At 71.9% G+C, this 56,102-nt stretch carries 49 protein-coding genes and 3 rRNA genes (2 of these 52 running past the window's edge); 35 read left to right on the top strand and 17 right to left on the bottom strand.

All coding sequences use genetic code 11. The features are described from left to right. Together ACUYMY_RS16370 and ACUYMY_RS16365 are read right to left on the bottom strand one after the other, a co-directional pair. On the bottom strand, window positions 1-603 hold the 5' portion of the coding sequence (locus tag ACUYMY_RS16370) for a metal ABC transporter ATP-binding protein (protein WP_481704579.1). The gene continues 159 nt to the left of window position 1, outside the view; only the first 603 of its 762 coding nucleotides appear in the window; it begins with the start codon at window positions 601-603; its stop codon lies beyond the left edge, outside the window. Between the two features lie 35 nt (window positions 604-638). Further along, window positions 639-1,604: a metal ABC transporter substrate-binding protein gene (locus ACUYMY_RS16365; protein ID WP_481704578.1), complete on the bottom strand. Its 966-nt coding sequence runs from the start codon at window positions 1,602-1,604 to the stop codon at window positions 639-641. Window positions 1,605-1,781: 177 nt separating this feature from the next. Here ACUYMY_RS16365 and ACUYMY_RS16360 point away from each other — a divergent pair, with 177 nt between their 5' ends. The 4 genes from ACUYMY_RS16360 (at window position 1,782) to ACUYMY_RS16345 (ending at window position 8,872) form a co-directional block, all read left to right on the top strand. Continuing rightward, a complete protein-coding gene (locus tag ACUYMY_RS16360) occupies window positions 1,782-2,696 on the top strand; it encodes a type IV toxin-antitoxin system AbiEi family antitoxin domain-containing protein (protein WP_481704577.1) in 915 nt (304 codons plus the stop codon). 343 nt (window positions 2,697-3,039) lie between these two features. Beyond that, window positions 3,040-4,500, top strand: a complete 1,461-nt coding sequence (locus ACUYMY_RS16355) for a DUF3375 family protein (RefSeq protein ID WP_481705083.1) — start codon at window positions 3,040-3,042, stop codon at window positions 4,498-4,500. After that, the gene (locus tag ACUYMY_RS16350) at window positions 4,500-5,387 is read left to right on the top strand and encodes a DUF4194 domain-containing protein (RefSeq protein WP_481704576.1); all 888 of its coding nucleotides are present in this window, start codon (window positions 4,500-4,502) and stop codon (window positions 5,385-5,387) included. Before ACUYMY_RS16355 ends, ACUYMY_RS16350 begins: the two co-directional genes overlap by 1 nt. Further along, entirely contained in the window at window positions 5,384-8,872 is a 3,489-nt protein-coding gene (locus ACUYMY_RS16345; protein ID WP_481704575.1) for an ATP-binding protein, read from the top strand. Before ACUYMY_RS16350 ends, ACUYMY_RS16345 begins: the two co-directional genes overlap by 4 nt. Window positions 8,873-8,946: 74 nt before the next feature. Here the strand turns inward: ACUYMY_RS16345 and ACUYMY_RS16340 are convergent, their stop codons facing one another. Beyond that, window positions 8,947-11,088, bottom strand: a complete 2,142-nt coding sequence (locus tag ACUYMY_RS16340) for an elongation factor G-like protein EF-G2 (protein ID WP_481704574.1) — start codon at window positions 11,086-11,088, stop codon at window positions 8,947-8,949. A 295-nt stretch (window positions 11,089-11,383) separates the two neighbouring features. On the opposite strand from ACUYMY_RS16340, the gene ACUYMY_RS16335 reads away from it, so the two are divergent. The 3 genes from ACUYMY_RS16335 to ACUYMY_RS16325 are packed head-to-tail and all read left to right on the top strand — an operon-like array spanning window position 11,384 to window position 13,156. Further along, on the top strand, window positions 11,384-12,007 hold the full coding sequence (locus ACUYMY_RS16335) for a TasA family protein (RefSeq protein WP_481704573.1): 624 nt from the start codon (window positions 11,384-11,386) through the stop codon (window positions 12,005-12,007). A 44-nt stretch (window positions 12,008-12,051) separates the two neighbouring features. Further along, window positions 12,052-12,789 (top strand): signal peptidase I, encoded by a 738-nt coding sequence (locus ACUYMY_RS16330; RefSeq protein ID WP_481704572.1) that lies wholly within the window; start codon window positions 12,052-12,054, stop codon window positions 12,787-12,789. Further along, window positions 12,746-13,156, top strand: a complete 411-nt coding sequence (locus tag ACUYMY_RS16325) for a hypothetical protein (protein WP_481704571.1) — start codon at window positions 12,746-12,748, stop codon at window positions 13,154-13,156. The genes ACUYMY_RS16330 and ACUYMY_RS16325 overlap by 44 nt, the downstream gene beginning before the upstream one ends. Window positions 13,157-13,185: 29 nt before the next feature. Here the strand turns inward: ACUYMY_RS16325 and ACUYMY_RS16320 are convergent, their stop codons facing one another. Further along, window positions 13,186-14,037, bottom strand: a complete 852-nt coding sequence (locus ACUYMY_RS16320) for a response regulator transcription factor (RefSeq protein WP_481704570.1) — start codon at window positions 14,035-14,037, stop codon at window positions 13,186-13,188. A gap of 155 nt (window positions 14,038-14,192) precedes the next feature. On the opposite strand from ACUYMY_RS16320, the gene ACUYMY_RS16315 reads away from it, so the two are divergent. Together ACUYMY_RS16315 and ACUYMY_RS16310 are read left to right on the top strand one after the other, a co-directional pair. Continuing rightward, window positions 14,193-14,675, top strand: a complete 483-nt coding sequence (locus tag ACUYMY_RS16315; protein ID WP_481704569.1) for a hypothetical protein — start codon at window positions 14,193-14,195, stop codon at window positions 14,673-14,675. 105 nt (window positions 14,676-14,780) lie between these two features. After that, on the top strand, window positions 14,781-15,848 hold the full coding sequence (locus ACUYMY_RS16310) for a siderophore-interacting protein (RefSeq protein WP_481704568.1): 1,068 nt from the start codon (window positions 14,781-14,783) through the stop codon (window positions 15,846-15,848). Between the two features lie 65 nt (window positions 15,849-15,913). Here ACUYMY_RS16310 and ACUYMY_RS16305 read toward each other — a convergent pair whose 3' ends face one another. Next, window positions 15,914-16,765: an SGNH/GDSL hydrolase family protein gene (locus ACUYMY_RS16305; protein ID WP_481704567.1), complete on the bottom strand. Its 852-nt coding sequence runs from the start codon at window positions 16,763-16,765 to the stop codon at window positions 15,914-15,916. 217 nt (window positions 16,766-16,982) lie between these two features. Here ACUYMY_RS16305 and ACUYMY_RS16300 point away from each other — a divergent pair, with 217 nt between their 5' ends. Then, window positions 16,983-18,173 (top strand): multidrug effflux MFS transporter, encoded by a 1,191-nt coding sequence (locus ACUYMY_RS16300; RefSeq protein ID WP_481704566.1) that lies wholly within the window; start codon window positions 16,983-16,985, stop codon window positions 18,171-18,173. Window positions 18,174-18,180: 7 nt separating this feature from the next. Here ACUYMY_RS16300 and ACUYMY_RS16295 read toward each other — a convergent pair whose 3' ends face one another. Beyond that, a complete protein-coding gene (locus tag ACUYMY_RS16295) occupies window positions 18,181-18,570 on the bottom strand; it encodes a DUF1304 family protein (RefSeq protein ID WP_481704565.1) in 390 nt (129 codons plus the stop codon). 26 nt (window positions 18,571-18,596) lie between these two features. Continuing rightward, window positions 18,597-19,214: a maleylpyruvate isomerase family mycothiol-dependent enzyme gene (locus ACUYMY_RS16290; protein WP_481704564.1), complete on the bottom strand. Its 618-nt coding sequence runs from the start codon at window positions 19,212-19,214 to the stop codon at window positions 18,597-18,599. A gap of 98 nt (window positions 19,215-19,312) precedes the next feature. Between ACUYMY_RS16290 and ACUYMY_RS16285 the strand changes: the two genes are divergently transcribed. Then, the gene (locus ACUYMY_RS16285) at window positions 19,313-19,735 is read left to right on the top strand and encodes a MarR family winged helix-turn-helix transcriptional regulator (protein ID WP_481704563.1); all 423 of its coding nucleotides are present in this window, start codon (window positions 19,313-19,315) and stop codon (window positions 19,733-19,735) included. Between the two features lie 30 nt (window positions 19,736-19,765). Here ACUYMY_RS16285 and ACUYMY_RS16280 read toward each other — a convergent pair whose 3' ends face one another. Then, window positions 19,766-20,113 carry an antibiotic biosynthesis monooxygenase family protein gene (locus ACUYMY_RS16280; protein WP_481704562.1) on the bottom strand — a complete coding sequence of 116 codons (348 nt, stop codon included), beginning with the start codon at window positions 20,111-20,113 and terminating at the stop codon, window positions 19,766-19,768. Between the two features lie 160 nt (window positions 20,114-20,273). Between ACUYMY_RS16280 and ACUYMY_RS16275 the strand changes: the two genes are divergently transcribed. The 5 genes from ACUYMY_RS16275 to ACUYMY_RS16255 all read left to right on the top strand — a co-directional run bounded on the left by ACUYMY_RS16275 (window position 20,274) and on the right by ACUYMY_RS16255 (window position 26,469). After that, window positions 20,274-21,602, top strand: a complete 1,329-nt coding sequence (locus tag ACUYMY_RS16275; RefSeq protein WP_481704561.1) for an ATP-binding protein — start codon at window positions 20,274-20,276, stop codon at window positions 21,600-21,602. A 32-nt stretch (window positions 21,603-21,634) separates the two neighbouring features. After that, window positions 21,635-22,696 (top strand): App1 family protein, encoded by a 1,062-nt coding sequence (locus tag ACUYMY_RS16270; protein ID WP_481704560.1) that lies wholly within the window; start codon window positions 21,635-21,637, stop codon window positions 22,694-22,696. A gap of 112 nt (window positions 22,697-22,808) precedes the next feature. Next, window positions 22,809-23,963, top strand: coding sequence for a serine hydrolase domain-containing protein (locus ACUYMY_RS16265; protein WP_481704559.1), 1,155 nt, complete (start codon window positions 22,809-22,811; stop codon window positions 23,961-23,963). Between the two features lie 71 nt (window positions 23,964-24,034). After that, entirely contained in the window at window positions 24,035-25,237 is a 1,203-nt protein-coding gene (locus tag ACUYMY_RS16260) for a type III polyketide synthase (RefSeq protein ID WP_481704558.1), read from the top strand. 14 nt (window positions 25,238-25,251) lie between these two features. Then, on the top strand, window positions 25,252-26,469 hold the full coding sequence (locus ACUYMY_RS16255) for an FAD-dependent oxidoreductase (RefSeq protein WP_481704557.1): 1,218 nt from the start codon (window positions 25,252-25,254) through the stop codon (window positions 26,467-26,469). Window positions 26,470-26,579: 110 nt separating this feature from the next. Here ACUYMY_RS16255 and gluQRS read toward each other — a convergent pair whose 3' ends face one another. The 3 genes from gluQRS to ACUYMY_RS16240 are packed head-to-tail and all read right to left on the bottom strand — an operon-like array spanning window position 26,580 to window position 28,834. Next, window positions 26,580-27,515 (bottom strand): tRNA glutamyl-Q(34) synthetase GluQRS, encoded by a 936-nt coding sequence (gluQRS, locus tag ACUYMY_RS16250; RefSeq protein ID WP_481704556.1) that lies wholly within the window; start codon window positions 27,513-27,515, stop codon window positions 26,580-26,582. Between the two features lie 43 nt (window positions 27,516-27,558). Further along, window positions 27,559-28,326, bottom strand: a complete 768-nt coding sequence (locus tag ACUYMY_RS16245) for a hypothetical protein (RefSeq protein WP_481704555.1) — start codon at window positions 28,324-28,326, stop codon at window positions 27,559-27,561. A 1-nt stretch (window position 28,327) separates the two neighbouring features. After that, the gene (locus tag ACUYMY_RS16240; RefSeq protein ID WP_481704554.1) at window positions 28,328-28,834 is read right to left on the bottom strand and encodes an RNA polymerase sigma factor; all 507 of its coding nucleotides are present in this window, start codon (window positions 28,832-28,834) and stop codon (window positions 28,328-28,330) included. Between the two features lie 165 nt (window positions 28,835-28,999). On the opposite strand from ACUYMY_RS16240, the gene ACUYMY_RS16235 reads away from it, so the two are divergent. The 6 genes from ACUYMY_RS16235 (at window position 29,000) to ACUYMY_RS16210 (ending at window position 33,450) form a co-directional block, all read left to right on the top strand. Then, window positions 29,000-29,521 carry a MarR family winged helix-turn-helix transcriptional regulator gene (locus ACUYMY_RS16235; RefSeq protein ID WP_481704553.1) on the top strand — a complete coding sequence of 174 codons (522 nt, stop codon included), beginning with the start codon at window positions 29,000-29,002 and terminating at the stop codon, window positions 29,519-29,521. After that, window positions 29,518-30,345, top strand: coding sequence for an SGNH/GDSL hydrolase family protein (locus tag ACUYMY_RS16230; protein ID WP_481704552.1), 828 nt, complete (start codon window positions 29,518-29,520; stop codon window positions 30,343-30,345). The genes ACUYMY_RS16235 and ACUYMY_RS16230 overlap by 4 nt, the downstream gene beginning before the upstream one ends. A 194-nt stretch (window positions 30,346-30,539) precedes the next feature. After that, window positions 30,540-30,893 (top strand): ArsR/SmtB family transcription factor, encoded by a 354-nt coding sequence (locus ACUYMY_RS16225; RefSeq protein WP_481704551.1) that lies wholly within the window; start codon window positions 30,540-30,542, stop codon window positions 30,891-30,893. 24 nt (window positions 30,894-30,917) lie between these two features. Beyond that, window positions 30,918-31,901 carry a TIGR03086 family metal-binding protein gene (locus ACUYMY_RS16220; RefSeq protein WP_481704550.1) on the top strand — a complete coding sequence of 328 codons (984 nt, stop codon included), beginning with the start codon at window positions 30,918-30,920 and terminating at the stop codon, window positions 31,899-31,901. After that, on the top strand, window positions 31,894-32,334 hold the full coding sequence (locus tag ACUYMY_RS16215; protein ID WP_481704549.1) for an SRPBCC family protein: 441 nt from the start codon (window positions 31,894-31,896) through the stop codon (window positions 32,332-32,334). The genes ACUYMY_RS16220 and ACUYMY_RS16215 overlap by 8 nt, the downstream gene beginning before the upstream one ends. A gap of 105 nt (window positions 32,335-32,439) precedes the next feature. Next, window positions 32,440-33,450, top strand: a complete 1,011-nt coding sequence (locus ACUYMY_RS16210; protein WP_481704548.1) for an NHL repeat-containing protein — start codon at window positions 32,440-32,442, stop codon at window positions 33,448-33,450. Here ACUYMY_RS16210 and ACUYMY_RS16205 read toward each other — a convergent pair. Both ACUYMY_RS16205 and ACUYMY_RS16200 read right to left on the bottom strand, forming a co-directional pair. Further along, the gene (locus tag ACUYMY_RS16205; protein WP_481704547.1) at window positions 33,428-34,312 is read right to left on the bottom strand and encodes an NmrA/HSCARG family protein; all 885 of its coding nucleotides are present in this window, start codon (window positions 34,310-34,312) and stop codon (window positions 33,428-33,430) included. The two genes, ACUYMY_RS16210 and ACUYMY_RS16205, sit on opposite strands and share 23 nt — an antisense overlap. Before the next feature lie 53 nt (window positions 34,313-34,365). Beyond that, window positions 34,366-35,178: an enoyl-CoA hydratase/isomerase family protein gene (locus ACUYMY_RS16200; RefSeq protein ID WP_481704546.1), complete on the bottom strand. Its 813-nt coding sequence runs from the start codon at window positions 35,176-35,178 to the stop codon at window positions 34,366-34,368. A gap of 116 nt (window positions 35,179-35,294) precedes the next feature. On the opposite strand from ACUYMY_RS16200, the gene ACUYMY_RS16195 reads away from it, so the two are divergent. The 3 genes from ACUYMY_RS16195 to ACUYMY_RS16185 are packed head-to-tail and all read left to right on the top strand — an operon-like array spanning window position 35,295 to window position 38,286. Continuing rightward, window positions 35,295-36,401, top strand: coding sequence for a glutathione S-transferase family protein (locus tag ACUYMY_RS16195; RefSeq protein WP_481704545.1), 1,107 nt, complete (start codon window positions 35,295-35,297; stop codon window positions 36,399-36,401). Continuing rightward, the gene (locus ACUYMY_RS16190; RefSeq protein WP_481704544.1) at window positions 36,398-37,201 is read left to right on the top strand and encodes a gamma-glutamyl-gamma-aminobutyrate hydrolase family protein; all 804 of its coding nucleotides are present in this window, start codon (window positions 36,398-36,400) and stop codon (window positions 37,199-37,201) included. The genes ACUYMY_RS16195 and ACUYMY_RS16190 overlap by 4 nt, the downstream gene beginning before the upstream one ends. Next, a complete protein-coding gene (locus tag ACUYMY_RS16185; protein WP_481704543.1) occupies window positions 37,198-38,286 on the top strand; it encodes an enoyl-CoA hydratase/isomerase family protein in 1,089 nt (362 codons plus the stop codon). Before ACUYMY_RS16190 ends, ACUYMY_RS16185 begins: the two co-directional genes overlap by 4 nt. Before the next feature lie 62 nt (window positions 38,287-38,348). Here the strand turns inward: ACUYMY_RS16185 and ACUYMY_RS16180 are convergent, their stop codons facing one another. Next, entirely contained in the window at window positions 38,349-40,409 is a 2,061-nt protein-coding gene (locus ACUYMY_RS16180) for an acyl-CoA dehydrogenase family protein (RefSeq protein ID WP_481704542.1), read from the bottom strand. Window positions 40,410-40,483: 74 nt separating this feature from the next. Further along, window positions 40,484-41,371 (bottom strand): alpha/beta fold hydrolase, encoded by an 888-nt coding sequence (locus ACUYMY_RS16175; RefSeq protein WP_481704541.1) that lies wholly within the window; start codon window positions 41,369-41,371, stop codon window positions 40,484-40,486. Window positions 41,372-41,659: 288 nt separating this feature from the next. Here ACUYMY_RS16175 and rpmB point away from each other — a divergent pair, with 288 nt between their 5' ends. The 10 genes from rpmB (at window position 41,660) to ACUYMY_RS16125 (ending at window position 54,272) form a co-directional block, all read left to right on the top strand. Continuing rightward, a complete protein-coding gene (rpmB, locus tag ACUYMY_RS16170) occupies window positions 41,660-41,896 on the top strand; it encodes a 50S ribosomal protein L28 (protein ID WP_481704540.1) in 237 nt (78 codons plus the stop codon). Continuing rightward, window positions 41,896-42,066, top strand: coding sequence for a 50S ribosomal protein L33 (rpmG, locus tag ACUYMY_RS16165; RefSeq protein WP_043122011.1), 171 nt, complete (start codon window positions 41,896-41,898; stop codon window positions 42,064-42,066). The genes rpmB and rpmG overlap by 1 nt, the downstream gene beginning before the upstream one ends. A gap of 4 nt (window positions 42,067-42,070) precedes the next feature. After that, entirely contained in the window at window positions 42,071-42,376 is a 306-nt protein-coding gene (rpsN, locus tag ACUYMY_RS16160) for a 30S ribosomal protein S14 (protein WP_077491113.1), read from the top strand. Window positions 42,377-42,514: 138 nt separating this feature from the next. Next, on the top strand, window positions 42,515-43,141 hold the full coding sequence (locus tag ACUYMY_RS16155; protein WP_481704539.1) for an MBL fold metallo-hydrolase: 627 nt from the start codon (window positions 42,515-42,517) through the stop codon (window positions 43,139-43,141). A gap of 558 nt (window positions 43,142-43,699) precedes the next feature. Then, window positions 43,700-45,222, top strand: a 16S ribosomal RNA gene (locus ACUYMY_RS16150). 481 nt (window positions 45,223-45,703) lie between these two features. Continuing rightward, a 23S ribosomal RNA gene (locus ACUYMY_RS16145) occupies window positions 45,704-48,833 on the top strand. Between the two features lie 176 nt (window positions 48,834-49,009). Then, window positions 49,010-49,126: ribosomal RNA gene (rrf, locus tag ACUYMY_RS16140) — 5S ribosomal RNA — on the top strand. The 16S, 23S and 5S rRNA genes sit together here, the layout of an rRNA operon. Window positions 49,127-49,458: 332 nt before the next feature. Next, a complete protein-coding gene (locus ACUYMY_RS16135) occupies window positions 49,459-49,743 on the top strand; it encodes an HU family DNA-binding protein (protein ID WP_481704538.1) in 285 nt (94 codons plus the stop codon). A gap of 142 nt (window positions 49,744-49,885) precedes the next feature. Further along, window positions 49,886-52,093, top strand: a complete 2,208-nt coding sequence (locus ACUYMY_RS16130; RefSeq protein ID WP_481704537.1) for a bifunctional copper resistance protein CopD/cytochrome c oxidase assembly protein — start codon at window positions 49,886-49,888, stop codon at window positions 52,091-52,093. Window positions 52,094-52,238: 145 nt separating this feature from the next. After that, on the top strand, window positions 52,239-54,272 hold the full coding sequence (locus ACUYMY_RS16125; RefSeq protein WP_481705082.1) for an NHL domain-containing thioredoxin family protein: 2,034 nt from the start codon (window positions 52,239-52,241) through the stop codon (window positions 54,270-54,272). A 109-nt stretch (window positions 54,273-54,381) separates the two neighbouring features. Here ACUYMY_RS16125 and ACUYMY_RS16120 read toward each other — a convergent pair whose 3' ends face one another. Continuing rightward, window positions 54,382-55,371: a hypothetical protein gene (locus tag ACUYMY_RS16120; protein ID WP_481704536.1), complete on the bottom strand. Its 990-nt coding sequence runs from the start codon at window positions 55,369-55,371 to the stop codon at window positions 54,382-54,384. Between the two features lie 86 nt (window positions 55,372-55,457). Next, window positions 55,458-56,102: the final stretch of a helicase HerA-like domain-containing protein gene (locus tag ACUYMY_RS16115; protein ID WP_481704535.1), read on the bottom strand. The gene runs 1,056 nt beyond the window's last position; the window shows 645 of its 1,701 coding nt (coding positions 1,057-1,701); its start codon lies off the right edge, out of view; its stop codon occupies window positions 55,458-55,460.

Genomic DNA, 56,102 nt, shown 5'->3' with positions numbered 1-56,102 from the left:
GATCGTCTTCCCGTCGTCAGCGAGCTCGCGCAGGAGGCGGGACATGGTCGCCTCCGAGCGCTTGTCGACGCCGGCGAACGGCTCGTCGAGCAGGAGCACCGAGGCGCCCTGCGCGATCCCGCGGGCCACGAACGCCCGCTTCTTCTGCCCGCCCGAAAGCTGGCCGATCTGCCGGTCCGCGAACTTGGTCAGCTCGACGCGCTCGAGGGCCGCGTCGACGGCCTCCTGGTCCGAGGACTTCGGGCGCCGCGTGAGGCCCATGCCGCCGTAGCGGCCCATCATGACCACGTCCCGCACCGAGACGGGGAAGTCCCAGTCCACGCCCTCGCTCTGCGGGACGTAGCCGACGACACCGCGGCGGCGCGCCTCCCCGGGGGTGCCGCCGTGCACGCGGACCTTGCCGGAGTCCGGCCGGACGATGCCCATGATGGTCTTGAAGAGGGTCGACTTCCCCGAGCCGTTCATGCCGATGAGCCCGCAGATCCGCCCGGGTTCGAGCGAGAGGGTGGCCTTGTTGAGCGCGAGGACCTCGCCGTAGTGCACGGTGACCTCGGCGACGTCGACCGCGGGCGCCCCGGGAACCGGGAACGGGTGCGTGCTCATGGGCTCCTCACGCTCTCTCTTCTGGTCCAGCCCGATCAGCCTGCTGAGCCGTTGCTCAGGCCGGCAAGGATGGTCTTGACATCGTGACGGATGAGGTCGAGGTAGGTCGGCACTGGGCCCCCTGCCTCCGAGAGCGAGTCGACGTAGAGGACGCCGGCGAGCTTCGCGCCGCTCGCGGCGGCGACCTGCTCCATCGGCGCATGGCTCACCGTGGACTCGCAGAAGACGGCGGGGACCTGGTTGGCCTTGACGAACTCGATCGCGCTCGCGATCTGCTGGGGCGTGGCCTGCTGCTCGGCGTTTACCGCCCAGATGTACTTCTCGGTCAGGCCCGCGTCCCGGGCGAGGTAGGAGAATGCGCCCTCGCATGTGACAAGCGCGCGGTGGTTCTGCGGGAGGGCCGCGAGGCCGGTCACGAGCTCGTCCTGGACCTTCTGCAGCTCTGCGCGGTACGACGCCGCGTTGGCGCGGTAGGTGTCGGCGTTGGCGGGGTCGAGCTCGGCGAACGCCGCGGCCATGTTGTCGGCGTACTTCTGGACGTTCTGCGGGGACATCCACGCGTGCGGGTTGGGCTTTCCCGCGTAGGAGTCCTCGGCGATGTCGATGGGCTCGACGCCGGCGCTCACCTCGACGTGCTTGACCTTCAGGTCCGCGACGAACTGGCCGAACCACGCCTCGAGGTTGAGCCCGTTGTCGAGGATGAGGTCCGCCTGCGCGGCCTTCTTGATGTCCCCGGGCGTGGGCTCGTAGCCGTGGATCTCGGCGCCGGCCTTGGTGATGGACTCGACGCGCAGCTTGTCCCCGGCGACGTTCTGGGCGATGTCCGCGAGGACCGTGAAGGTGGTCAGGACCACCGGCCGGTCGTTGCCTGCGCCGCCCCCGGCGCCGCCGCTCGCCCCTCCGCAGGCCGTGCACAGCAGTGCTGCCGCCGCCAGGAGGGCGGCGAGGAGTCGGACACGGGACAGGGGACCCCGAAGGGCGCGGAACGACGCTGTACGCATACAGCAAGGATAGGTTTCGGAGTACCTCGGAACAAATTTCGGTGTACCGAAACTTTGTATGACGCCCGCTGCCGGCGGGCTGCGTGACTGCTCCTCCACAGGGCGCACGACGGCGTGTCCTCCACATGCGCTTCGCACTTCTTCTGGACGGCCCGGGGCAGCGCGAGCGTGGGCCTCATGGACTTCCCCCTTCCGCATCCCGGACCGTGGCTGGCCTCGCAGGTCGCCGAGAGGCTCGGCTCAGGCAGGGCTGCCGAGCGACTTGTTCAGGCGGGCCTGCTCGTGCGGATCGCTCACGGGCTGTACTACCGGCTCGATGCATGGCACGTCCTCGGCGCGAAAGAGCGCCACCTCGTGACGCTCCGGGCGCACTTCGACCACCATGCGCGGCTGTCGGAACCCGGGTTCGTCTACAGCCACCTCAGCGCCGCGAGGCTTCACGGCCTCTCACTCTGGAAGCCAGACGAGTTCATCCACGTCACCGTTCCGCGGGCGCCGGGCCGGTCCCGATACCGGCCCGAGGTGCGTCCCCACGCCGGCCACCTTGGCAGCGAGGACCGGTGCATGGTGTCCGGGCTGCCGGCCACTGTCCTCGAAAGGACGATGGTGGACAGTGCGTGCATCCTCCAGCGCGGCGCCGCGCAGATCATCATCGACCACGGGCTGCGGCTGGGCGCCGAGCCGGCAAGGGTCGAGGCCCTGCTCGACCGTGCGTCGGGCCAGCGGGGCGTCGTGACCGCGCGTGCGGCCATCGCCCTGGGCTCGACGCTCAGCGAATCGCCTGGGGAGAGCCTTCTGAATTGGCGGCTGAGCACCATGCCCGTACCCACGCCGAAGCAGCAGATCGAGGTGGCGACGCGCGTGGGCCGGGTGCGCGTGGACACGGGGTGGCCGGACATCCGCCGCGGCATCGAGTTCGACGGCCGCGTCAAGTACTTCGCCTACGCTCCGACCCCGGAAGTGCTGCTCCGGGAGCGGCAGCGCGAGAAGGCCCTCATGGAAGAGGGCTGGCAGCTGCTGCGTCTTGTGTGGGCGGACCTGTTCGACGAGGCCGAACTGCGACGCCGCGTCGACCGGCTGCTGGCGTCCTAGGCCACTCTTCGAGGCCGCAGGTTCGATGCGACACCGTAGCTTTCTGCAGGGGATTCACCGTGGTGTCGTGCGGCAGCTGCAAGTTCGCGATGCGACCCGGCTGGCGATGGCGACCCGGCCGGGGGCGGCCCGGGCCCCGGTAGACTGGGCTGCCGTGCCAGCTGCCTCCCCGAGTTCCCCCACGCCGCCAGCAGTGGCGTCGGACGGCGCGGCATCGGCCGCAATGACTCGCCCGAACCGAGCCCCCGCAGCGCACACGACGCCCGGCACCCACTCCGCCACGCACCCCAGCCCCCCACGGGCCGCACCCGGCGGCGTGCCCGGGGCCGCGCCGTCGTCCGCCATGCTCGCGAGGCTCGCCGAGCTCGAGTCCCTCCACCGCGGGCCCGCCTGGGCCCTGACCCGGAGCGCGCCGTGGACCATCGCCGCGCTGCAGACGGCGTTCACGCGCAACCGGCCGCAGGTCGGGCTCGAGGAGCTCCACGACGAGCTCGACTCCTACCTCGAGGACCTCCGCGCCCGCGACGCCGCCGCCGGCAGCCCCGCCACGGCCGGCAACGCGACGGGCCGTGCAGTCGCCGACGACTGGACCCGGCGCCGCTTCCTGACCCGCCGGGCCCAGGGCGGGCGGATCGTGTACGAGCTCACCGAGGCCGCGGCCCGCGTGCTCGCGTTCCTCGAGGCGCTCTCCTCGGACCGCTCGACGCTCACGGGGTCCCGCCTCGGGACGCTCCTGGCCGACGTCGAACGCCTCGCCCGCGAGACGAACCCGGACACGACGGCGCGGATCGAGGCGCTCGAGGCCGAGATCGAGGAGCGCCGGGAGATCGTGCGGGCCCTGCGCGCGGGCGAGCGGACCGGCGGACTCGACGACGAGAACGCGCTCGAGGCGGCCGAGAACATCCTCGATCTCGCGGGCGGTCTGCCCGCGGACTTCAAACGCATGCGCGACCGCATCGAGGAGTCCGTCGGGCAGCTGCGCAACCAGATCATCGAGGAGTCGCTGAGCAAGGGCGCGACCATGGCGCAGGTGCTCGAGGCGGACCGCCGCCTGCGTGCCTCGAGCGAGGGCCGGACGTTCCGCTCGTTCACGGCCTTCCTCGAGAACCCCGAGCAGCAGATGCGCTTCCGCGCCGCGATCGCCGAGGTGCTCTCGCGGGACTTCGCCGACGGGCTCGGGCACGAGGAGCGCGAGACGCTCCGGCACCTCGTCGCCGAGCTGCGCGAGGCCAACACGCAGATCCAGCGCATCTACGGCAAGCTCTCCGAGAGCCTCAACACCTACGTCCAGAGCGACGACTACCGCCAGTCCGTGCGGCTGCGCGAGGCGATCCGCCGCGCGGAGCAGGCGGTCCGGCGGCTCCCGTACGTCCGCGACGAGCCAGGCTTCGCGCCCGCCCCGGAGCTGTTCGGGGCCGAGTTCGAGTCGCTCTCCATGGTCAAGCTCTTCGACCCGGACGAGCTCGCCCCGCCGCCCCGGCTCGCGGATCCGATCAGCTTCGGCTCCGAGGACCGCATACGCTCGGCGCGCACCGCGAAGGCCCGCGCTGCCGCGCTGCGCGAGGCGCTGGACCTCGCGCTCGCCGACGGCGGCGGCCGCGCCACCCTCGCCGAGGTCTGGGACCGCCTGCCCGAGGGGGAGCAGCACATCAACTCGATCCGCGCGCTCCTGTCCGAGCTGCTGCACCGCGGCGCCGACTTCGACCGCGGCGCCTGGGGGCCTCTCGAGTTCGGCCAGATCGACGGCTCCCGCCGCACCGCCTACCTGCCGTCCGTCACCGTCACCGCTGGAGGGGAAAGCTGATGCACGACGTCGAGCCCGTCACCGAGGAGGCCGAGGCGCACGAGGAGGCGACGCCGTCGGGCGCCGCTGAGCCTGACGCCCCGGTGCCCGCGGGCACCGCGCAGCCGGCGGCGCCGGACGAGCCCTTCATCCCGGTCCGCGCGCTGTACGACGGCGACACCGGCGAGCTCCCGCTCAAGGTCCGCCAGGTCCTCGTGCGCCTGCTCAAGGGCCCGTACCTCGACGGCGGCCGGGACGAGAAGGGCTGGACCACGCTCCTGGACCACGAGGACGTGCTGCGCTCGCGGCTCTCGGAGCTCTTCCTGCGCCTGCAGATCGACCACGAGCGGAAGATCGCCGTCCTGCGCCCCGTCGACCCGGAGCTGCTCGGGACGGCCTCGCGCTCGACCGTCCTGCGGCAGCAACGCGCCCTGAGCCGCGTCGAGACGATCCTGCTCCTGCGGCTGCGGCTCCTGCTCGACCGCCACACCACCGCCCAGACCGAGCCGACGGTCACCCTCGAGGAGCTCGCCGACGTCGTCGCCCACTACCGCCCGGTCGAGGAGCAGGACGCCCTGCGCGATGCCGACACCGTTGCCCGCGCTGTCGCGAAGCTCCAGGCGCGCCGCCTGCTCATCCCAACCCCGCTCGAGGACGTCTACCTCATCTCCAACGCCCTCCCGCTCGCGCTGCCGTTCGAGAACATCGGGGACGTGACGCGGCACCTCGAGTCGCTCGCGACTGCCGGATCGGCGCACGACGGCGCGCTGCCGCAGCCGGGCGGGCAGCTCCCCTTCGGCGACGACGAAGGGGCCGAGGACGACGGAGGCCCCCATCTCGGTGACCCAGGCCCCCATCTCGGCGTCCCAGACCCCCATCTCGGCGACGATGAGGAGGCCACCGCGTGAGCATCGCGACCATGCTGCCGCTCGGCACCGAAGTGAACCCGGGCCAGTACCGGCTCTCGCTCGTCCAGATCGTCAACTGGGGCACGTTCCACGGCGCGCACACGATGCACGTGGACCGCAACGGCACGATGCTCACGGGCAACTCCGGCGTCGGCAAGTCCACGCTCTTCGACGCGATCGCGCGCGTCTTCGACGCCCGCCCGCGCTCGAACGAGGCCGCCGCCGCCCGCGCCGGCTCGAGCGAGGACCGCCGCACCACCTACACGTACATGCGCGGCAAGGTCGGCGACGTCGCCGTCGGCGAGGGCCAGGCGAGCGCCTTCCAGCGCCCGGGCGCGACGTGGAGCGCCGTCGCCCTGACCTTCGACAACGCCGCCGGGACGCGCCACACGCTCTCGGCGCTCTTCGACCTGCCCAAGAACGGCACGGAGTCGAGCCTCGGCCGCTTCTACCTCATCGACTCGGAGCCGCTCGACATCGCCGCGGTCGAGGGCCTGATCGGCGAGGGCCAGGGCAGGCGCTTCACGCGCTCGGCCCTCGAAGCGGCCTTCCCGAATGCCCAGGTCTTCGACGTGCACAAGGCCTTCGCCGAGCGCTTCCGCCGGCTCCTGGGCATCTCGAGCGACCAGGCCCTCCCGCTCCTGCGCGTCATCCAGGCCGGCAAGGGCCTCGGCGGGAGCGTCAACAGCTTCTTCCGCGACCAGGTCCTCGATCCGCCGGCCACCCTCGCCGCCGCGGACGAGGTGGTCGAGGAGTTCGGCAACCTCATGTCCATCCGGGCCCGGCTCGAGGACGTGCGGCTCCAGCGCGACCAGCTCGCCCCCGTCCCGGACCTCAACCGGGAGCACGCCGAGGCCCTCGCCGAGGCCGCCCGGCTCCGGGAGCTCGCGGCTGGCCCGTTCGACGCCGTCCGGCAGGCCCACGCCGTCGCCGTCCACGAGCGCGCGCTCGCCGACGTCCGCACGCGCGCCCAGGCCAAGGCCAAGGAGCTCTCGGCCGAGCGGCACCGCCGGGACGCGCTCGCCAAGGAGCTGCGCTCGCTCGAGGCCGAGTACAACAACGCGGGCGGCAACCAGATCTCCACCCTCGAGCAGGCGCGGGACAACGCGGCGGTCGGCCTGCGGCTGCGGCGCGAGGTCGAGGCCGCGGCCAAGGCGGGGATGCACGACGCCGGGCTGCAGCTGCCGTTCTCGGCCGACGGGTGGGCGGACGCTCGCCGCCAGGCCGCCGAGGCCCTCGAGGCGATCGAGAGGGACAGCGCCGTGCTCAAGGAGGCCCGCTTCGAGGCGTTCGACGCGCACGCCACGGCCAAGCGCGAGCTCGCCGAGGCCCGCCGCGAGCTCGCCTCGCTCGCAGAGCGCAAGAGCCTCCTGCCGCCGTCGGCCGTCGAGAACCGCGCCGCGATCGCCGCGGCCCTCGGCGTCGCGGAGGAGGAGATGCCGTTCGCCGGCGAGCTCATCGACCTCGCCGAGGAGCACGAGCGCTGGCGGCCCGCCGCCGAGCGCGCGCTCCGCTCGCTCGCGACGACGCTCCTCGTCCCGGGCCGGCACTTCGCCGCGGTGACCCGCTACCTCGACGGGAACGCGATCCGCGGGGCGCTGCGCGCCGTCGACCTCTCCGCGCGCGTGCCCGGCGCCGAGCTCGCCCTCGAGGAGGTGCGCGAGGGCGACCTCCTGACCAAGCTGCAGATCCTCCCCGGGGAGGCCGGCGACTACCTGCGCGAGCGGATCGCCGCCGACTTCGCCTACGCGTGCGTCGAGGACCCGGACGAGCTCGCCGGGGTCGAGCGCGGGGTGAGCCTCGGCGGCGTCGTCAAGCGGGGCCGCGGCACAGTCGAGAAGGACGACCGCTTCGCCGCCCGCGCCGACTTCGTGCTCGGCTTCGACAACGCGCCCAAGCTCGAGCTCCTCGCCGCGCGCGTGCTCGAGCTCGAGGCGGCGCTGGCCTCCGCCGCCGAGGCCGCGCAGGCGAGCGAGGACTCGCACCAGGGCCTGGCCCGACGGCTCGAGGCCCTCCGCCGGGTCGCCGAGGACACCCGGGCCTGGGAGGAGGTCTCTTCCGAGGTCGCCGAGGAGGAGCTGCGCCGCATCGAGGCGCGGCTCGAGGACGCCCTCGCCGCGCAGAGCGACCTCGAGCCCCTCCGCGACAAGGTCGAGACGGCCCGCACCGAGCACCAGGCCTCGACCGAGGCCGCGGCCGTGCTGCAGAGCGAGTACCGCCAGCTCGACGCCCAGCTCATGAGCGCCGACCGCCTCCTCGAGGCCGCGCGCGCCCGCCTGGCCGCCGCCCCGCCGTCGGACGCCGCGAGCGAGACGCTCGCCCCGCTCTTCGCCGAGGCCGGCGAGCCCGAGGACCAGCACGACCTCGACCGGATCGCCGCCGAGGTGCACGCCCGGATCGCGGCCCAGGTCCATGCCGCCGAGAGCAGGGCGCAGGCCGCCGCCGAGCGCCTCACGCGCATCTTCGAGCAGTTCCAGCGCGACTGGGGCTCGGTCGTCTCGGCGGACCACGGCGCCTCCGTCGCCGCGGCCGACGCCTTCGAGGCCCGGTACCACCAGATCGTCTCCGAGGGCCTGCCCGCCCAGGAGGCCCGGTTCCGGGAGTTCTTCGCCCAGCGCACGCACGAGTCGTTCTCGACGCTCCTGCACCTGCTCGACGAGGAGCGCCGGGGCATCTCGGCGCGCATCCTGCCGCTGAACTCGATCCTCGCGGGCGTGGACTTCCACGAGGGCTCGTACCTCGAGCTGGACATCCGGCAGACCGTGCCCGCCTCGGCCAAGCAGTTCAAGGACGCGATCGTCTCCGCGCTCGCGGCGCGCCACGCGTCGTCGGCCGCCCGCACGGGAGAGCCGGACAGCCCCGGCCCCTCGGGCGAGGACCAGCTCACCATCCGCTACAAGACGCTCGAGGCGCTCGTGAAGCGGCTCGCCTCGCACACGCCCGAGGACCGGCGCTGGCGGGCGGAGGTGCTCGACGTGCGGACGCACGTGTTCATCTCGTGCAAGGAGCACCGGGTGTCGCGAGACACCAAGAACGGCGGCTCGGATGGTCCCGCGCGCGACGAGGTGTTCGTGCACGCCGACACCGGCTCGATGTCCGGCGGCGAGCGGCAGCGGTTCACGGCGTTCATCATGGCCGCGGCGCTGAGCTACCAGCTGGGCATCGCCGAGCAGGGGTTCACGAGCTACGGGACCGTCATGATGGACGAGGCGTTCGTGCTCGCGTCCGAGGAGTTCGCCGGGGCCGGCATCTCGGCGCTGCACGAGTTCGGGTTCCAGCTCCTGCTCGCGGCGCCCGAGAACGTCATCGACCTCTCGCGGTACCTCGGCTCCGTGACGGAGATCCTGCGGGACAAGCGGACCAACCGGTCGGGGCTCATCGAGGGCCCGGCCGGGGGCCCGGGGCCGGGAGGCTCGGTTCTGGGCGGCAGGGTGCCGGGCGGCCCGCGGTCCCAGGCCAACCCGGTGGACATCGTCCTCCGCTGACCCCGCAACGTTGGGAGCTGACCCCGCAACGTTGGGAGGTGACCCCGCAACGTTGGGAGGTGACCCCGCAAAGGTCAGCTGGCGCGGGGGGCCGGGTCGTGGCGCACGTACTCGCGGCGGAAGCGGCCCGTGCCCTGCGTGAGCGCGCGGAGGTCGACGGCGTAGCGCAGCAGCTCGACGTCGGGCACCTCGGCGGTGACCTCCGTGGTCTCCCCGCCGGCCGACGTCGTGCCCGTGAGCCGCCCGCGGCGGGCCGAGAGGTCGCTCATGACGGCGCCGACGTACTCGTCCGGGACGGTGATCGTGACGAGCGAGACGGGCTCGAGCAGCTGGATCCGCGCCGCGGCGGCGGCCTCGCGCAGCGCGAGCGCCCCCGCGGACTGGAACGCGGCGTCCGAGGAGTCCACGCTGTGCATCTTGCCGCCCACAAGCGTCACGCGGATGTCGACGACGGGGAAGCCCTCCGCGACGCCCTTGGCCATCTGCGTCCGCACGCCCTTCTCGACGGAGGAGATGAACGTGCCCGAGATGACGCCGCCCACGATCTTGTCCACGAACTCGAACCCCCCGCCGCGCTCGAGCGGCTCGACCTCGATGTCGCAGATCGCGTACTGCCCGTGGCCGCCGGACTGCTTGACGTACCTGCCGTGCCCGGACGCGGGCTCGGCGAAGGTCTCGCGCAGGGGCGTGACGACGTCGACCGTCTGGAGCTTGACGCCCTGGTCCCGCAGCCGGTCCAGCACGACGTCGGCATGCGCCTCGCCCATGCACCACAGCACGAGCTGGTGCGTCTCGGGGTTGCGCTCCACGCGGAGGGTCGGGTCCGCGGCGGCGACCTTGCCGAGCGCCTTCGCGAGCGCGTCCTCGTCCCCGTGCGAGGCCGCCTCGACGGCGACGGGCATGAGCGGCTCCGGCATGTCCCACGTGTCCACGAGCAGGGGCGCCTCGCGGGAGGACACCGTGTCCCCGGTCTCGGCGGTGGCGAGCTTCGCGAGGGAGCACAGGTCCCCGGCGACGGCGGCCGGAACGGCGCGCAGGTTCGTCCCGAACGGCGAGTAGAGGTGCCCGATGCGCTCGTCGCTGTCGTGGTCGGGGTGGCCGCGGTCGGCGAGGCCGTGTCGGCCCACGTGGACGGGGGTGTCCTCGCGCAGGGTCCCGGAGAAGAGCCGGACCAGGCACACGCGGCCGAGGAACGGGTCCACGGTCGTGCGGACCACCTCACCGGCGAGCGGCCCGTCGGGGTCGCAGCGCAGCGCCGGCGCGGGGGCGCCGTCGAGCGTCGTCGCGGGCGGGACCGCGTGCTCGAGCGGCGAGGGGAAGCCCCGGGTGAGGACCTCGAGGACCTCCGCGGTGCCGACCCCGGCCGTGGCGGACGTCGGGATGACCGGGAAGAACGAGGCGCGCGCGACCGCCGTCTCGAGGTCGGCCACGATGACGTCGAGGTCGATGTCCTCGCCGCCGAGGTACCGGTCCATGAGGGTCTCGTCCTCGCTCTCGGCGATGATGCCCTCGATCAGCTCCCCGCGGGCCGCCTCCCAGCCCTCGAGCTCCTCGGGCTTCGCCGGCCGCGTGTCGGGCTGCAGCCGGTCGCCGGAGTAGTCGGAGACCGTCCCCGAGATGAGGCCGAGGAGGCCCGTGAGCTCGTCCCCGTCGCGCATGGGCACGTAGAGCGGAAGCACGGACTCGCCGAAGGCCTCGCGGCTCGCGGCGAGGGCGGCGTCGTAGTTCGCGCGCGGGTGGTCGAGCCGGCTGATGACGACGGCGCGCGGCATCCCCACGCGCTCGCACTCGGCCCACAGCGCGGTCGTCGCCGCGTCTACGCCGTCGACGGCCGAGACGACGAACAGCGCGCCGTCCGCCGCGCGCAGCCCCGCGCGCAGCTCGCCGATGAAGTCGGCGTAGCCCGGCGTGTCGACGAGGTTCACCTTGACGTCGCCGACGACGACGGGCGCCACCGCGAGCGCGACGGACCGCTGCTGCTTCACGGCAGAGGGGTCGGAGTCGCCGACCGTCGAGCCGTCCTCGATCGACCCTCGGCGCGAGATCGCCCCGGTCGACGCGAGGAGAGCCTCGAGCAGCATCGTCTTGCCGGCTCCCGAGTGGCCCACGAGGGCCACGTTGCGGATGAGTTCTGGCCGCTCGACGACGACTCCCGGCCCCGAGACGTCGTTGCGGCCCGGTCCCTTGGCCGAGCTGGGTGTTCCCTTCCCCGACATGCGCACCTCCCGTTCATGGAGGTCTCCAGCCGGCGGATGGATCCCTCATCCGGATACAGGCCTAATCCTGCTGCTTTCGGGGCGGGCGCGCGAGGGGTCAGAGCAATCTGGCCGTCACGCACATGCAAGGTCCTCCCGCTTCGGGAGGGCTTGAACCGATCTTGAACTTTTCTTGTCCGGCGCGCGGCGTTGGCGTTGAAGTCCCGGCCCGAGAGTTGTTGCAGGCCGGCCGCAGGGACTGGCGAACAGGCACAGGGCGGGCATGAAGGGCCCGGCGGAAGAAAAGGACACCACCATGGGAATCAGCCTCAAGACCACGTCCGGCAAGGTCCTGGCCTCGGCCGCGCTCGTCGGGGCTGCGGCGAGCGTCGCCGGCCTGGGCACGTACGGCGCCTTCACCTCCACGACCTCCGCGAGCGAGACCGTCTCCTCGGGGACGGTCGTGATCGGGCTGGGGGATTCTGGCACGGCCGCCAACCGCCTCAATGTCGCCGCCACGGGGATCGTCCCGGGCGACACCATCCAGCGCGCCGTCACGCTCACGAACACGGGCAGCCAGGCCCTCGCGGGCATCACCCTGACGACGACGGCCAGCCCCTCCTCGGTCCTCGACACCGATGCGCAGAACGGCCTCCAGATGACGATCGACCGCTGTTCCACGGCATGGACCGAGGCCGCCATCTCCGGCGGGGGCTACACGTACACGTGCTCGGGCACGACGTCGACCGTGCTCGCCCAGCGCGGGATCATCGGCGCGAACATCGCGCTCGCCAACCTCGCCGCCGTCGGCTCGAACGGGTCGGACAACCTGCGCGTGACGGTGAGCCTCCCGGCCGCGGCGAACAACGACTTCCAGGGGAAGTCCAGCACCGTGGCCTTCGCCTTCACCGGCACGCAGCGCACCGCGACGAACCAGTGAGCCGCTGACTGACCCCCTTCCAGCCGATCCGCCAGGAGGACGCCATGACTGTGGACCTGTCCACCCTCGCCGAGGCCCATCCGACTACCCCTCCGGCCGACCTCGATTCCCCCGAGACCCCCGGCCCCGCCACGCCCGCCCGCGTTCCCTCCCGCGGGCGGGCGGAGCGGCGGGTGGTGCACGCCTCTTCAGGAATCTTCGGGCGGGCGGCAGGAATCCTCGGGCGTGCCGCGCTGGGACTCGCCCTCGCCGTCGCCCTCGCGGCGTTCCTCTTCCTCGCGGTCGGGCCGCGCGTGCTCGGCTACCAGACGTCGACGATGCTGACCGGCTCGATGGCGCCCCTGATCAACCCGGGCGACGTCGTCGTGAGCGTGCGGACCCCGACCTCGCAGCTGGAGGTCGGGGACGTGCTCACCTACCACATCCCCGTCGGCGACCGGCGGGTCGAGACGCACCGGGTCATCGAGGTCGCCCGCCCGGGCGACGGCACCACGCTCGTCCGGACCCAGGGCGATGCGAACAACGGCCCGGACCCGTGGACGGCTGTCATCACCGACGACGCCGTCTACACGATCGCCGGCCTCGTCCCGCACCTCGGCGACGCGATCCGGTTCCTGCGCCAGGGCGGTGCCTCGACGGTGCTCATGTACACCTCGGCGGCGGCGCTCGTGGCCCTCGTGCTCCGCTCGATCTGGCGCCGGCCCGCGGCCGACTCCGCCGCTGATCACGCCGGCGGCGGTGCCCCCGGCACCGCCGCTGATCCCACCCGCGAGAGGGCGTGAGGACCTGGAACCGGCGGCACTCCCCATCCTCGACCGGGCGTGCCTCGACGACCTCGCCGAGGACCTCGCCTCGAGGGCCCATGCGCTCGACTTTGCGGCCTCGTTCGTCAAGCTCCTCCCGCGCCGGATCCACGCGATCGCGACGGCGCTCGAGGCCGAAGAGCTCGAGGCCGCTCAGGTGGCGCTCGTGAGCCTCGCGGTCTCCGCCTCGATGGTCGGGGCCCTGCAGCTCGAGCGTGACGTGCGGCTCCTCGAGGAGGACGTCCGTGCCGAGCGCACAGCCCGGGCCCGAGAGTCCGTCCGCGCCCTCGTGAACGACGCCGATGCGGTCGCCGCCGCGCTCGTGGAGGCCCTCAGCGGCGGCTGAGGCCCGGGCCTGCGACGGGGCAAGGCGGCTCAGGGAGGCGGAGCCATCATCCCGTACCCGACGCCGCGCACGGTCCGGATGAAGCGCGGGTTCCGGCCTCGGTCGCCCAGCTTGCGGCGGAGGTTCCCCACGTGGACCTCGACGAGGTGCTCGTCCGAGGCCCACTCGTCGCCCCAGACCGAGCGCAGGAGCATCTCGCGCGTCCAGACACGCCGCGGGGAGCCCACGAGGAGCGCCAGGAGGTCGAACTCGGTCCGGGTCAGGAGGAGCTCCTGCCCGTCGAGCTCGACGAGCCGCGCATCCAGGTCCACGACGAGCGGCCCGTGCGTGATGCGCCTCGGATCGAAGGCGGGGGAAGCGCCGGCGGAAGGGCCGGGGACGGTTCCGGAGGCAGGGCCAGCATCGGGGGCGGGCGCGGGAGACGATCCGGTCTGGGCGAGCGGCTCGGAGGGCGCCGCGGAGGCCTCGGCACGGTGAGGGCCGAGGCCGTGCGCGGACAGCGTGCGCGGGCGGCGGAACATCGCCTCGATCCTGGCCTGGACCGTGCGAGGGCTGAAGGGCTTGCTGATGTAGTCGTCGGCGCCGATCTGCAGGCCGATGAGCTCATCGATCTCCTCGACGCGGCCCGTGATCATGACGATGTACGCGTCGGAGAACTCCCGGAGCCGCCGGCACACCTCCGTCCCGTCGAGGTCGGGCAGGTTCAGGTCGAGGGTCACGACGTCGGTTGCCTGCTCGCGCGCGAGCCGCAGCCCCTCGGCCCCGGTCGCCGCCTCGGCCACGTCGAAGCCGTGACGCTGCAGGGTCCTGGCGAGGAGCACGCGGACGTCGGCGTCGTCCTCGATGACAACCGCCCGGCGGTCAGAGAATCCTTCGCCCATGGACAGCAAGTCTTGCAGACCTCCCGGCGACGGGTGAGCAGGCCGTTGAACAAACCTTGAGCATTCGTCCCGGGCCGGCTTGAGGAGCGGCTGGGAGCATGAGGCCAGCACCACACCCATGACCACAGCGACACGGAAGGCAGCGCGAGGCACTCATGGCACGAAGCATCCACCGAGCGCTGACCGCCGTCTGCCTCGCCTTGGCTGCGGCCCTCGCCCCCGTCGGGGCTCTCGTCCTCGCTCCGGCGGGCGCTTGGGCTGCGTTCATCGGGACCGGCGTCGCCTCGCTGCAGGTCTCGACCTACAGCATCCCGGCGCCGGGGAGTGTGACCGCGAGCTTCGTGTGCGGACTGACGGGCAAGCAGGCCACGGTCACGGTGCTGGGGTACGGAAAGGTCGAGCGTGCGACGTCATACACCTTCACACTCACTGCTCCGGACGGCACGAGCAGCAGCACGACGACGAGCCTCGACGCCGTGACCCTCACCCAGAGCTCCGCCTCCGTGGGAAGCGGGGTCTACACCCTCACCGTCCGAGCCTTGGTCGGATCGTGGATTGGTGCACCCCTGACCCGGACATACAACTGCCGACAGCAGGGAACGGGAGGATCCGGCGGCCAGGGCGCAGGGGCCCCGTAGTCGGACGCGCCGGAAAACGGGAAATACGCTAAGCATCCTTTGCGTAAGGGCACGTGTGACCGTCTATGATCTGACGAAGGTAAGCCTTACCAAAGGAGCTTCCGCATGAGCCGACCCACCGCCAGCCCCCGCGTCCCGGCGAACAGCCGCCCGCGCACCCAGGCGCGTGCCGGCGTCGTGCGCCCGTTCGAGCTCACCGTCGCCGCGGTGCGCGACCTGAGCCCGAGCCTGCGCCGGATCACGTTCGGCGGGACGAGCCTGCGCGACTTCGCGACCGACGCCGACGGCGCGACGTGGGACCTGCGTATCAAGGTGCTCGTGCCCTCGCCCGGGCACCCGCTCCCGCGCGTCGCAGAGCTCGCCGCGGCCGGGCCGTCGGGCGACGGCGCCTCGTGGTACCAGGCGTGGCTCGCCCTGCCCGAGGGCACGCGGGGCGAGATCCGGTCCTACACGGTGCGCGAGGCGCGGCTCGAGGAGGCCTACCCGGAGATCGACGTCGACTTCGTGCTGCACGTCGACGCGGACGGCCGCTCCGGGCCCGCCGCGACGTGGGCCATGGGCGTCGTGCCGGGTGACGAGGCGCTCGTGTTCGGGCCGAGCGCGGCCTCGGGCGAGTGCGCCGGGATCGAGTTCGCGCCCGGGCTCGCCGGGCACGTCCTGCTCGTGGGCGACGAGACCGCGCTGCCGGCGATCGGCGGGATCCTCCGCGACCTCCCGGCCGGCATGACCGGCCAGGCCATCCTCGAGGTGCCGTGCGCCGAGGACTTCCAGAACCTCCCGACCCGCGCAGACGTCTCGATCACGTGGCTCGCCCGGGGGGAGCGCACCCACGGCGAGCTGCTCACGGAGGCGGTGCACGGCGTCGTGCTCGAGCCCTTCTGTGCCCCCGGCCCCGACGTCCCGGCCCGGGCCGCCGCGGCGGGCGAGCCGCTCGACGTCGGCCCCGAGCGCGAGCTCATGTGGGACACGCCGCAGTACCGCCGGCTCTTCGGCGCCGAGGCCGCGGACGGTGTCGGGGTCCCGCCCGCGACCGTGCGCCCGTTCTACGCGTGGATCGCGGGGGAGTCCGGCGTGGTCAAGTCCCTGCGGCGGTACCTCGTGCGCGACTGCGGGATCAACCGCGAGCAGGTCGCCTTCATGGGCTACTGGAAGCAGGGCACCGCCCAGCGGTAAGTTGCGGGGTCACGTCTCAACGTTGCGGGGTCACGTCCCAGCGTTGCGGGGCCATCCCTGCTCCGTCAGAGGACCCAGCCAGGGGTCTGGGCGAGCGCTTCGGGGTGCTTTTCGACATAGCGGCGCAGGCCGCCCTGCCGCGGGACCTTGACGGGCTCGGGCCAGCGCGGGGAGAGGGAGTCGCCAAGCGTCTCGCCCCGGAGCTTGCGCCCGATGAGCGGCACGACCCAGTCCCGGACCCACGCCCGCTGCGCCCCGGCCCACTCGCGCGGGGTGCGCCGCACGGGCGGCTCCCACTCCTTGTGCTTCATGCGGTGCGGGACGCCGAGGTGGTCTAGGACCTGGCGCGCGAGGACTTTGTGGCCCGCCTTGTTCATGTGGAGCCGGTCGGCGTCCCACAGGCGCTTGTCCGCGAACTCGTCGAAACACCAATAGTCGACGAGGACGGCGTCGAGCTCGCTGGCGAGCTCCCGGACCCGGGCGTTGTACTGCCAGTTGCGGCGCTTGAGGGGCTCGAGGAGGGGGTTGACCTTGACGTCGTAGCCGGTGAACAGCACGAGCGTCGCACCGGTCCCCGCCAGCTTCCGCACGAACTCCTCGTACTCGGCGAGGAGCTGGTCCATCGACGTGCCGACGTCGAGGATGTCGTTGCCGCCCGCGTAGACGGTCACGAGCGTGGGCTCGAGGGCGAGGGCAGGCTCGAGCTGCTCGTCGACGATCTGCCGGAGGCGCTTCGACCGGATGGCGAGGTTGGCATACTCCCAGCCCTTCTCGGCCTTGGCGAGCTTCTCCGCGACACGGTCGGCCCACCCCCGGACGCCGTTGGGCAGGCCGGGGTGCCAGTCCCCCACGCCTTCGGTGAAGGAGTCGCCCAGGGCGACAAACCTTCTTCGGCTCTCGCGAACGCTTCCGGCCACGCCCGGGAGCCTAGGGAGGCGAGGCCACGCGCGGGCGTCGGGAGGGTAAACGCGAGGTGACCCCGCAACGCAGGGAGGTGACCCCGCAACGCAGGGAGGTGACCCCGCAACGTTGGGAGGTGACCCCGCAAGTGCGTCTGGCGTCACAGCCCCGGCGCGCCACCTCCTACTAGGCTTGGCGGGTGCCTGACGTTTCAACCATCTCCCGGGGGACCCCGTGCCCCCAGCACTGAACCCGCGCGGCGGCCTCCACCCGGCCTGGCTGCTGACCCTCGCGTTCCTCGCCACGACGGCGCCGCTCGCCACCGACCTGTACCTGCCCGGCTTCCCGCGCGTGCAGCAGGAGTTCGCGGCGACGGCCTCGGGGGTCCAGCTCACGCTCACGGGCTTCCTCGTGGGCATGGCGTTCGGGCAGCTCACGTTCGGCGCGATCTCCGACCGCTTCGGCCGCCTGCGACCGCTCCTGGTCGGCAACGCCGGCGCGCTCGCCGCCTCCGCGCTCGCGGCCCTCGCCCCGACCCTCGAGGTGCTCGTCGCGGCCCGCCTCGTGCAGGGCCTCTGCGGCGCGGCGGGGATCGTGATCGCACGGGCCATCATCGTGGACCTCACGAAGGGCTCGGAGACGGCCCGGACCATGAGCCTCATGATGACCGTCGGCGGCGTCGCCCCCGTCCTCGCGCCCTCGATCGGGGCACTCATCGAGGGGCCCGTCGGCTGGCGCGGCGTCATGTGGACGCTCGCGGCACTCTTCGCGCTCATGATGCTGTGCGTCGCGACCGTGTTCCGCGAGACCCGCCCGCGCGAGCAGCGCGGCGCCCACAGCCTCCTCGGCGGCTTCGCGCAGCTGGCGCGCGTGCCCCGCTACCTCGGCTACGCGGCGCTCTTCGCCCTGACCTTCGCGGCGATGATGACCTACATCTCCGCATCCCCGTTCGTCTACCAGAACGTGATGGGCTTCTCCGCGGTCGGCTACGGGGCGATCTTCGGCGTCAACGCCGTGGGCCTCATCGGCGCCGGCTACGCGTCCTCCCGCCTCGTGCGCCGCTGGGGCCCGCAGCGCATGATCGGCGCCGCCGTGCCCGCGCTCCTCGCCTTCTCCACGGCCATCCTCGTCGTCGCGCTCCTTCCCGTGCCCCGGTGGGTCCTCGCGGTCCCCATCTGGTGCGCCGTGACGAGCGTCGGGTTCATCATGGGCAACTCGACCGCCCTCGCGCTCGAGGAGGTCCGGCACGTCTCCGGCAGCGGCTCGGCCCTGCTCGGCTTCTCGCAGTTCATCTTCGGCGCCGCGGTCTCGCCGCTCTCGGGCATCGCGGGGGAGGACACGCCCCTCCCCATGGCCCTCATGATGACGACGGCGGCCGCGGCGGCCTTCGTGCTCGCCTCGGTGCTGCGCCGGCGCACGGCGTAGCTGGGCGTCACCCGGCCAGGGCGAACGCCACGAGGCCCACGAGCGGCAGCGCGGCCTGCCCGATCGCGCTGCCCCACAGCCGCCGCTCCGTGATCCCGAGCCACGGGCCCAGCAGGAGGTTCGCCGCGAGGGTGTACAGCACGATGCCGACCCCCGCGCCGTGGACCGGTCCCGTCCCGGCATTGGCCATCCAGAGTCCGGTGGCGATGCCGAGCGCCGTGACGATGTTGACCGCCCCGATGTTCTGCGCCCACATCCGCACGGCCCCCTCCGTCCCGGGGTCCACGTAGAAGATCGGGCGGAACCGTTGGTCGCCGTGGAAGCGGATCTCGAGGATGCCCACGACGACGAGGGTCACGGCAAACAGCCCCGCCGCGATCTGGGTGATGAGGTTCATGGCTGCCTCCTTGGCGGCCGAGGGGATCAGAGCTGCGCGGCCCCCGGCCCGGCGAGGCGGTGCAGCCACGCCCGCCTGCCGGTCAGGAGCAGCAGGAGGGCCTCGATGGGGCCCTCGACGGCGGGGCCGGTGCCGGCCTGCCAGTCCGCGTCGGTGGCGCGCAGCGCGAAGCCGCCCAGCCGCCGTCGTGCGCTGAACGGGAACGCGACCCGCCACACCTGCTCCGCGCACGCGGCCGCGGCGTCGGCGGGCATGCGGTGGGCGAGGCCGAGCGGGATCGCGATGTCCTGGGCGTGGACGAGGACGTCGAGCAGGGGCGTCGTCCCGAAGGTGCCCGGCGCACGACGGCGGGAGCGGGCCAGGCGGCGGTAGTCGCCGAGGATCGTGGCCGGCGGGGCGCTGCCGCGGCGGCGGGCGTCGAGGAAGACCATGCGGTCGAAGTCCCCCCCGCCGCGGGCGAGGGCGGCCGCGAGGCCCCACGGGGTGGCCTGCGGGGCGGAGATGATGTGGGCTGCGACGTCGCGGACGCGCCAGCCGGGGCACAGGCTCGGGGCGTCCCACTGCTCGGGTGCGAGGCCGGCGAGGAGGGACGCGAGGGCTGCGCGCTCGGCGTGGATGTGGCCCCAGAGCTCGTCGCCGTACATGGTCACCCCCTCGAAGCGAGGCGGGTGTGACCGCCTGCCCCCAAAGTAGTTCGGAATACTGACCAATTATGGTCAGCTTGCCTGACTACAATCAAGGGGTGGCGTTCAACATCGGACTGCTCCTGTACATCCCGTACCGCGCGCTCGAGGACAGGGTCTTCGAGGCCGTGGCCGCGGCCGGGTTCACGGACATCACGATGGCGCAGTCGCGCGTGTTCCAGCGGATCTCGAGCAGCGGCTCGCGCCTCACGGAGCTCGCGGACCTCGCGAAGGTGACGAAGCAGACCGCGAGCGCCCTGGTCGAGGCGCTCGAGGCGGGCGGGTACGTCGAGCGGGTGCCCGACCCGTCCGATGCGCGGGCCCGCCTCATCCGCGTGGCGCCCCGGGGCGCGGCCGCCACGGCCGTGGCCCGGGCCGAGATCGAGCGGATCGAGGCCGAGTGGCGGCGCGAGCTCGGCCCCGCCCGCTACGACCGGCTGGCCCGGGACCTCGAGGTCCTGACGCGGCTCACCGACCGCTGAGGGACTGCCGCGGGGCCACCTGGGAGGCGCCTACCTCCCGAGGTCGGCGGGGGAGAAGCTCCACAGCTCGGCGGACATGCCCACCGGGCGCTGCCGCTCCGCCGGGGCCTCGCCCTCGGCGGCACCCTCGGCCCCGCCGGCCGGGCGCCCGTGCCCCTGGCCGAACGACGCCGAGTTCCTCCACGCCTCGAAGCTCTCCTCGTCAGCCCAGCGGGTCACGACGAGCCACACGTTGCGCCCGTCCGTGGGCTGCAGGAGCTCGAAGCCTTCGAAGCCGGGCTGGCCGTCGACGGCGCCGGCCCGGGCGGCGAAGCGCCGCGCGAGCTCATCGCCGGAGTCGGCGGGGACGGTGATGGCGTTGATCTTCACGATGCTCATGCCCCGATCCTCGCAGGTCCGGCCCAGCCCCGTCCCTTCCGAGACGCAACCTGACTGCCACGCCACCGCCGCTAGACTCGCGTGCAGCGGACAGGGCCCAGCGCAAGCAGCGGACGGGCACAGCGCAAGCAGCGGACGGGGCACAGCGAAGGAGCAGCGCATGACCAGCTGGCGGATCAGGGACTTCCACCCCTCGGACCTCGACGGGATCCTCCACCTCTGGAGCGCCATGACGGCCTCCGGCATCGAGCCCGTCTACTCCCTCTCCGAGGTCCTCGCGAGCTGCCAGAAGGACCACGCGGTCGTCGCGCTCCACGGCGAGGACGTGGTCGGCGCCGCCGTGGGCCGCGCCGCCCACGAGCAGGGCTGGATCGTGTTCCTCGCGACCCTCCCCGAGTGGCGCTCCCGCGGGATCGGGACGGCGCTGCTCTCGGCGCTCGAGAACCGCATGGCGCCGCTGGGCCTCACGAAGCTCTCGGCCCTCATGCCGGACACCGAGACCCGCCTCGAGGCGTTCCTCTCGCGCGGGTTCAAGGACGTGAAGAACCTGCGCTTCTTCGAGCGCCAGATCCCGGTCCAGCGCACCGAGCTCGAGCCCCTGGCCCTGCTCGGCGGCCGCGTCCTGCCGCGCGACCTGTGGGAGAACGTCGCGGGCATGAAGCGGGAGAAGCAGCTCCTCGAGCGCCGGCTCGTGCTCCCGCTCGCCCAGGCCGAGCTCGCGGACGAGTTCGGCGTCGTGCCGCCGCGCGCCGTCGTGCTCTTCGGCCCGCCGGGGACGGGCAAGACGACGTTCGCCAAGGCCATCGCGTCCCGCCTCGAGTGGCCGTTCGTCGAGGTCTTCCCGTCCCGGCTCGCGGGCGATCCGGAGGGCCTCGCGGGCGCCCTCCGCACCACGTTCACCGAGATCGCCGAGCTCGAGCACGCCGTCGTGTTCCTCGACGAGGTCGAGGAGATCGCCTCGCACCGCGCGGGCGACCCGCCGAGCCCCAACCAGGGCGTGACCAACGAGCTGCTCAAGATCATCCCGGCCTTCCGCGAGCAGCCCGGCCGCCTCCTCGTGTGCGCGACGAACTTCATCCGCGCCCTCGACTCGGCGTTCCTGCGCCACGGCCGCTTCGACTACGTCATCCCCATCGGCCTGCCCGACGCCGAGGCCCGCCTGGCCATGTGGCAGCGCTTCATCCCCGACTCGGTCATCGCCGACGTCGACATCGACGCGCTCGTGGCCCGCACCGAGGGCTTCTCCCCGGCGGACATCGAGTTCGCGGCCCGCTCGGCGAGCCAGCGCGCCCTCGAGAAGGCCGTCTACGGCGGCGCCCAGACGGTGCCCGCGGACGACGGCGCGAGCCCCGGCGGCGGCCAGCCGCCCGGGCGGCGCGGGCCCACCACCGAGGACTACCTCGAGGCCATCGGCGAGACCAAGACCACGGTCGGCGCGGACGTCGCGGCGGCCTTCCTCGAGGACATCGAGGAGCTGGCCCGGGTGTGAGCCAGGGCGCACGGTCGTGGCAGAGTGGTTCCATGACCGTGCACCCAGCCCACGACGTCGTCCGCGCCGCGACCCCGCGGCTGCGGCCCCTCTTCAACGTCGCCCAGAGGATCGGGCGGGGGTGGAACGCGATGCGCACGCGCATGGTGCGCAACGGGGACTACGTGGCCCAGGTCGTCGCGTACCGCGGGTACGGGACCACGCGGCGCGTGCGCGTCCTGGCCCGGGTCATGTACGCGAGGCCGGGCCTGCACGGGCCCGAGGACAACTTCATGAACGTGCGCGGCTGGGTCTCCTTCACGTCCGTGCCGATCGAGTACGCCGAGGTGACGGTCGAGATCGGCAGCACGCGCGCCGTCGTGCGCGCCGACTCGGGCGGCGTCGTGGACGCGATGGTCGACGTCGAGCTGACGCCCGGGTGGCACGAGGCCCGCATGAGCGCCGACGGCGCCGAGGCGTCGGTGGGGCAGATCCTCGTCGTGTCCCCCGAGGCGCGGTTCGGGATCGTCTCCGACATCGACGACACCGTCATGGTCACGGCCCTCCCGCGTCCGTTCCTGGCCCTGTGGAACACCTTCGTGCTGAGCGAGCGGGCGCGCACGCCGACTCCCGGCATGGCCGTGCTCCTCGACCGGCTCGCGACGGACCACCCCGAGGCCCCGGTCGTGTACCTCTCCACGGGCCCGTGGAACGCCGCGCCCACGCTCGCGCGCTTCCTCGGGCGGAACCTGTACCCGGCCGGGCCGCTCCTGCTCACCGACTGGGGCATGACGCCGGACCGCTGGTTCCGCTCGGGCCGTGAGCACAAGCGCGAGAACCTCCTGCGCCTCGCCGCCGAGTTCCCCGACATCCGCTGGCTCCTCGTCGGGGACAACGGCCAGCACGACGAGGCGATCTACGCCGACTTCGCCGCCGCGCACCCCGACTCCGTCGCGGCCGTCGCGATCCGGCAGCTCTCCCCGAGCCAGGCCGTCTTCTCGGGCGGCACGACGCACGACGGCGGCGAGGTCGCCGCCCGCCCGGACGTCATCTGGGCCTCGGCGCCGGACGGCGCGGGCCTCGCGGAGCAGCTCGAGGACGCCCGGCTCCTCTGAGCGTCCGACTCCGCGCCCCGTTGACCGGCCCGGCGGCCGGCGCGACCCTTGAGGCACGGCGTGCCGCGCCGTGCCTCGGGGAGTGGGACCACAGGCCAGGGACAGGTGCGCCATGCCCGCGAGAATCCGCCGGAACCGGCACGTCCCGCTCGCGCCCGTCCTCGCCGTCGTGCTCCTGCTCCTGTCCTCGGCGGGCTGCTCCTACGCCCCGGAGCCCGTGCCCACGCAGAGCATGTCCCCGGCCGTCGAGGCGCTCGACCGGGCGGCCCGCAACGCGCTGCGCAGCGGCGGATCGGGCGTCACGGTCCACGCCCAGTGGCCCGGCATGTCGTGGGAGCACGCCTACGGGGTGCGCAAGCTCGACGGCGCCGAGCCCGCCCAGCCGGGCGACGCCGTCGTCCCCGGGAGCCTCCTCCAGACCTGGGTCGCGGTCTCGGCCCTCAAGCTCGTCGAGGAGGGCAGGCTCGCCCTCGACACGCCGGTCAATGACAGGCTCGAGGCCATGGGCCTCAAGCCCCCGCGGACCGTGACGCTCAGGGATCTGCTCGCCCAGACCTCGGGCATCCCGGGGCTTCCGCCGCCGCGGGAGTGGACGGAGGACGTGCTCGAGACGCCCCTCACGCTGCGGGACGTCGTCGCCCAGGCGGCCGGGCAGCCGTGGAACACGAGCATGTTCGGCTCCTTCGGCCTCACCGACACCTCGTTCGCGGCGGTGGCGCTCATCGTCGAGGAGCTCCGGGGCAAGTCCATCGCCGAGGTCTTCCGCGAGGACATCGTCCGCCCGCTCGGGCTCTCGGGCACGACGCTCGGATCCCAGCCGAAGGACGAGATCCTGCACGGCTACGTGTGGCTGCGCGGCCAGCGGGTGGACCTTGCGGGAGGCGAGACCACGCCCGGCCTACCGGGCGGCGCTGCCGTGACGGCCCGGGACCTGGCGGCGTTCGGCGCGGGGCTCCTCTCGGGCCGCCTCCTGAAGCCCGAGTCCCTCGCCGAGATGCAGAAGCCGGGGCCCCAGGGCTACGGCCTCGGGCTCTGGAGGGCGTCCAGCAGCTGTCGCGGGGGCGTCCATTACGGGCAGCGCGGCGACGCGCTCGGCTACGCCTCGGTCGTGATGGCCAGCGCGGACGGCACGCGGTCGGTCGCGATCGCGACGAGCGCGCCCGTCGTCGACCCCGGGGAGGAGCCCTCCGACGCCCGGCAGCTCTACGGCGACCAGCTCTTCAGCGCCGCGCAGGAGTTCCTCGACAGGAGCTGCGCCGAGGGCTGAACCAGCCCCCACCAGAGCGGATTTCCCCCGGCCTCTTGCCCCGGGCACCAGTCCCATAGTGAGAATGGCCCATGCCGGTCCTTGTGAGGTCTCTCGAAACCGCAGTTCCGTCCACCGTGCTCAAGCAGCCCGAGGCCCGGGACGTCTTCGCGGCCCAGAAGGGCCTCACCCGCCTGGGCCAGCGCCTCGTCGCGACGTGCTTCGACGCCTCGGCGATCGACACCCGCTACTCGGCCGTCGCGGAGTTCTCCTGGGACCTCCCGGACCACGACCCGGACTTCTTCGACCCGTCCACGGGCACGATCCTGACCCCGAGCACCAAGACCCGCAACGACCTCTTCGTCCGCGAGGCCACCCCGCTCTTCACCGAGACCGCGCGCCGGGCGCTCGACGCCGCCGAGGGGATCGGCCCCGAGGACGTCACCCACGTCGTCACCGTCTCCTGCACGGGCTTCTTCAACCCCGGCCCCGACTACCGTGTGGTCCGCGACCTCGGCCTCAAGCCCTCGGTGCAGCGCTTCCACCTCGGCTTCATGGGCTGCTACGCCGCGTTCCCCGCCCTGCGCGCGGCCAAGGCGTTCTGCGACGCCGACCCCTCCGCCGTCGTCCTCGTGGCGATCGTCGAGCTGTGCAGCCTCCACGTGCGCAGCTCCAACGACCCGGACACGATCCTCGGCGCGTCCCTCTTCGCGGACGGCGCGGCGGCCGCCGTCGTGACCGCGCGGGACCTGCCGCTCACCCGGCCCGCCCTGAGCCTCGACGCCTTCGAGACGACCCTCACCCCCGTCGGCGAGGAGACGATGGCGTGGAACATCGGCGACCGCGGCTTCGAGATGGTCCTCGGCACGTACGTCCCGCACATCATCGACGAGCACATCACGGGCGCCCTCGTCCCGCTCCTGGCCCGCGAGCCGGCCCTCGCCGAGCTCCCGCACGCCGAGATCGAGCACTGGGCGATCCACCCCGGGGGCCGCAGCATCGTGGACAAGGTCGTCGCGCGGCTCGGCCTCAGCGAGGCGCAGGCCGCGCCGGCCCGCGAGACCCTGCGCAACTTCGGCAACATGTCCAGCGCGACGGTCATGTTCGTGCTCGAGCACATCCTCGGCGCGGGCGCTGGCACCCACACAGCGCAGGACGGCGGCGGGCCGGGTGCTCCTTCTGCCGGCACTCCTTCGATCGGCACTCCTTCCATCGGCGCGGAGCGCGTCTGCGCCATGGCCTTCGGGCCGGGCCTCACGGTCGAGACAGCCCTCATGACCCGCCTCCTGCCCTAGCGCTCGTACGCGGCATGCGCGACCCCGAGACGCACCACGCGGTGATCGTGGGCGGCGGCCCCGTGGGCCTGTGCCTCGCGGTGCTGCTCGCCCAGGCGGGCGTCGGCGTCGTCGTGCTCGAGGCCCGGCCCGAGAGGCTGCGGCACTCGCGCTCGATCGGCATCCACCCGCCGGGGCAGCGCGTCCTCGCCCGCGCCGGGGTCCTGGACGAGGTGGCGGCGCAGGCCGTCCGCATCGCCGAGGGTTCGGCGCGCACGCGTGGGCTGCGGGGCGGGAGCCGCGAGATTGCGCGCCTCACGCTCGAGCCCCCGGTCCTCGCCGTGCCCCAGTGGCGCACCGAGGAGGCCCTCGAGGCCCGGCTGGCCCGGCTCGCGCCCAGTGCGCTGCGGCGGGGGATGCGCGCGGTGGGCCTCGTGCGGGAGGCCGACGGCGCCGTCGTGCGCTGCGAGAACGGGCAAGACCAGCTGACGGTGGCCGGCCGCTGGGTCGTCGCGGCCGACGGCGCGCGCTCGCCGATGCGGGGCGCGCTCGGCATTCCCATCCGGGAGCGGACGCTGCCCGACACCTACGTCATGGGCGACTTCGCGGACAGGACCGGCGACGGGGCCGCCGCGGTCCTGCATCTCGAGCCGGGCGGGATCGTCGAGTCCTTCCCGCTGCCGGGCGGCGTGCGGCGCTGGGTGGCCCACACCGACCGCCTCTGGGCCGGCCCCACTCCGCGGGGGCTCGCGCGGCTCGTCGCGGAGCGGACCGGGGCCCGGCTCGATCCGCGGACCTGCACGATGCTCAGCGCCTTCGCCGTGACGGAGCGGCTCGCGGCCCGGATGCGGGCCGGGCGTGTCCTGCTCGTGGGGGACGCCGCGCACGAGGTGAGCCCGATCGGCGGGCAGGGCATGACCCTCGGGTGGCTCGACGCCGAGGCCTTCGCGCCGCTCATCGTCGCGGACGTGCTGAGTGCGGACCGACGAGGGGCGGACCGATCGGGAGCCGACGTGCCGCGAGCGGGGCCTCGTGGCCCCGGCGAGCCCGCATGGCCCGAGCTCTGGGCCGCCGCGGAGCGCGAGCGGCTGCGCGGGGCGGACCTCGCGGCGCGGCAGGCCAGGCGCAACATGGCCCTCGGCCGGCCGATGCCGCCCACCGCCATGGCCGCCCGCAACGCCGTGGTCGGGGTGCTCTACCGGGTCCCGTGGGCCGCGGGCCGCACGGCGCGGCGGTTCACAATGCAGGGCTGACGCCACGATGAAGGGCTGACCGCGATGCAGGGCTGAGGCCGCGCCCGCCACACTCTCGGCTCCCCCCGCAATTGTCGGCTACGCGTCGGTGCGAGGCGCCGGAAGCGGCCTCAACTCGACAATTCCGGGCTGGGGAGGTGGGGGTGGGGGCGCTGCGGCAGAAGCTCGGCCGGCTCCAGGACCCACGGGTCCCGCGGGAGGTCTTGGGGCCGGAACACGGCGAGGGCCTCGGGCAGCGTCCCGGGCAGCCCGAGCGAGGAGAGCAGGAGCTCCGTCACCCGGCCGGCCGGCACGCCCGCCGCCACGAGCTCCGCGAGCGTCACGGCGCCGTCGCGCTTCGCGAGCCGCCGCCCGGCGGGGTTGAGCACGAGGGGGACGTGCGCGTACTCCGGCACGGGGATGCCGAGGAGCCCCGAGAGGTACGCCTGGCGGGGCGTCGAGGGCAGGAGGTCGTCGCCGCGGACCACCTGGTCCACGCCCTGCGCGGCGTCGTCGACCACCACCGCGAGGTTGTACGCGACGACCCCGTCGTTGCGGCGCAGCACGAAGTCGTCGACGATCCCCGCGTACCGCCCGTGCAGGGCGTCCGTCACGGCCCACTCGGTGACCGACGCGCGGAGGCGGACGGCCGCGGGCCGCTCCGCCCGCCGTCGTGCGCGCTCCGCCTCGGTGAGGTCCCGGCACGTGCCCGGGTACGCGCCGAGCGGGGCGTGCGGCGCGCTCGGCGCCTCCTGGATCTCACGGCGCGTGCAGTAGCACTCGTACGTGAGACCGGCCGCCGTGAGCCGCGTGATCGCGGCCTCGTAGAGCGCGCCGCGCTCGGTCTGCCGGACCACCTCGCCGTCCCAATCGAGGCCGACGGCGGCGAGGTCCCGCAGCTGGACCTCCTCGGCTCCCGCGCGGGCGCGGTCGAGGTCCTCGACGCGCACGAGGAAGCGGCGCCCGCTCGCGCGGGCGAAGAGCCACGCGAGCAGCGCCGTGCGCAGGTTCCCCACGTGGAGCTCCCCCGAGGGGCTCGGGGCGAAGCGGCCGGCGCCTGGACTCATGGGCTCAAGGCTAGTACCGTCCCCGGGCCCGCTTCCGAAGCGCCTACCCCTGATGCGGGGGCGTCCCGATGAGTCCCTGCATGTTCTCCACCGGAATGCCGGCCGAGGTGAAGGCGCTCTCCATGGACCGCTGGCGTTCCGCGGCGCCGGCCGCGGGCGGGATGCTCCAGTCGTGGGTCGCCAGGTCCATGGTGTGGATGAAGTACCCCCCGCTGGCCCGGGCGTAGAGGAACGTCCGCGAGATGTCCGGGGCCAGGCCATGGTCAACCCAGTACTTCTTGCCCTCCTCGGTCAGGGCGAAGGCCATCCAGCCGTTCGTGCAGCCCAGGACCCGGAAGTCGTGGGGCCGCTCGCGGAGGGCCGCCGGAACCGGATAGGGGCCCGCGGGGAGCGCGTCGATCCTGGAGACGCTGCAGTCGGCGCTGGCCGAGGACGGGTCGGCGGCAGGCGAGGTCTCCGGCAATGTGGGAGCGGGCGTGGTTGCGGGGGCCACCGGGGTCACGGGGGCGGACAGGGTCGGGGTCGAGGCTGGAGCCACGGGCGGCGTAGGCCTCGGCACGAGCACGCCGATCCCCACGACCGCCGCCACCACGGCAGCGGCCAGTCCGAGTCCCGTCCACTGCACGGCCGTCCACCGGCCCTCGGCGGGGACTCCGTCGGCGGGATCTTCGGTGTCCGGGGTTTCCGCAGCGGGGCCGGGCAGGGAAGGGAGGAGGATCGTCTCGGGCGTGCGAGCCTCCTGGAGCGGGGAGCGGCCCTCGCGGTCGGGGACGGGGTTGATGTCCTGGATCATGCGTCGGATCGCGTCCATGTCAGTCCTCGCTCTCTGGGCGGAGGTGCGCCGGGAGCGCCCGCGCGAAGGCCTTGCGCGCCCTGTGCAGCCGGACGCCCGCGTTCGAGCCGGTGCAGCCGAGAACCTGCCCGATCTCGGCCAGGCTCAGGCCTTCCCAGTAGGACAGCATGAGGACCTCCCTGTCTTTCTCTCTCAGTCGGGACAGCGCGGCCGCCACCAGGGCCTGCTCGGCCGAGGCGTGCGTTTGGCTCTCCGTTCGCAGCGACTCGGCGAGCCGCGCCTCGAGCTGCCGGGCCCGCGCTCGTCCGCGGTACTCGTTGCCGATCAGGTTCCGAGCCACGGCAAGCAGCCAGCCCAGCGCCGGATCGGGAACCTCGTCTGCCTTCTGCCACGCGACGCGGAACACGTCCGCGGCGAGTTCCCGCGCCGTCTCCTCCGAGGCGACCCGGCGCCGCACGAACGCGAGCACGCGCCCATGGAACGCCTCGTGCCAGGCCGTCAGCCTCTTCTCCTGCTCCCTCAGCATGAACCCCCCCGTTGGCCTGTGCCGGCGCCGGCGGTCACGTCGTCCAGCCGTGCATCGGGCAAGTTTCCGGTCCTGGGCAGATCCTTACACCCCGTGTGGGCTTCCCGCGGCGGTTCTCGCCGGGCGAGCCGAGAGGCAGATCCCAAACGCCTATGCTTGATATCCGTGACGGAACCCCGCTGGCTGAACGCCCAGGAGCGCCGGGCCTGGCTGGCCCTGCTGAGTGTGAACACCCTGCTGCCGGCTGCGCTCGACGCCCACCTCACCTCGCTCAACCGGCTCTCGCTCTTCGACTACGACGTCCTCGCGATGCTCAGCGAGGCCGAGGGCCGCTCGCTGCCGATGAAGGAGCTGGCCTCGCGCACGTCGGCGTCCCTCTCGCGGCTCTCGCACGTCGTGACCAAGCTGCAGGCGCGCGGCTGGATTGACCGCCAGCCCTCGCCCGACGACGCCCGCGTCACCACGGCGCACCTGACCGACGAGGGCTGGGAGACGATCGTCGAGCTCGCCCCGATCCACGTCGAGCGCGTGCGCGAGCTCATCTTCGACGCCCTCGATGGCGACGACGTGCGGCGCCTCGCCGAGATCGCGGAGAAGATCGTGGCCCGGCTCGATGACCGGAACTGGATCTTCCGCGACACCGCGCGGGCCGAGGCGCTCGCGGACGACGGCGGGAGCCCGGCGTGAGCGGGGACGTCACCGCGGGCTCGACCCGAGAATCGACCTCGGGATCCACACCGGGCTCGACTCCAGTCTTCACCGCGCGCTTCGTCGCCCTCGGGGACTCGTTCACCGAGGGGCTCGGCGACCCGGACCCCTCGCGGCCCAACGGCGTGCGCGGCTGGGCGGACAGGGTGGCCGAGCAGCTCCAGGCCGCTGATCCGCGCCTCGGCTACGCGAACCTCGCGATCCGCGGCCGCAAGATGCGCCAGGTCCTCACCGAGCAGCTCGACGCCGCGCTCGCCCTCGAGCCCACGCTCGTGACCCTCTACGCGGGGGCCAACGACATCTTCCGCCCGACCATCGACATCGACGGCCTCCTCGCCGAGTACGACGCCGCCGTCGCCCGCCTCGTGGGGGCGGGCGCGCGGGTGCTGCTCTTCACGGGCTTCGACGCCGGCTCGTCCAAGGTCTTCGGCACGATGCGCGGCCGCACCGCGATCTACAACGAGCAGGTCCGTTGGATCGCCGACAGGCACGGCGCCACGATCGTGGACTACTGGCGCTTCCACGAGTTCCAGGACTGGCGCATGTGGGACCTGGACCGCATGCACATGTCCTCCCTCGGGCACGCGACGATGGCCAACCGCGTCCTCGAGGTCCTCGAGCACGAGGGCCTGGCCGAGGTCCCCGAGACGCCCGAGCTGCCGGTCCTGACTCGCTCACAGCAGCTGCGCGCCAACGCGGTCTGGGTCCGCGAGCATGCCGGCCCGTGGGTCATGCGCCGCCTCACGGGCCGCTCCTCGGGGGATGGCATCAGCCCGAAGTACGCGGACCTCGTGCGCCTCTAGGGGCCGGAGGCCTCTGCCTCCGAACTGCCCGCTCCCGACGACGAGGCGTCTCGCCCTTCCGCGCGTCCCGCCTCCCTCGCGACGAGGCGTCTCACGTCCTCCGCCGCCGATCCCTCCACGACCCGCCCCACGAATCGCCCCCCGACCCCCCACGACCCTTGACCCAATGCGTTAGCCGTTGCTAACGTATTTTCATGCCGGATCTGCTGGAGGTCGCCGCCGAGCCCACGCGGCGCAGGCTCCTCGCACTGCTCGCCGCGGGGGAGCAGTCCGTCACGCCGCTGGCCGAGCAGTTCGAGGTCTCCCGGTCCGCGATCTCCCAGCACCTCCTGCTCCTCGCCGAGGTCGGCCTCGTCGAGGCGCGCAAGGAGGGCCGCAACCGCTACTACCGGCTCGTGCCCGAGGGCATGGACCGCCTGCGCGAGCAGGTGGCCGTGTTCTGGGCCCGCGAGCTCGACGTCCTCGTCGCCGACGCCCAGGCGCTGGCCTCCGGCCGCGTACCCGAGGGCGCCGCCTCCCCCGAACCCCCGCAGCAGCGCCAACCCTGACCCGCCGCCAACCCAAGGAGCGTCATGTCCTTCACCCAGACCGTGTTCCTCCCCGTCAGCCCGGACGAGGCCTTCGCGCTCGTCACGCAGCCCGAGCGGCTGCGGCGCTGGCAGACCGTGACCGCCCGCGTCGACCTGCGGGCCGGCGGCGAGTACCGCTGGACGGTCGTCCCCGGCCACCACGCGGCGGGCAGGTTCACCGAGGTCGAGCCGGGCCGCGTGGTCGCCTTCACGTGGGGCTGGGAGGGTTCCGAGGACCTCGCGCCCGGCGCCTCGACCGTGACGATCACCCTCGAGCCGGCCGACGGCGGCACGAACCTCACGCTCGACCACACTGGCCTCGACGCCGCCCAGACGGCGAGCCACGCCGAGGGCTGGAACCACTTCCTCGGCCGCCTCGTGGCGCTGGCCGAGTCAGGGGACGCCGGCCCGGACGAGTGGGCCGCCGTCCCCCCGGACCTGAACCGCCTCACCGCCGCCGATGCCTCCGCCGCCGTCCTCTCGCGCGTGCTCACCGGGGTCGGGGCGGCGCAGCAGTCCCTGCCCACGCCGTGCGCGGACTACGACGTTGCGGCCCTGACCGGGCACCTGCGCGGGAGCATCGTGAGCATCGGCGCGGCGCTCGGCGCGGACCTCCCGGCGGACGACGCTGGCGGCACGGTCGAGGCGCGCATCGCCGCCGTCGTCCAGCCCACGCTCGAGGCCTTCGCGCGGCGCGGCCTCGACGGCGAGGTCGACATGGGCTTCGCCGTCATGCCGGCCGCGGCCGTGGCGAACATCCTCACCCTCGAGCTCCTCGTCCACGCGTGGGACTACGCGACTGCCCTCGGCCGGCGGGTCGAGGTCTCCGCGGAGCTCTCGGAGTACGTCCTCGGCCTCGCCGAGGAGACGATCAGCCACCAGGTCCGCGCGAGCGGCGCCTTTGCCGAGGCGCAGCTCGTGGACGAGTCCGCCCACGCCCTCGACCGGCTGGTCGCCTTCACGGGGCGGGTGCCCTCCCGTGGTTGACGTCCAGACCTCCGCGATCATCCACCGCCCCCGCGCCGAGGTCGCGGCCTACGCCGCGGACCCCGACAATGCCCCCGAGTGGTACGCCAACATCCACTCGGCCGCATGGCGCTCGCCCAAGCTGCTCGCCGTCGGAAGCGAGGTGGACTTCCGCGCCCGCTTCCTCGGCCGCGACCTCGCCTACACCTACCGGATCGAGGAGTACGTGCCCGGCGAGCGGCTCGTCATGGCGACGGCGCAGGGCCCCTTCCCGATGCGGACCACCTACACGTGGAAGGACGACGGCGAGGGCGGCACCGTCATGACGCTCGCCAATGCGGGGGAGCCGAGCGGCTTCGCGGCCATCGCCGCGCCGGTCATGGAGGCGGCGATGCGCCGCGCGAACACCAAGGACCTCGCCAAGCTCAAGGGGATCCTCGAGGGCCGGGCATAGGGCCCGGCCAGGGCCAGAAGCAGGCGCAGGCGCAGCCACCGCGACCGCCCAAGGAACGCTGCTCGGGGCCTCGACAGGGCGGCCGGGGCCTGCCCACGATGGCTTATGGACACCCCAGCCCCTTCCTTCCGTCCCTCTGCCCTGTCCGGGCTTGCCACCGCGCAGCCCCTGACGCGGCGGGCGGTGCTCGCCGCCGCCGTGGCGGGCGCCGGCGTCGTCCTCGCGGCCCCGGGCGCGGCCGCCGCGTCGCGCCGCGCGGTTCCCGCCCCGGAGACCGTGGCCGTGCCGGTCGGCTTCCGGCCCGAGGGGATCACCTCGGGGCCCGGCACGCGCTTCTACGTCGGCTCGCTCGCGGACGGGCGGATCCGCGCCGGCGACCTCCTGACCGGCCAGTCCTCGGTCCTCCTCCCGGGCGCGACCGGGCGGTCCCTGCGCGGGCTGCGCTGGGACGCGCGGACCGGGTACGTGTGGGCCGTGGGCAGCGTGGGCCCGGACTCCTTCGTCTGGGCGGTCGACGGCGGCACGGGCGCCGTCGTCTCGGCGACGCCCGTACCGGGGGCGCGGTTCCTCAACGACATCGACCTGACCGCCGGCGCCGCCTGGGTCACCGACTCGATGCTCAGCCGGCTCACCCGGGTCGACGCCCCGGGCGGCGTGCCCACGGGCGCCGCGGCGACGTTCCTGGCGCTCGGCGGGGCCTGGCCCGTCGTGGCCGGCTTCAGCGCCAACGGCGTGCGCGCCCTCCCCGACGGCTCGCTCGTGCTCAACAACTCGACCGCGGGCGGGCTGTGGCGCGTCCCGCTCCCGAGCGGCGCCGTCGAGCCGATCCCCGTCTCGGGCGGTCCCGGCATCATCGGCGGCGACGGCTTCGAGCTCGACGGGTCGGTCCTGTACAACGTGCGCGGCGCCGGGCCGGACTCGGTCGCCGTCGTGGTTCTCGCGCACGACGGCGGGTGGACGGCGAAGTGGGCCGGGAACCGGACCGACGAGACCCTCAGCGTCCCCTCGACGGCGACGGTGGCCGGCGGCTGGCTGTGGGCCGTCAACGCCCGCTTCGGCGTGGTGCCCGACGCGGCCACGGCGGACTACTGGATCACGAGGCTCCCCGCGAAGTAGCCCGCACATGCTCGTCCATCCACTCCCGGACGGTCCGGGCCTCGGGCAGGATCGCGCGGGCAGTGTCGGTCGACATGTCGAACTGGCCGGTGCGCAGCCAGCGCCACATCGTCGTGAGGTCGTCGCCGACAAACCGCTCGAAGAGCCATTGCGGCATGGGCAGGCCGCGGGGCCGGCGCCCCGTGGCCTCTTGCCACAGGCCGCGGCACTCGTCGATCGACTGCACGTCAGAGGCGAGGCCCAGAACGGCCCCGCCCCACCTCTCCGGGTCGCCGAAGGCGCGCGCGGCGATCGCGCCGAGGTCGTCGACGCACAGCCAGGCGACTGGCCTGCCGGAGCCCATGAGCTGGGGCATGAGGTGCCACACGGCCAGGGGCGGGTAGAAGCCCTTGTCCGTCATGAGCTCCATGAAAGCCGTCGGCCGCAGGACGGTCAGCCGCAGGCCCGCGTCGCGGAAGCGCCGCGCGACGGTGAGCTTTGAGTCCCAGGAACCGACTCCCGTGGGGGTGTCGCCCACGCCTGCCGCCCCGTAGACGACGTGCCCGATGCCTGCGTCCGCCGCCGCCAGGGCGACATTGGAACCCTGACGCACCTCCGCCTCGAGGCTGCTCGTCATGGGGTTCTGGACGTTGAAGAGGCCGTGCGCGCCGGCGAACGCCGGCCGCAGGGACGCGACGTCCTCCGTATCCACGCGCATGACCTCGGCCCCGAGGTCCCGGAGCGCGGCCGCCTTGGCTCCCGCCGGATTGCGGGTCAGGGCCCGCACGCGCCATCCTTCCTTCAGCAGGTGGTGCACGACGGCGAAGCCCTGCCGACCCGTCGCGCCTACCACGGCCACCGTCTCGTCGCGGGGAGGGGACATGGCTCACAGTATGGCACCGGGGCCGCGCCGCGGCACGGGGCCGTCCAGCCGCGCTACCTCCCGGTGAACACGGCCGCGCGCTTCTCGAGGAAGGCGGAGGTCCCCTCGCGCATGTCCGCGGTCGTGAAGGCCTCGCGGAAGGCGTCGGCCTCGTCCTCGAGGCCCTGGGCCGTCGGGCGGCCCGTCGCCCTGCTGATGGCGTGCTTGGCGATGCCGACGGCGGCCGGGGCCTTCTGCGCGATCTCGCCGAGCGTCTCGCGTGCGGCCGCGAGGAGCTGCTCGCGGGTGCCCAGGACGCGGTTGACCAGCCCGAGCCGCAGCGCCTCGTCGGCGTCGATGCGCCGGCCCGTGTAGATGAGCTCGCGCGCAGGGCCGAGGCCGATGCGCTGGGGGAGGCGCACCGAGCCCCCGAAACCCGGGACGAGCCCCAGGTTGACCTCGGGCTGGCCGAACCGCGCGGCCTCGGAGGCGTAGATGAAGTCGCACGCGAGGGCGAGCTCGCAGCCGCCGCCCAGGGCGAACCCGTCGACCGCCGCGACGACCGGCACGGGCAGCTTCTCGATCAGGAGCGTCACGGCCTGCATCGAGCGGGAGTACTCGGCCGCCTCGTCCGGCTCCATGCCGGACATCTCCCGGATGTCGGCGCCCGCGACGAACGCCTTGCCGCCCGCCCCCGTGACGATCACGCCGCGGACCGGCCACCCGGCGTCGTGCCGGCACGAGTCCTGGATCGCCGTGAACGCCTTCCACAGCTCCGCGACGACCTCCTGGGAGAGCGCGTTGAGCGCGTCGGGCCGGTCCACGGTGAGGGTTGCGATGCTCTCGGTCACGTCGAGCTGAAGGGTCGCGTAGCTGCCGAAGTCCATGGGTCACGTCCTCGCCGTCGATGGGTAGCGTCCGCGCCCCACGCTACGTGGCGGGCGGACCAACCGAAACCTGCAAAGCGGCTCCGGCCGCGCCGCCCGGGGCTAGGCTGGGCAGCATGGCTCAGGAAACCGCCGGAAGGCAGGGCACTCCGTACAGCACGCGGGGCTCCTATGTGCACACGGGGGAGGAGTTCACCCGGGACACGAACTACATCGAGGACCGCATCACGCGGGACGGCATGTTCCCGCCCGGCACCCCGGCCCCAGAGGGGGCCAAGGCGTGGCCGGTCGAAGCCGGCCGCTACCGGCTCGTCGCGGCGCGGGCCTGCCCGTGGGCCAACCGGACGGTGATCGTGCGCCGGCTCCTCGGGCTCGAGGACGCCATCTCGCTGGGCCTCCCCGGCCCCACCCACGACTCCCGTTCCTGGACCTTCGACCTCGACCCCGACGGCCGCGACCCCGTCCTCGGCATCGAGCGCCTCCAGGAGGCCTACTTCCGCCGCTTCCCCGACTACCCCCGCGGCATCACGGTCCCGGCGATCGTGGACGTGCCGAGCGGCGCCGTCGTCACCAACAACTACCCCCAGATCACCCTCGACTTCTCCGGCGAGTGGACGGCCTTCCACCGCGTCGGGGCGCCGGACCTCTACCCGGAGGAGCTCCGCGACGAGATCGACGACGTCAACGCCCGGGTGTTCGCCGACGTCAACAACGGGGTGTACCGCTGCGGCTTCGCGGGCTCGCAGGCCTCGTACGAGCGCGCCTACACCCGCCTGTGGGACACGATGGACTGGCTCGAGGAGCGGCTCACCGGCCGGCGCTACCTCGTCGGGGACACGATCACCGAGGCGGACGTCCGCCTCTTCACGACCCTCGCGCGCTTCGACGCCGTCTACCACGGGCACTTCAAGTGCAACCGGAACAAGCTCACCGAAATGCCGGCCCTCTGGGCCTACGCCCGGGACCTCTTCCAGACGCCCGGCTTCGGCGACACGATCGACTTCGTGCAGATCAAGCAGCACTACTACATCGTCCACGAGGACATCAATCCGACGCAGATCGTCCCGGCGGGCCCCGACCTCTCAGGCTGGCTGGCCCCGCACGGGCGCGAGGCGCTCGGCGGCCGGCCCTTCGGCGACGGTACGCCGCCCGGCCCGGTCCGCGAGGACGAGCGCGTCGCCGCGGGCCACAACCCGCTGTACCCGGCGGGGGGCGCGCCGTGAGCGGCGACGACGTGACTGCCGGCCCCGCGCCGCGCATCGCGGTCACGTACGCGGGCACGGCGGCGTCCCACGAGCCGTGGTTCCACGCGAAGGTCAACCGGCTCGCGGCCGCCGCCGCGGCGGGCCTGCGCCTGGTGGGCGCGGAGGCCGTCATGCTCGACGCCGCCGACCCGGACACCGCGGAGACCCTCGGCCCGGGCCTGGCGGAGGAGGTCGACGGCGTCCTCGTGATGGGCGGCGGCGACGTGGACCCGGAGCTCTACGGCGGCGACGCGGGGCACCCCACGATCACGTCGGTGGACCGGGGGGCGGACGACGCCGAGGCCCGCCTCGTGCGCGCGGCGCTCGACGCGGGCCGGCCGGTCCTGGGCATCTGCCGCGGGCTGCAGCTCGTCAACGTGGTCCGCGGCGGCACGCTGCACGAGCACCTCGGCACCGGGATGCACCGCAACGACGCCGACCGGCAGGGCCCGATGTTCCAGCACGACGTCGAGATCAGCCCCGGCACGCGTCTCTTCGCGGTCCTCGGGCCCGAGCTGCGGGTCGTCTCGGGCCACCACCAGGCCGTCAACCGGCTCGGCGAGGGCCTGCGGGTCTCGGCGGTGGCGCCCGACGGCGTCGTCGAGGCCATCGAGACGACCGACCCCTCCGAGTGGCTCGTCGGGATCCAGTGGCACCCCGAGGACAGCCAGACCGAGCAGGCCTCGCCCGGGCAGCTCGTGGCGATCTTCGGCGCCTTCGCCGCCGCGTGCCGCCAGTGGGCCCGAGACCGGCGGGGTCCGGGCCGGGACGCCCAGTGACCTCCCACGTCCGCGTCGAGACCCACGGGCCGCTCGGGATCATCACGCTCGAGAGGCCCAAGGCCCTCAACTCTTTCGACCGCCGCATGGTCCTCGATCTCGAGGGGGCGCTGCTCGAGTGGGCCGGCGCGCCCGAGGTGCGCGCCGTCGTCGTGCGCGGCGCGGGGAGGGGACTCTGCGCGGGCGGCGACGTCCGGGCCCTGCGCGACGGCCCGGACGAGGACGCCGTCGCGTTCTGGGCCGACGAGTACCGGCTCAACGGCCTCGTCGCGGCGTACCCGAAGCCGTACGTCGCGCTCATGGACGGGATCACGATGGGCGGCGGGCTCGGGATCTCCGCGCACGGCTCGGTGCGGGTCGTGACGGAGCGCACGTCCGTGGCCATGCCGGAGACGCGGATCGGCTTCACCCCCGATGTCGGGATGGCCAAGCTCCTCGCAGCGGCGCCGGGGGAGCTGGGCACGCACCTCGCGCTCACGTCGTCGCCGGCGACGGGCGCCGACGCCCTCGCCCTCGGCTGGGCGGATCACCTCGTGCCCTCGGAGCGCCTCGGCGAGGGCGGCGAGGCGCTCATCGGCCGGCTCGCCGAGCGGTTCGCGGGGCTCGACGTGGACGATCTGCCGGGCGGGGCGGACGTCGCGATCGCGCACGACGCCGTGCGCGGCCTCGCGCTGGACGCCGCGGATCCGCGGCTGGTCGCCCCCCTCGCCGCCGAGCGCGAGTGGATCGACGAGGCCTATGCCGGCGACGACGCGCAGACGATCCTCGACCGGCTCGACGAGCTCGCAACGGCGATGGATGGAGGTTCCGGGCACGCCGGCGCGCGGGCGGCCGCCGCGGCGATGCGCGAGGTCTGCCCGTTCTCGGTCGTGCTGACGCTCGAGTCGCTGCGCCGGGCCGCCCTCATGGACCTGGCCGACGTGTTCGCCCAGGACCTGAGGCTCGGGACGGCCCTCATCGCCCGCGGCGACATGCGCGAGGGGATCCGGGCGCTCCTCGTGGACAAGGACGGCGCCCCGCGGTGGAACCCGGCCCGGATCGAGGACGTCGACCCGGCGGAGGTCAAGGCGGCGTTCGGCGGGTAGGCGGCAGGGCGGGGTACCACGGCGGGGGACCGATCCGAGCGAGGTCGCGGCACCGCCTGCGTCTACGTGATGCGCCGGTGCTGGTTCGGCTTGGTGCTCCGGCCCTCGGTGCGCGGGGCGATCCAGGGCCCCGTCCCCTCCGACGGGTCGATGACGCCCTCCTCGAGCCACGCGAAGTCCCCGGCGAGGACGCGGCGCGCGAGGCGGCGGTCGGCGTCGTCCGTGTTGTCCCAGAGCGCGCCGAAGAGCGCCTCGACGCGCAGCCGTGCCTGGGTGCAGAAGGCGTCGGCAAGGTCCCGCGCGGTCGCGGCACCGGCGCCGCCTTCGGCGCGGAGATGCTCCGCGCGGCTGCACGTGGCCGCCATCGCGAAGAGCTCGGCGCCGATGTCCACGACCCGCCCGAGGAAGGACTGCCGGTGCTCGAGCCGCGCCTGCCAGCGGCCCATGCCCACGAACGTGTGCCGTGCAAGCCGCCGCGAGGCCCGCTCGATGTACCGCAGGTGGCGCCCGAGAGGTCCCCTCTCGCGGAACGAGCGCGGGTCCATGCCCTCCCCGGCGAAGAGCCCCGGCAGCCAGCGGGCGTAGAAGCCCGAGGCGTCCCGGGCGGCCTTGGCCCGCTCTGAGAGGGTCGCGTCCGCACGGGCCAGGTCCCCGGCCACGCTCAGGTGCGCGTCCACGGCCTCCCGGGCGATGAGCAGGCGCATGATCTCCGTCGACCCCTCGAAGATGCGGTTGATCCGCAGGTCCCGCACGAGCTGCTCGGCGGGCACGGCGCGCTCCCCGCGGGCCCGGAGCGAGGCGGCCGTCTCGTAGCCGCGCCCGCCGCGGATCTGCACGAGCTCGTCGGCGATCTGGTACGCCATCTCGGAGGACCAGAGCTTCGCGAGCGCCGCCTCGATGCGGACGTCCTTCTGTCCGGAGTCGGCGAGGGCGGCGGAGAGCTCGAAGACGGACTCGAGGGCGAACGCGGTCGCGGCGATGAACGCGACCTTCGTGGCGACGGCCTCGTGCTCGCCGATCGGGCGGCCCCACTGGACCCGGACGGAGGACCACTCGCGCGCGATCTTGAGCGACCACTTGGCGCCCGCGGCGCACAGGGCGGGGATCGAGAGCCGGCCCGTGTTGAGCGTCGTGAGGGCGATCTTGAGCCCCTTGCCCTCGCCGCCCACGCGGTTCGCGACCGGGACGCGCACGGCGTCGAACCGCGTGACGCCGTTCTCCAGGCCCTTGAGCCCCATGAACGTGTTGCGGTTCTCGACCGTGATGCCGGGGGAGTCCATCTCGACGACGAAGGCCGTGATCCCGCCCTTGCCCGCCGGCTCGTCGCCGGCCGCCTCGTGCGGCAGCACCTTGGCCATGATCACGACGAGCTCCGCGATGACCCCGTTCGTCGTCCACAGCTTCGAGCCGTCGAGGATGTAGCTGAGCCCGTCCTCGGCGAGCGTCGCCGTCGTCGTGAGCCGCGCCGGGTCGGAGCCGACGTCGGGCTCGGTGAGGAGGAAGGCGGTCACCGCGCCCGCGGCGCAGCGCGGCAGGAACGCCTGCTTCTGGGCGACGGTGCCGAAGAGCTTGACCGGCTCGGGGACGCCGATCGACTGGTGCGCCGAGAACAGCGCGCCGAGGCTCGGGTGCACCGAGCCGATGATCATGAGCGCGCGCCCGTAGTACGCGAGCGAGAGCCCGAGCCCGCCGTACTGCTTGGGCACCTTCATGCCGAACGCCCCGATGTCCGCGAACGCGCGCAGGTACTCGTCCGGGATCCTGTCCTCGGCCTCGATGCGCGTGCCGTCCATGGTCCGCGTGAGCTGCTCGAGGCGGCGCAGGAACTCCTCGCCCTCCTCGACGGTCCCGGCGGGCGGGGCCGGCTGCGGGTGGATGAGGTTCCACTGGAAGTCGCCGAGGTAGAGCGCCTTGGCGAAGCTCGGGCGCTGCCACTCGGTCTCGCGGCCGGCCTCGGCGACGGCGCGGGCCTCCTCCCAGCCCGGCTCGCGCTGCTCGGTGGGCTCTGCGAGGTCGGCGAGCCCCGTGGGGTCGCTGGGCACGGTGGGATCGGCAGGGCCAGCGCGTCCGCCATCAGCGGCGGGATCCTTCCCCGCTCCAGTCCGATGGGTGTCGGTGGTCATGGCAGCCCCCTCGTCCGCGGGGCCGCCGTGGGCCGGTGACCCGTTCAGCTGTCGTCCCATCATAGGCACGGGGGCTACCGGTCGGTAGGGGCTGCCTTCCCGTTGTCTGCAGCGTCGGCCAGGGCGAGCAGTGCGGCCGCGCACGCCTCGGGGGCCTCCCAGTGCACCATGTGCCCGGCCCCGGGGACGCTCGTGAGCCGCCAGGATGGATGCGCGGCGAGGAAGGCCTCGATCTCCTCGGGCGGACGCGTCCGGTCGCCAGCCCCGAGCACGACGGCGGTCGGCGCCGTGATGCGGTCCGGCACCTCGCGCGCCACGCCGTCCAGTGCCGCCCGGAGCGAGCCGCGGAGCACGGGACCGGGGATGCGGAACGCGGCCTCGAGCTCGCGCCGGAAGGCGGGGTCGAGGTCGCTGTCGAGGACCCCGTCGCCGTACCACCCGCGAAGGACGACGTCGACTGCGGCCTGGGCGGGCCCGTCGCCCCGGTCCCCGCCCTGGTCGTCACCCATGTCCCCGCCCTGCCCGTCCTCGGGGCCGCCACCGCCCGCCTCGGGCTCGAGGAAGAGCGAGGTCAGCCGGGCCCGGGCCGCGGCGCTCGGGGCCACGGGCACCATGCCCACGAGCCCGAGCCCCGCGACGAGCTCGGGCCGGCGCGCTGCCAGCGTCGCGGCCACTGAGCCGCCGAGCGAATGCCCCACGACCAGCGCAGGCGAGCCCACGCGCACGAGTCGCTCCGCCACGGCGTCGGCCGCCGCCTCCAGATCCCAAGGCGCCGCATCCGGCCAGGCGCCCTCCCGCCCCCCCGCGGCAGGCGCCTCGGCAGGCGGGTAGCCCGGCAGCGGCGGGGCGAGGACCTCATGTCCGGCCGCCCGGAGGAGGCCGGCGAGCGGGGCCCAGTAGGATGTCGGGCAGGCCCAGCCGTGCAGCAGGACGAACGGCCGGGGCCGCGACGGGCGTCTCATGCCCCCAGCCTAGGAGGGCCCCCAGCGCCCGGACGGAGGCCGGGACCCGGATCTGATTTGCGGGCCCCACGCGAGCCGCCTAGTATTTAAGGCTGTCGTATGCAGTGGAGTCCACTTCTCGGCACTGAAGTCACCGTCTAACCGCGGCGAGGAACTTCGGCTGGTTCTCACCCCGCCTGGTCACCCTCCGGAAAGCTGCAGAACGAACGGTGCATCGAGGTGGCGGGACGCATCTGCGGACCGCCATTTTTACTGCAACTGTTTGACTACACCTTGGAGGAGCGAAACATGGCAGCGCATTGCCAGGTGACCGGGGCATCGCCCGCGTTCGGTCACACGATCTCTCACTCGCACCGCCGCACCAAGCGTCGGTTCGACCCGAACATCCAGAAGAAGCGCTACTGGGTCCCGTCCCTGCGCCGCAACGTCACCCTGACGGTGTCGGCCCGTGGCATCAAGACCATCGACGTCCGCGGCATTGACGCGGTCGTCGCCGAGCTGCTTGCGAAGGGTGTGAAGCTCTAATGGCCAAGAAGGACAAGGACGCGCGTCCGATCATCAAGCTCAAGTCGACGGCAGGCACGGGCTACACCTACGTGACCCGCAAGAACCGCCGCAACGACCCGGATCGTCTCGTCATGAAGAAGTACGACCCGGTCGTCCGCAAGCACGTCGACTTCCGAGAGGAGCGCTAATCACATGGCCAAGAAGTCCAAGATTGCTCGCAACGAGCAGCGCAAGGTGATCGTTGACCGCTACGCCGCGAAGCGTGCCGAGCTCAAGAAGACGCTCATCGACGAGAACGCGACCGACGAGGCCCGCGAGGCTGCCCGCCTCGGCCTGCAGAAGCTTCCCCGCGACGCTTCCCCGGTCCGCCTCCGCAACCGCGACCAGATCGACGGCCGTCCGCGCGGCACGTTCCAGAAGTTCGGCATCTCCCGCGTCCGCTTCCGCGAGATGGCGCACAAGGGCGAGCTTCCGGGCGTCACCAAGTCGTCCTGGTAAGGGGCGGCGCCTCGTAGCGCAGTCCTGATCCGTCCGAAGGGGCGGCACCCGCACAGGGTGCCGCCCCTTCGGCATCCCCGGGGCCGCGACGCCGCGCCGGCTCTGGCGCGGACCCCACCGCCGTGGTGGCATGGACCCGTGCAGAGCGTCTACCCCGGAGTGTTCCGCCTCGACCGGAGCCTCGGCTCCAACGGCTACCTCGTCGAGGCGGGGGAGCGGGTGGCAGTGATCGATCCCGGCCTCGCGCCCGGCTTCGGCCGCATCGTGCGGGAGCTCGCGGACGCGCGCGTCTTCGAACGCGTGACCGACATCCTCATCACGCACTACGACCTGGACCATGTGGGCGTGGCCGGGCGGCTCCAGGCTGCCACGGGGTCCACGGTGTGGATCGGGCGGGCCGACGCGGATGTGCTCGAGGGATCGCGCGCCGCCGGCACCGCCTACCGCAGGCTCATCACGCGGATCCCCGTCCGGCCGTTCCCCGGGAGGGTCGAGCGGCTCGACGGCGAGGCCGACGTGTTCCCCGGCGTCCGGGCACTGCCGACTCCCGGGCACACCGACGGCCACGTGTCCTTCATCCGGGGGGAGGTGCTCTTCGCCGGCGATGCCGTCCTCGGGGACGACCGCACTGGCTTCGCGCAGTTCCCGACGTTCCTCACCACGGATCGCGCCGCCGCCCTGCGCTCGGAGGAGTTCCTCCGCGCGCTTGATGCGAGGTGGCTCTGCCCGGGCCACGGGAGGGTCCGCGAGCTCCGGCCGGTGTGAGGTTTCCTCCTCTGCCGCCGAGGTGGGGTGCTGGGTCGCCGAGGTGGGTGCTGGGTCGTCGAGGTGGGGTCTGAGGGCGCGCGGCATCGGCAGTCAAGCGCGACACGCCCGGGCTGCCGACGGATTTGCGGCCATCCCCCAGCACCTGTAATGTTTTCTGAGTCGCCGGGGCGGCCGAGAGAAAGAAAGCGGCCGAGCAGGACGACAAAACCCTTCAGATCAAGCCGAATGGCAGCGCTTCTGCGCGGCTAGAACGGCTGGGACAGGGAATTTCCACGAGGTTCGAATCCGGAAACGGAATTTGCACTGACGGAGAGGCTCTGGTAGGTTTGAGAAGTTGCCTCGGGGAGGCGGCGCGGATGTGGTCCGCGGTTGTTACCCGGGTGTGCCTGTTGTTTGAGAACTCAATAGTGTGCCAAGTTCGTTGATGCCATTTTTTTTGGTTGATACATTGGGCGGCCTGCCCACCCCCGTGGGTGTGGCTGTCTTGTTTTTGCCAGTTTTGGATTTGCTGGCTGGTGTGGGCGTTTTCCCGTCCTGCCGGCTGGTTTTCGTTTTTTGACGGAGAGTTTGATCCTGGCTCAGGATGAACGCTGGCGGCGTGCTTAACACATGCAAGTCGAACGATGAAGCCCTTTCGGGGGTGGATTAGTGGCGAACGGGTGAGTAACACGTGAGCAACCTGCCCTTGACTCTGGGATAAGCCTGGGAAACTGGGTCTAATACCGGATAGGACTCCTCATCGCATGGTGGGGGGTGGAAAGCCTTGTGCGGTCTTGGATGGGCTCGCGGCCTATCAGCTTGTTGGTGGGGTGATGGCCTACCAAGGCGACGACGGGTAGCCGGCCTGAGAGGGTGACCGGCCACACTGGGACTGAGACACGGCCCAGACTCCTACGGGAGGCAGCAGTGGGGAATATTGCACAATGGGCGGAAGCCTGATGCAGCGACGCCGCGTGGGGGATGACGGCCTTCGGGTTGTAAACCCCTTTCAGCAGGGAAGAAGCGGAAGTGACGGTACCTGCAGAAGAAGCGCCGGCTAACTACGTGCCAGCAGCCGCGGTAATACGTAGGGCGCGAGCGTTATCCGGAATTATTGGGCGTAAAGAGCTCGTAGGCGGCTTGTCGCGTCTGCTGTGAAAGCCCGGGGCTCAACCCCGGGTCTGCAGTGGGTACGGGCAGGCTGGAGTGCAGTAGGGGAGACTGGAATTCCTGGTGTAGCGGTGAAATGCGCAGATATCAGGAGGAACACCGATGGCGAAGGCAGGTCTCTGGGCTGTAACTGACGCTGAGGAGCGAAAGCATGGGGAGCGAACAGGATTAGATACCCTGGTAGTCCATGCCGTAAACGTTGGGCACTAGGTGTGGGGGCCATTCCACGGTTTCCGCGCCGCAGCTAACGCATTAAGTGCCCCGCCTGGGGAGTACGGCCGCAAGGCTAAAACTCAAAGGAATTGACGGGGGCCCGCACAAGCGGCGGAGCATGCGGATTAATTCGATGCAACGCGAAGAACCTTACCAAGGCTTGACATGTGCCGGACCGTCCCAGAGATGGGGCTTCCCTTCGGGGCCGGTTCACAGGTGGTGCATGGTTGTCGTCAGCTCGTGTCGTGAGATGTTGGGTTAAGTCCCGCAACGAGCGCAACCCTCGTTCCATGTTGCCAGCACTTGAAGGTGGGGACTCATGGGAGACTGCCGGGGTCAACTCGGAGGAAGGTGGGGACGACGTCAAATCATCATGCCCCTTATGTCTTGGGCTTCACGCATGCTACAATGGCCGGTACAAAGGGTTGCGATACTGTGAGGTGGAGCCAATCCCAGAAAGCCGGTCTCAGTTCGGATTGGGGTCTGCAACTCGACCCCATGAAGTCGGAGTCGCTAGTAATCGCAGATCAGCAACGCTGCGGTGAATACGTTCCCGGGCCTTGTACACACCGCCCGTCAAGTCACGAAAGTCGGTAACACCCGAAGCCGGTGGCCCAACCCCCTGTGGGAGGGAGCCGTCGAAGGTGGGACTGGCGATTGGGACTAAGTCGTAACAAGGTAGCCGTACCGGAAGGTGCGGCTGGATCACCTCCTTTCTAAGGAGCAGCACCGGAAGACGCCCCGCGGCCCCTGGCCGTGGTGGTGGTTGCCGGGATTGATGCAGCCCATTGCGGACCCGTTCGTGGTCCGGTGGGTGCTCGTGGGTGGAACATGAACGGATTCGTGGCCCGTGCCCTGTGGGGCCGGCCCCGGCGAGTACGCCGCAACCTGGTGCTCTCTTTGCAGAGTGTGGGGGTGCGGTGGGAAAGCGTGGGGTCGGTTGCTGTGGGGGTGGGGTCCTTGGCACGCTGTTGGGTCCTGGGGCAACAGTCCCTGGATTGGTGCCCTCCTTCCCGGCGCCCGCGCACGCCGTTGTGTGTGCGTGTGGTGTGGGTTGAGGGGGTTGTTGTTTGAGAACTGTATAGTGGACGCGAGCATCTAGCAATTTTGTCTCTGGCGATGTCTTCGAATGTCGCCGTGATTCGATAGCTGTGTTTTGTAGGACATGCATTGTGTGCGTGTCCTTGGTTTCTTCTGTGTGAAGTTTCCAAGGGCGCACGGTGGATGCCTTGGCATCGGGAGCCGATGAAGGACGTGGGAATCTGCGATAAGCCTGGGGGAGTCGATAACCGGACTGTGATCCCAGGGTGTCCGAATGGGGAAACCCCGCCATGCGCCGCGAGGTGATGTGGTGACCCGCCGTTGAACGCATAGACGGTGTGGGGGGAACGCGGGGAAGTGAAACATCTCAGTACCCGCAGGAAGAGAAAACAAGAGTGATTCCGTCAGTAGTGGCGAGCGAACGCGGATGGGGCCAAACCCGGCGTGTGTGATACCCGGCAGGGGTTGCGCGTCGGGGGTTGTGGGGCTCTGCTTCGGTCATCTGCCGGTGGCCGGGGGTGAGTGCAGGAGTGTAGGCGAACGGTCTTGAAGGGCCGGCCGGAGAGGGTGTGAGTCCCGTAGCCGGAACGCTTGTCTGCCGCCCTTGCGGATGTCCCCAAGTAGCACGGGGCCCGAGGAATCCCGTGCGAATCTGTCAGGACCACCTGATAAGCCTGAATACTACCCGATGACCGATAGCGGACCAGTACCGTGAGGGAAAGGTGAAAAGTACCCCGGGAGGGGAGTGAAACAGTACCTGAAACCGTGCGCCTACAAGCCGTCAGAGCCTCCAGGTGGGGTGATGGCGTGCCTTTTGAAGAATGAGCCTGCGAGTTAGTGCCATGTCGCGAGGTTAACCCGTGTGGGGGAGCCGTAGCGAAAGCGAGTCTGAACAGGGCGTTCAGTGGCGTGGTCTAGACCCGAAGCGGGGTGATCTACCCATGGCCAGGTTGAAGCGACGGTAAGACGTCGTGGAGGACCGAACCCACTTCAGTTGAAAATGGAGGGGATGAGCTGTGGGTAGGGGTGAAAGGCCAATCAAACTCCGTGATAGCTGGTTCTCCCCGAAATGCATTTAGGTGCAGCGTTGCGTGTTTCTTGCCGGAGGTAGAGCTACTGGATGGCCGATGGGCCCCACCAGGTTACTGACGTCAGCCAAACTCCGAATGCCGGCAAGTGAGAGCGCAGCAGTGAGACTGCGGGGGATAAGCTTCGCAGTCGAGAGGGAAACAGCCCAGACCACCGGCTAAGGCCCCCAAGCGTGTGCTAAGTGGGAAAGGATGTGGAGTTGCCCAGACAACCAGGAGGTTGGCTTAGAAGCAGCCACCCTTGAAAGAGTGCGTAATAGCTCACTGGTCAAGTGATTCCGCGCCGACAATGTAGCGGGGCTCAAGCACACCGCCGAAGCCGTGGCAGTGACACACGAACCCAGGACCTTGCGGTTCCAGGGGTGTTGCTGGGTAGGGGAGCGTCGTGCGGGCAGTGAAGCTCCAGGGTGACCTAGGGGTGGAGGCCGCACGAGTGAGAATGCAGGCATGAGTAGCGAAAGACGGGTGGGAAACCCGTCCGCCGGATGATCAAGGGTTCCAGGGTCAAGCTCATCTGCCCTGGGTAAGTCGGGACCTAAGGCGAGGCCGACAGGCGTAGTCGATGGACAACGGGTCGATATTCCCGTACCGGCGAAGGACCGCCCATGCCGGACAGCCGATGCTGACCGCCCAACCCCCGCACCGCCAGTCCTTCGGGACCGGCACCGTGGGGCGCGCGCGGGACCCAGAGCTGCGAGGCAAGCGTATTAACAGGTGTGACGCAGGAAGGCAGCCCGGCCAGGCGATGGTTGACCTGGTCCAAGGACGTAGGGCGCGCGGCAGGCAAATCCGCCGCGCACGAAGCCTGAGATCCGACGGGACCCCCTCACGGGGGGATCGGGTGATCCTATGCTGCCGAGAAAAGCATCGACGCGAGGTCCCAGCCGCCCGTACCCCAAACCGACACAGGTGATCAGGTAGAGAATACCAAGGCGATCGAGAGAATCACGGTCAAGGAACTCGGCAAAATGCCCCCGTAACTTCGGGAGAAGGGGGACCCCGACCGTGGAGGCCGCATGCCGGCCCGAGCGGGCAAGGGTCGCAGAGACCAGGGGGAAGCGACTGTTTACTAAAAACACAGGTCCGTGCGAAGTCGCAAGACGATGTATACGGACTGACTCCTGCCCGGTGCTGGAAGGTTAAGAGGACCCGTCAGCCAGCAATGGCGAAGCGGAGAATTCAAGCCCCAGTAAACGGCGGTGGTAACTATAACCATCCTAAGGTAGCGAAATTCCTTGTCGGGTAAGTTCCGACCTGCACGAATGGAGTAACGACTTCCCCGCTGTCTCGACCGTGAACTCGGCGAAATTGCACTACGAGTAAAGATGCTCGTTACGCGCAGCAGGACGGAAAGACCCCGAGACCTTCACTATAGTTTGGTATTGGTGTTCGGAGCGGCTTGTGTAGGATAGGTGGGAGACTGTGAAGCGGGCACGCCAGTGCCGGTGGAGTCATCGTTGAAATACCACTCTGGTCGCTTTGGACATCTAACCTCGGCCCGTGATCCGGGTCAGGGACAGTGCCTGATGGGTAGTTTAACTGGGGCGGTTGCCTCCCAAAGGGTAACGGAGGCGCCCAAAGGTCCCCTCAGCCTGGTCGGCAACCAGGTGTCGAGTGCAAGTGCACAAGGGGGCTTGACTGTGAGAGAGGCATCTCGAGCAGGGACGAAAGTCGGGACTAGTGATCCGGCGGCTCCTCGTGGAAGGGCCGTCGCTCAACGGATAAAAGGTACCTCGGGGATAACAGGCTGATCTTGCCCAAGAGTCCATATCGACGGCATGGTTTGGCACCTCGATGTCGGCTCGTCGCATCCTGGGGCTGGAGTAGGTCCCAAGGGTTGGGCTGTTCGCCCATTAAAAGCGGTACGCGAGCTGGGTTTAGAACGTCGTGAGACAGTTCGGTCCCTATCCGCTGCGCGCGCAGGAAATCTGAGAAGGGCTGTCCTCAGTACGAGAGGACCGGGACGGACGAACCTCTGGTGTGCCAGTTGTACCGCCAGGTGCACGGCTGGTTGGCTACGTTCGGATGGGATAACCGCTGAAAGCATCTAAGCGGGAAGCCCGCTTCAAGATGAGATTTCCACGGACCTCGTGTCCGGGAGGCCCCCAGCAGACCACTGGGTTGATAGGCCGGACGTGGAAGCAAGGACTGAAGACTTGCGAAGCCGACCGGTACTAATAGGCCGACAACTTCACACACACCCACCCCACCCGGGGTGGCAGGAACACACTGCTCGCGTCCACTCTACGGTCCCCAGACAACAAACCCCCGCCACCAAAAAAGCGGCGGCAGGGCACCACCACACAACCGAACACACTCACGGAACACCGTGACCAGGCTTCCCACCCCCACCCCGGGGGCCGGGACAACGGGTTACGGCGGTCATAGCGTGGGGGAAACGCCCGGTCCCATCCCGAACCCGGAAGCTAAGACCCACAGCGCCGATGGTACTGCACCCGACAGGGTGTGGGAGAGTAGGACACCGCCGGACAACCACTCGGTCGAGCCCCCCAACCACCGGTTGGGGGGCTCCCACATTTAACAGCCCAGCACCAGCGCAAGGCTTGAGCAGCCTCTTGCTGCCGGGAGGCCAGGCCCGCGGCCCGGACCTCCCGTATAGACTGCCGAACCGAGACCACCGGGCTCAGTAGGCGGCTCCAACCGGCCTCCAAAGGCCTCCGGGCACGGCAAAACCCCGAAAAAAGCCCGGAAACACGCGGAATCTGCTGGCCACGAGGGCATTAACTGGTAAGTTTCGGTAGCAGCAGCCTCTGGGCAGACCGCCCAAGGGCTGAGGAACAAAACCAACGTCCAGGAGGACACATGGCTAAGAACCGCAGCGAGCTGGTTGCAGAGGTTGCTGGCAAGACCAGCCTGAGCCAGGCCGCCGTCAACGGTGTGCTCGACGCACTGTTCGAGGTCTTCGAGAGCTCCGTTGCCAGCGGCGAGAAGGTCAGCATCCCGGGCTGGCTCGCCGTCGAGCGCACCGAGCGTGCGGCTCGCACCGGCCGCAACCCGCAGACGGGTGCAGCCATCGAGATCCCCGCCGGCTTCAGCGTCAAGCTGACCGCCGGCTCCAAGCTGAAGGCTGCCGCCTCCGGCAAGTAGAGACCTGCACGTGAGGGGCAGCGGCTGTGGCCGCTGCCCCTCACGGCTTTAACGGACACGACAGGCACGTGGCGACTCCGGGGATGAGGGGCCGCCGCCCGGCCCGGGCGGCGCCGCCCGCGGGGTGGGGGACAATGGATGGGTGCCTCGTACAGCTCTGCCCTCGCGTCCGTCCGGCCTTCCCGTCCAGGGGGCCCCAGGGCTCGGGCGAGCGTGGGGCGTCGCGGCGCTTGCCGTCGCGGTGGCGGCCCTCGTGGCGGCCCTGCTCTTCTCGGGCTCCGCGGCGGCCCGCTCGGTGCTCGACCCCGGGGCCCTCGTCCGGTGGGGCCTGCCGATCGCCAAGACGGCCCTGAACCTCTCGCTCGCGCTCGTGATCGGCGGCCTCGTGTTCGCCGTCGGCATCCTGCCGCGTTTCACGACGCCGCGCTCTGCCCACGATGCGGGCGTGGACGACGGCGACGAGCACCCCGCCTTCTCCCGCGCCCTGCGCATCGCGACCGCCGGGGCGATCGCCTGGACCATGAGCGCCATCGCGGTGCTGGTCCTGACGCACTCCGACCTCGTGGGGCAGCCCCTCTCTGGGAGCCCGGACTACACGAGGCAGCTCGTCTTCTTCATGACGGAGCTCGACGTCGGGCGCGCGTGGTTGGCCATGGTCATCATTGCCGCGACCGTGGCCACGCTCCTGTTCGCCGTCCGCTCGCTCACGGGCCTTGCCCTGACGGGCCTGCTCGCGCTCATCGGCCTCGCGCCGCTGGCCCTCATCGGCCACTCGGCCAGCGCGGGGGACCACGAGGGCGCCATCAACTCGCTGGGGCTGCACCTCGTCGGCGCGTGCCTGTGGGCCGGCGGCATCGGCGTCCTCGTCCTGCTCGGACGCACGATCACCGGCGGGCCGGACGGCCGGGGCGACGCCCCGCCGTCGTCCGCCCGGCCAGGCACGGCCCAGCCGGACCCAGCCCAGCCCCGGACCGTGCAGCGTGCCGTCGACGCGACCGAGCCCGCGCTGCGCCGGTTCTCGGCGCTCGCGCTCTTCGCCTTCCTGCTCGTCGTCGCCTCCGGCATCATCAACGCCGCGGTGCGCCTGCCGAGCCCGGCCGACCTCCTCGGCTCGGCGTACGGGCAGATCATCCTCGCGAAGACCCTGCTCGCCCTGGTGCTCGGCGGCGTCGGGTTCATGCACCGCCGGTGGGTCATCCCGCAGCTGGGCCGCGGCGCGTCCGCGCGCCGGGTGCTGTGGCAGCTCGTCGGCGTCGAGGCAATCGTCATGGGCGCCGTGTCCGGGCTCGCCGTCGCCCTCTCGCGCTCCGCCCCGCCCGAGCCCACGAGCTACGCCCCGGACGCCTCGCCGGCGTTCATCCTCACGGGCTACGAGCTCCCGCCCGACCTCACGGCGTCCCGCTGGCTGACCGAGTGGCGCCCGGACTGGATCTGGGTGACGGTGGTGCTCGTCGGCGTGGTCACGTACGCCCTCGGCCTGGCCAAGGTGACCCGCCGCGGGGACGGCTGGCCGTGGGCCCGCGCGGTGAGCTGGTTCGTCGGCCTCGTCGTCCTGACCTACATCACGTCCGGGCCGCCCGCCGTCTACGGCCGGGTGCTCTTCTCGGCGCACATGGTGGACCACATGATGCTCACGATGGTCGCCCCGCTGTTCCTCGTGCTCGGCTCGCCCGTGACGCTCGCGCTCAAGGCCCTCGCACCCCGCCGCGATGGGAGCCGCGGCCTGCGCGAGTGGCTCCTGACGTTCGTCCACTCGAAGTTCTCCCAGCTCGTGACGCACCCGCTGTTCGCGGCGGCGAACTTCGCCGGCTCGATCATCCTCTTCTACTACTCCGACCTGTTCGGGTTCGCGATGCGGGAGCACGTGGGCCACGAGCTCATGAACCTGCACTTCCTGCTCACGGGCTACATCTTCGTCCTGAGCATGATCGGCTCGGACCCGCTGCCCCGGCGGGCGCCGTTCCCGCTGCGGCTCCTGCTGCTGTTCGCGACGATGGCCTTCCACGCGTTCTTCGGCGTCGCGATCATGGGCTCGAACATCCTGCTCGAGGCCTCCTACTTCGGCAACCTCGGCCGGACGTGGGGCCCGAGCGCGATCGCCGACCAGCAGGCCGGCGGGGGAATCGCGTGGGGGATCGGCGAGCTCCCGACCCTGTCCGTCGCGATCGGCGTGGCCATCCTGTGGTCCCGCTCCGACGCCCGGGAGACCAAGCGCCGCGACCGGGCCGCGGACAGGGACAACGACGCCGAGCTGGCCGCCTACAACGCGATGTTCTCCCGCCTCGCAGAGAGGGACGGCCTGGCGGACAGGACCGGCAGGGGCAAGCGCCCGGAACAAAGCCCGGAATAATGGGGTTGACCCAAGAAGTGCCGCGCCCCGACGCCCGATGCGCGGCGAACGACCACCACGACGCGACGCCCAAGGAGGGTCCGTGACCGCAGAGTCCGCAGAAGCCACAGCGACCGAGGCAGCAGCGACTGGGGCCTCGGGGGCCATGAGGGCCAGCCAGCGCGTCCGCGCGAGCGAGCTCGCGGGGCGCGCGTGGCTCAACACGGGCGGCAAGGAGCTCGACCTCGCGGCGCTGCGCGGCAAGATCGTGCTCCTGGACTTCTGGACGTTCTGCTGCATCAACTGCCTCCACGTCCTCGACGAGCTGCGCCCCCTCGAGGAGGAGTACCACGACGTCCTCGTCACGGTCGGCGTCCACTCGCCCAAGTTCGAGCACGAGGCCGACCCGGTCGCCCTCGCCGCCGCCGTCGAGCGCTACGAGATCCACCACCCGGTCCTCGACGACCCCGAGCTGCTCACGTGGCAGGCCTACACGGCGCGCGCGTGGCCGACCCTCGTTGTCGTCGACCCCGAGGGGTACATCGTCGCGCACCTCTCCGGCGAGGGGCACGCGGGCGGGCTCAAGGTCCTGCTCGAGGAGCTCGTCGCCGAGTACGAGGCCAAGGGCACGCTCCACCGCGGCGACGGCCCCTACGTCGCGCCCGAGCCCACCGCCGGCACGCTCCGGTTCCCGGGCCAGGCCGTGCCGCTCGAGAACGGCAACTACCTCGTCGCCGACACGGGCCACCACCGCCTCGTCGAGCTCCGCCCCGACCTCGCGACGGTCGAGCGCGTCATCGGTTCCGGCGCCAAGGGCTTCCAGGACGGCCGGGCCGAGGTCGCCCAGTTCAATGAGCCGCAGGGCGTCGCCGTGCTCCCGGCCTCCATTGCGTGGCAGACGGGCTACGAGGCCGTCGTCGCCGACACCGTGAACCACCGCCTCCGCGGCGTCACGCTCAGCTCGGGTTCCGTCCAGACCGTGGCCGGCAACGGCGTCCAGCGGCTCCTCGACGCCGGCCCCGCGCGGGTCAACGGTGACGGCGCGGGGACGTGGGCGAGCCCGGCGAAGGTGGCGCGGGAGGTCCATGCCGACGAGCCGGAGGGGACCGCCCCTCACGACGTCTACGCGGGCGACGCCGAGGACATCGGCTACCTCGGCCACGGCCCCAACGTCTCCCTCTCCTCGCCGTGGGACGTCGTGTGGAGCGAGAAGCTGCAGAAGGTCGTCGTCGCGATGGCCGGCACGCACCAGATATTCACCTTCGACCCGCTCTCGGGCGAGGTCGCGATCCTCGCAGGCTCGGGCCTCGAGGGGCTCCTCGACGGCCCGGGGCCGAGCGCGTGGTTCGCGCAGCCGTCCGGGCTCGCCGTCGACCCGTCCGGCGACCTCTGGGTCGCGGATTCCGAGACGTCGGCCCTGCGCCGGATCAAGCTGGGCGAGACGGGGCGGAACGGGGACGTCACGGTGGAGACCGCCGTCGGCCAGGGCCTCTTCGACTTCGGCTTCCGTGACGGCGAGGCCTCGGCCGCGCGCCTCCAGCACCCGCTCGGCGTCGCCGTCCTGCCAGACGGCTCGGTGGCCATCGCGGACACGTACAACGGCGCGGTGCGCCGCTACGACCCCGCCGGAGGCAAGAACGGACACTGCGGCGCCGGGACCGTCTCGACGCTCGCGCGCGGGCTCGCGGAGCCGGCCGACGTCGTCGTGATCACCCCCGCAGAGGGTGGCGAGCCGCTCCTGCTCGTGACCGAGACGAACCGCCACGAGCTCGTGCTCGTGCCGATCCCCAAGGACGCCCAGCAGGTCGACGAGGGCGAGCGCCAGACACAGCGCCCGCGCACCGCCGTCGCGGCGGGGCCGCTCGAGCTGACCGTCCGCTTCGCCGCGCCGACCGGGCAGAAGCTCGACGACCGCTGGGGCGACCCGACGCAGCTCAAGGTCTCCTCGACCCCGCCCGAGCTCCTGCTCGCGGGCTCCGGCACGTCCCAGGGCCTGCTCCGCACCGTCGAGCTCAACCCCGAGGTCGCCGAGGGCGTCCTGCACATCACGGCGCGGGCCGCGGCCTGCGACGGCGCCCCGGGCGAGGAGATCCCCGACCACGCCGCGTGCCACCTGTACCAGCAGGACTGGGGCATCCCGGTCACGCTCCAGGAGGGCGCCGAGTCGGCCCTGACCCTCGACCTGCGCGGCATGGACTGAGTGGCGGGCCCGGGCCTGCCGCCCGGGTTGCCGCGGACGACGGCGGGCCGGTCACCTCGGGTGACCGGCCCGCCGTCGTGCTTCCCGGCACGCGTCGAAGGGGCGCCGGCTACCCGAGCTGCGGGGTGACCGTGATGGAGTTCTCGGCCACGGTGAGCCGCGCCGAGAAGGTGTAGTCGAGCTCCTTCTGCACGGGCGTGACGGCGCCGGTGAACAGGTCGATCTGGCGGGCCGTGAGCTTGGCCTTCCCGGTCAGGGGCGCGACGACCCAGCGGCCCTCGAACGGCTCGACAGCGACCTTGGGGTACTCGGAGACCGCCCACGAGATGGTGCCGTCCTGGATGCGCGAGTTCGTGGCGAACGAGAACGGGCAGTCCGGCTGGAGGCGCTGCTGCTTCGTGGCCTGGGCGGCGCAGCCATCGAGGTACTCGCGGACCTTGGCCTCGATGGCGGAGACGAGCTGCGGGGTCGCCTTCGTGGCGAGGTTCAGCTGGGTGCCGCTGCCGCGGCCGCTCACGACGACGCCGCGCGGCTCGGCGGCGAAGTTCTCGCCCGGGAGGGAGCCCACGTAGGAGCCCGGGAAGAAGACGGGGAACGAGTTCTTGCCGGCGGGCATGTTGACCGGGACGCCGTTGAGCGTCGCCCGGTCCGAGTTGACCACGGTGGCCTGGAGCGTGGGCAGCGTGCCGGGCACGATCGACCAGCGCGGGAAGAACAGCCAGTCGGTGCCGGTGCGCTCGAGCTCGAACACGCTCTCGTGCTGCGATCCGTCCACGGTGTAGGAGACGGCGACCGAGGCGCGGTCGCCGTCGGCCTTCGTCGTCTCGTAGGAGATGTCCTTCACGCGGGACATCGCGTCCTGGAGGGGGGCGCCGCCGAGGAGGGCCGGGCTTCCCGGGGGGACCTGGGCCCGCAGGATCCCGAGCGCGTGGCCGCCGTCCCCGGCCTCGAGGGCTGCGATGTAGCTGCGCACGGGCTGGGCCGGACCGGCCACCGTGCTCTTCACAACCGTGATGGCGACGACCGAACCCACGATCGCCAGGACCAGGGCCAGCAGCCACGCGGCCGCGATCCTGATGAGGGCTGGACTCGTCTGCACGCGCCCCACCCTACCCAAACACGGGTGGAGACCCCGATTCAGTGTCGCGGGGCGGGCTTGACCTGCTCGCGCCGCGGGCCGGGTCGCTAGCGCCGGCGGCGGCGCCGGGAGGCCGTGCCGAACATGCCGCGCATGAGCTCGCGCCCGAGCTGCGTCCCGACCTGGCGGGCCATGGACCTGAGCCCGCCGCCGAGCGCCCCGCCGAGCGCGCCGACGACGTCGTCGAGCATCCCGCCGTCGGGGGTCCCACCGTCCCGCGCTCCGCCGTCGCGCCGATCCTGCTGCCGGGGCTCGAGGCTCGGCGAGGGCAGCGGCGGGGGCGGGAGCGGCGCGCCGGCGCCGGGCTGGGTTGACGGCGGGGCGGACGGCCGGGTCGCCGCCTCCTGCGGGGCGGCCTCCCGCGCCGCGATCTGCTCCTTCAGCTTCTCGAAGGCGGTGACGTTGTCGACGGCGGCCCCGTACCGGGGCGCGAGGGGCGAGGCCTGCACGGCGGACGCGACGAGGGCGGGGTCGGCGGGTCCCATCCTGGACTCGGGGGCGCGCAGCCGCGTGAGCGCGACGGGGGTCGGGGCGCCCCTCTCGTCCATGACCGTGACCACGGCCTCGCCGATGCCGGCCGAGGTCAGGACCTCCTCGAGGTCGTAGTCGCTGACCGGGAAGGTGGAGACGGTGGCCTTGAGGGCCTTGGCGTCCTGCGGGGTGAAGGCGCGCAGGGCGTGCTGGACCCGGTT

This window comes from Sinomonas sp. T428B (assembly GCF_056780155.1).
This window is presented reverse-complemented; position numbering and strand designations above follow the sequence as displayed.

Coding starts and splice junctions, on each gene's coding strand:
- ACUYMY_RS16365 (WP_481704578.1), bottom strand. CDS start 1,604: ATGCGTACAGCGTCGTTCCGCGCCCTTCGGGGTCCCCTGTCCCGTGTC.
- ACUYMY_RS16360 (WP_481704577.1), top strand. CDS start 1,782: ATGGACTTCCCCCTTCCGCATCCCGGACCGTGGCTGGCCTCGCAGGTC.
- ACUYMY_RS16355 (WP_481705083.1), top strand. CDS start 3,040: ATGCTCGCGAGGCTCGCCGAGCTCGAGTCCCTCCACCGCGGGCCCGCC.
- ACUYMY_RS16350 (WP_481704576.1), top strand. CDS start 4,500: ATGCACGACGTCGAGCCCGTCACCGAGGAGGCCGAGGCGCACGAGGAG.
- ACUYMY_RS16340 (WP_481704574.1), bottom strand. CDS start 11,088: ATGTCGGGGAAGGGAACACCCAGCTCGGCCAAGGGACCGGGCCGCAAC.
- ACUYMY_RS16335 (WP_481704573.1), top strand. CDS start 11,384: ATGGGAATCAGCCTCAAGACCACGTCCGGCAAGGTCCTGGCCTCGGCC.
- ACUYMY_RS16330 (WP_481704572.1), top strand. CDS start 12,052: ATGACTGTGGACCTGTCCACCCTCGCCGAGGCCCATCCGACTACCCCT.
- ACUYMY_RS16320 (WP_481704570.1), bottom strand. CDS start 14,037: ATGGGCGAAGGATTCTCTGACCGCCGGGCGGTTGTCATCGAGGACGAC.
- ACUYMY_RS16315 (WP_481704569.1), top strand. CDS start 14,193: ATGGCACGAAGCATCCACCGAGCGCTGACCGCCGTCTGCCTCGCCTTG.
- ACUYMY_RS16310 (WP_481704568.1), top strand. CDS start 14,781: ATGAGCCGACCCACCGCCAGCCCCCGCGTCCCGGCGAACAGCCGCCCG.
- ACUYMY_RS16295 (WP_481704565.1), bottom strand. CDS start 18,570: ATGAACCTCATCACCCAGATCGCGGCGGGGCTGTTTGCCGTGACCCTC.
- ACUYMY_RS16290 (WP_481704564.1), bottom strand. CDS start 19,214: ATGTACGGCGACGAGCTCTGGGGCCACATCCACGCCGAGCGCGCAGCC.
- ACUYMY_RS16280 (WP_481704562.1), bottom strand. CDS start 20,113: ATGAGCATCGTGAAGATCAACGCCATCACCGTCCCCGCCGACTCCGGC.
- ACUYMY_RS16275 (WP_481704561.1), top strand. CDS start 20,274: ATGACCAGCTGGCGGATCAGGGACTTCCACCCCTCGGACCTCGACGGG.
- ACUYMY_RS16270 (WP_481704560.1), top strand. CDS start 21,635: ATGACCGTGCACCCAGCCCACGACGTCGTCCGCGCCGCGACCCCGCGG.
- ACUYMY_RS16265 (WP_481704559.1), top strand. CDS start 22,809: ATGCCCGCGAGAATCCGCCGGAACCGGCACGTCCCGCTCGCGCCCGTC.
- ACUYMY_RS16260 (WP_481704558.1), top strand. CDS start 24,035: ATGCCGGTCCTTGTGAGGTCTCTCGAAACCGCAGTTCCGTCCACCGTG.
- ACUYMY_RS16255 (WP_481704557.1), top strand. CDS start 25,252: ATGCGCGACCCCGAGACGCACCACGCGGTGATCGTGGGCGGCGGCCCC.
- gluQRS (WP_481704556.1), bottom strand. CDS start 27,515: ATGAGTCCAGGCGCCGGCCGCTTCGCCCCGAGCCCCTCGGGGGAGCTC.
- ACUYMY_RS16245 (WP_481704555.1), bottom strand. CDS start 28,326: ATGGACGCGATCCGACGCATGATCCAGGACATCAACCCCGTCCCCGAC.
- ACUYMY_RS16240 (WP_481704554.1), bottom strand. CDS start 28,834: ATGCTGAGGGAGCAGGAGAAGAGGCTGACGGCCTGGCACGAGGCGTTC.
- ACUYMY_RS16225 (WP_481704551.1), top strand. CDS start 30,540: ATGCCGGATCTGCTGGAGGTCGCCGCCGAGCCCACGCGGCGCAGGCTC.
- ACUYMY_RS16220 (WP_481704550.1), top strand. CDS start 30,918: ATGTCCTTCACCCAGACCGTGTTCCTCCCCGTCAGCCCGGACGAGGCC.
- ACUYMY_RS16210 (WP_481704548.1), top strand. CDS start 32,440: ATGGACACCCCAGCCCCTTCCTTCCGTCCCTCTGCCCTGTCCGGGCTT.
- ACUYMY_RS16205 (WP_481704547.1), bottom strand. CDS start 34,312: ATGTCCCCTCCCCGCGACGAGACGGTGGCCGTGGTAGGCGCGACGGGT.
- ACUYMY_RS16200 (WP_481704546.1), bottom strand. CDS start 35,178: ATGGACTTCGGCAGCTACGCGACCCTTCAGCTCGACGTGACCGAGAGC.
- ACUYMY_RS16195 (WP_481704545.1), top strand. CDS start 35,295: ATGGCTCAGGAAACCGCCGGAAGGCAGGGCACTCCGTACAGCACGCGG.
- ACUYMY_RS16180 (WP_481704542.1), bottom strand. CDS start 40,409: ATGACCACCGACACCCATCGGACTGGAGCGGGGAAGGATCCCGCCGCT.
- ACUYMY_RS16175 (WP_481704541.1), bottom strand. CDS start 41,371: ATGAGACGCCCGTCGCGGCCCCGGCCGTTCGTCCTGCTGCACGGCTGG.
- rpmB (WP_481704540.1), top strand. CDS start 41,660: ATGGCAGCGCATTGCCAGGTGACCGGGGCATCGCCCGCGTTCGGTCAC.
- rpmG (WP_043122011.1), top strand. CDS start 41,896: ATGGCCAAGAAGGACAAGGACGCGCGTCCGATCATCAAGCTCAAGTCG.
- rpsN (WP_077491113.1), top strand. CDS start 42,071: ATGGCCAAGAAGTCCAAGATTGCTCGCAACGAGCAGCGCAAGGTGATC.
- ACUYMY_RS16135 (WP_481704538.1), top strand. CDS start 49,459: ATGGCTAAGAACCGCAGCGAGCTGGTTGCAGAGGTTGCTGGCAAGACC.
- ACUYMY_RS16125 (WP_481705082.1), top strand. CDS start 52,239: ATGAGGGCCAGCCAGCGCGTCCGCGCGAGCGAGCTCGCGGGGCGCGCG.